Origin of the sequence: Oceanospirillum sediminis (genome assembly GCF_014164585.1) — a bacterium.
Classification (GTDB): Bacteria; Pseudomonadota; Gammaproteobacteria; order Pseudomonadales; family Halomonadaceae; genus Oceanospirillum; species Oceanospirillum sediminis.
The window spans coordinates 115,343-163,242 of the sequence record NZ_JACJFM010000009.1; the positions used below are offsets into that span (position 1 = coordinate 115,343).

The 47,900-nt window shown below is 46.1% G+C and carries 38 protein-coding genes; 14 read left to right on the forward strand and 24 right to left on the reverse strand.

Features of this window, described 5'->3' with window-relative positions; translation table 11 throughout:
* Positions 1 to 32: 32 nt before the first annotated feature.
* Positions 33 to 458 carry a cupredoxin domain-containing protein gene (locus tag H4O21_RS09380; RefSeq protein ID WP_182808641.1) on the reverse strand — a complete coding sequence of 142 codons (426 nt, stop codon included), beginning with the start codon at positions 456 to 458 and terminating at the stop codon, positions 33 to 35.
* Between the two features lie 192 nt (positions 459 to 650).
* On the opposite strand from H4O21_RS09380, the gene H4O21_RS09385 reads away from it, so the two are divergent.
* The 5 genes from H4O21_RS09385 (at position 651) to H4O21_RS09405 (ending at position 6,128) form a co-directional block, all read left to right on the forward strand.
* Positions 651 to 1,883 (forward strand): ABC transporter substrate-binding protein, encoded by a 1,233-nt coding sequence (locus H4O21_RS09385; RefSeq protein WP_182808597.1) that lies wholly within the window; start codon positions 651 to 653, stop codon positions 1,881 to 1,883.
* 58 nt (positions 1,884 to 1,941) lie between these two features.
* Positions 1,942 to 2,958, forward strand: coding sequence for a YVTN family beta-propeller repeat protein (locus H4O21_RS09390; RefSeq protein WP_182808598.1), 1,017 nt, complete (start codon positions 1,942 to 1,944; stop codon positions 2,956 to 2,958).
* Between the two features lie 103 nt (positions 2,959 to 3,061).
* The gene (locus H4O21_RS09395; protein ID WP_182808599.1) at positions 3,062 to 3,880 is read left to right on the forward strand and encodes an ATP-binding cassette domain-containing protein; all 819 of its coding nucleotides are present in this window, start codon (positions 3,062 to 3,064) and stop codon (positions 3,878 to 3,880) included.
* Between the two features lie 80 nt (positions 3,881 to 3,960).
* Positions 3,961 to 4,920: an ABC transporter permease gene (locus tag H4O21_RS09400; protein ID WP_182808600.1), complete on the forward strand. Its 960-nt coding sequence runs from the start codon at positions 3,961 to 3,963 to the stop codon at positions 4,918 to 4,920.
* A 518-nt stretch (positions 4,921 to 5,438) separates the two neighbouring features.
* Positions 5,439 to 6,128, forward strand: a complete 690-nt coding sequence (locus H4O21_RS09405) for a response regulator (RefSeq protein ID WP_182808601.1) — start codon at positions 5,439 to 5,441, stop codon at positions 6,126 to 6,128.
* Positions 6,129 to 6,248: 120 nt separating this feature from the next.
* Here the strand turns inward: H4O21_RS09405 and H4O21_RS09410 are convergent, their stop codons facing one another.
* Both H4O21_RS09410 and H4O21_RS09415 read right to left on the reverse strand, forming a co-directional pair.
* The gene (locus H4O21_RS09410) at positions 6,249 to 6,698 is read right to left on the reverse strand and encodes a c-type cytochrome (RefSeq protein ID WP_182808602.1); all 450 of its coding nucleotides are present in this window, start codon (positions 6,696 to 6,698) and stop codon (positions 6,249 to 6,251) included.
* 1 nt (position 6,699) lies between these two features.
* Positions 6,700 to 7,896, reverse strand: a complete 1,197-nt coding sequence (locus H4O21_RS09415) for an HD-GYP domain-containing protein (protein WP_182808603.1) — start codon at positions 7,894 to 7,896, stop codon at positions 6,700 to 6,702.
* A gap of 217 nt (positions 7,897 to 8,113) precedes the next feature.
* Here H4O21_RS09415 and H4O21_RS09420 point away from each other — a divergent pair, with 217 nt between their 5' ends.
* A complete protein-coding gene (locus tag H4O21_RS09420; RefSeq protein WP_182808604.1) occupies positions 8,114 to 8,563 on the forward strand; it encodes a cyclic nucleotide-binding domain-containing protein in 450 nt (149 codons plus the stop codon).
* A 31-nt stretch (positions 8,564 to 8,594) separates the two neighbouring features.
* Here H4O21_RS09420 and H4O21_RS09425 read toward each other — a convergent pair whose 3' ends face one another.
* The 13 genes from H4O21_RS09425 to H4O21_RS09485 all read right to left on the reverse strand — a co-directional run bounded on the left by H4O21_RS09425 (position 8,595) and on the right by H4O21_RS09485 (position 26,561).
* Positions 8,595 to 9,380 (reverse strand): hydroxypyruvate isomerase family protein, encoded by a 786-nt coding sequence (locus tag H4O21_RS09425; protein ID WP_182808605.1) that lies wholly within the window; start codon positions 9,378 to 9,380, stop codon positions 8,595 to 8,597.
* A complete protein-coding gene (locus H4O21_RS09430) occupies positions 9,367 to 10,254 on the reverse strand; it encodes an NAD(P)-dependent oxidoreductase (RefSeq protein WP_182808606.1) in 888 nt (295 codons plus the stop codon). The genes H4O21_RS09425 and H4O21_RS09430 overlap by 14 nt, the downstream gene beginning before the upstream one ends.
* 3 nt (positions 10,255 to 10,257) lie before the next feature.
* Positions 10,258 to 11,958 (reverse strand): ATP-binding SpoIIE family protein phosphatase, encoded by a 1,701-nt coding sequence (locus H4O21_RS09435; protein ID WP_182808607.1) that lies wholly within the window; start codon positions 11,956 to 11,958, stop codon positions 10,258 to 10,260.
* A gap of 18 nt (positions 11,959 to 11,976) precedes the next feature.
* Positions 11,977 to 12,282 carry an STAS domain-containing protein gene (locus H4O21_RS09440; RefSeq protein WP_182808608.1) on the reverse strand — a complete coding sequence of 102 codons (306 nt, stop codon included), beginning with the start codon at positions 12,280 to 12,282 and terminating at the stop codon, positions 11,977 to 11,979.
* A gap of 25 nt (positions 12,283 to 12,307) precedes the next feature.
* The gene (locus H4O21_RS09445; RefSeq protein ID WP_182808609.1) at positions 12,308 to 13,357 is read right to left on the reverse strand and encodes a protein-glutamate methylesterase/protein-glutamine glutaminase; all 1,050 of its coding nucleotides are present in this window, start codon (positions 13,355 to 13,357) and stop codon (positions 12,308 to 12,310) included.
* 29 nt (positions 13,358 to 13,386) lie between these two features.
* Positions 13,387 to 14,007 (reverse strand): chemoreceptor glutamine deamidase CheD, encoded by a 621-nt coding sequence (gene cheD, locus H4O21_RS09450; protein ID WP_182808610.1) that lies wholly within the window; start codon positions 14,005 to 14,007, stop codon positions 13,387 to 13,389.
* A complete protein-coding gene (locus H4O21_RS09455; RefSeq protein ID WP_182808611.1) occupies positions 14,004 to 14,846 on the reverse strand; it encodes a CheR family methyltransferase in 843 nt (280 codons plus the stop codon). The genes cheD and H4O21_RS09455 overlap by 4 nt, the downstream gene beginning before the upstream one ends.
* A gap of 64 nt (positions 14,847 to 14,910) precedes the next feature.
* Complete coding sequence (locus H4O21_RS26100) at positions 14,911 to 18,051, reverse strand: methyl-accepting chemotaxis protein (protein WP_182808612.1); 3,141 nt, start codon at positions 18,049 to 18,051, stop codon at positions 14,911 to 14,913.
* A 54-nt stretch (positions 18,052 to 18,105) separates the two neighbouring features.
* A complete protein-coding gene (locus tag H4O21_RS09465; RefSeq protein ID WP_182808613.1) occupies positions 18,106 to 18,615 on the reverse strand; it encodes a chemotaxis protein CheW in 510 nt (169 codons plus the stop codon).
* A gap of 8 nt (positions 18,616 to 18,623) precedes the next feature.
* Positions 18,624 to 21,068 carry a chemotaxis protein CheW gene (locus H4O21_RS09470; RefSeq protein ID WP_182808614.1) on the reverse strand — a complete coding sequence of 815 codons (2,445 nt, stop codon included), beginning with the start codon at positions 21,066 to 21,068 and terminating at the stop codon, positions 18,624 to 18,626.
* 33 nt (positions 21,069 to 21,101) lie between these two features.
* Positions 21,102 to 21,467 (reverse strand): response regulator, encoded by a 366-nt coding sequence (locus H4O21_RS09475; RefSeq protein WP_182808615.1) that lies wholly within the window; start codon positions 21,465 to 21,467, stop codon positions 21,102 to 21,104.
* A gap of 37 nt (positions 21,468 to 21,504) precedes the next feature.
* Positions 21,505 to 22,719 carry a methyl-accepting chemotaxis protein gene (locus H4O21_RS26105; protein WP_182808616.1) on the reverse strand — a complete coding sequence of 405 codons (1,215 nt, stop codon included), beginning with the start codon at positions 22,717 to 22,719 and terminating at the stop codon, positions 21,505 to 21,507.
* Between the two features lie 191 nt (positions 22,720 to 22,910).
* Positions 22,911 to 26,561 (reverse strand): EAL domain-containing protein, encoded by a 3,651-nt coding sequence (locus tag H4O21_RS09485; RefSeq protein ID WP_182808617.1) that lies wholly within the window; start codon positions 26,559 to 26,561, stop codon positions 22,911 to 22,913.
* A gap of 202 nt (positions 26,562 to 26,763) precedes the next feature.
* Here H4O21_RS09485 and H4O21_RS09490 point away from each other — a divergent pair, with 202 nt between their 5' ends.
* Complete coding sequence (locus H4O21_RS09490; protein WP_182808618.1) at positions 26,764 to 27,471, forward strand: response regulator transcription factor; 708 nt, start codon at positions 26,764 to 26,766, stop codon at positions 27,469 to 27,471.
* On the forward strand, positions 27,468 to 28,805 hold the full coding sequence (locus tag H4O21_RS09495) for a sensor histidine kinase (RefSeq protein ID WP_182808619.1): 1,338 nt from the start codon (positions 27,468 to 27,470) through the stop codon (positions 28,803 to 28,805). Before H4O21_RS09490 ends, H4O21_RS09495 begins: the two co-directional genes overlap by 4 nt.
* Positions 28,806 to 28,817: 12 nt before the next feature.
* Here the strand turns inward: H4O21_RS09495 and H4O21_RS09500 are convergent, their stop codons facing one another.
* Positions 28,818 to 29,510 (reverse strand): DUF2161 domain-containing phosphodiesterase, encoded by a 693-nt coding sequence (locus H4O21_RS09500; RefSeq protein ID WP_182808620.1) that lies wholly within the window; start codon positions 29,508 to 29,510, stop codon positions 28,818 to 28,820.
* Between the two features lie 57 nt (positions 29,511 to 29,567).
* Positions 29,568 to 30,662 (reverse strand): substrate-binding domain-containing protein, encoded by a 1,095-nt coding sequence (locus H4O21_RS09505; protein ID WP_220495592.1) that lies wholly within the window; start codon positions 30,660 to 30,662, stop codon positions 29,568 to 29,570.
* 282 nt (positions 30,663 to 30,944) lie between these two features.
* Here H4O21_RS09505 and H4O21_RS09510 point away from each other — a divergent pair, with 282 nt between their 5' ends.
* From H4O21_RS09510 to H4O21_RS09530, 5 genes are all read left to right on the forward strand, one after another.
* A complete protein-coding gene (locus tag H4O21_RS09510) occupies positions 30,945 to 31,460 on the forward strand; it encodes a formate dehydrogenase subunit gamma (protein WP_182808621.1) in 516 nt (171 codons plus the stop codon).
* Complete coding sequence (locus H4O21_RS09515) at positions 31,460 to 33,076, forward strand: formate dehydrogenase beta subunit (RefSeq protein ID WP_182808622.1); 1,617 nt, start codon at positions 31,460 to 31,462, stop codon at positions 33,074 to 33,076. Before H4O21_RS09510 ends, H4O21_RS09515 begins: the two co-directional genes overlap by 1 nt.
* A complete protein-coding gene (fdhF, locus tag H4O21_RS09520; protein WP_182808623.1) occupies positions 33,073 to 35,979 on the forward strand; it encodes a formate dehydrogenase subunit alpha in 2,907 nt (968 codons plus the stop codon). Before H4O21_RS09515 ends, fdhF begins: the two co-directional genes overlap by 4 nt.
* 51 nt (positions 35,980 to 36,030) lie before the next feature.
* Entirely contained in the window at positions 36,031 to 36,894 is an 864-nt protein-coding gene (gene fdhD / locus H4O21_RS09525; protein WP_255487230.1) for a formate dehydrogenase accessory sulfurtransferase FdhD, read from the forward strand.
* A gap of 65 nt (positions 36,895 to 36,959) precedes the next feature.
* Complete coding sequence (locus H4O21_RS09530) at positions 36,960 to 37,181, forward strand: formate dehydrogenase subunit delta (RefSeq protein WP_182808624.1); 222 nt, start codon at positions 36,960 to 36,962, stop codon at positions 37,179 to 37,181.
* Between the two features lie 101 nt (positions 37,182 to 37,282).
* On the opposite strand, the gene H4O21_RS09535 is transcribed toward H4O21_RS09530, so the two are convergent.
* From H4O21_RS09535 to H4O21_RS09545, 3 genes are all read right to left on the reverse strand, one after another.
* Positions 37,283 to 38,071 carry a hypothetical protein gene (locus H4O21_RS09535; RefSeq protein WP_182808625.1) on the reverse strand — a complete coding sequence of 263 codons (789 nt, stop codon included), beginning with the start codon at positions 38,069 to 38,071 and terminating at the stop codon, positions 37,283 to 37,285.
* A gap of 138 nt (positions 38,072 to 38,209) precedes the next feature.
* On the reverse strand, positions 38,210 to 39,418 hold the full coding sequence (locus H4O21_RS09540; protein ID WP_182808626.1) for a winged helix-turn-helix domain-containing protein: 1,209 nt from the start codon (positions 39,416 to 39,418) through the stop codon (positions 38,210 to 38,212).
* A gap of 98 nt (positions 39,419 to 39,516) precedes the next feature.
* A complete protein-coding gene (locus H4O21_RS09545) occupies positions 39,517 to 40,062 on the reverse strand; it encodes a GNAT family N-acetyltransferase (RefSeq protein WP_182808627.1) in 546 nt (181 codons plus the stop codon).
* Positions 40,063 to 40,227: 165 nt separating this feature from the next.
* Here H4O21_RS09545 and H4O21_RS09550 point away from each other — a divergent pair, with 165 nt between their 5' ends.
* Positions 40,228 to 40,956 carry a carbon-nitrogen hydrolase family protein gene (locus tag H4O21_RS09550; protein WP_182808628.1) on the forward strand — a complete coding sequence of 243 codons (729 nt, stop codon included), beginning with the start codon at positions 40,228 to 40,230 and terminating at the stop codon, positions 40,954 to 40,956.
* 144 nt (positions 40,957 to 41,100) lie between these two features.
* Here H4O21_RS09550 and H4O21_RS09555 read toward each other — a convergent pair whose 3' ends face one another.
* From H4O21_RS09555 to H4O21_RS09565, 3 genes are all read right to left on the reverse strand, one after another.
* Positions 41,101 to 44,691, reverse strand: a complete 3,591-nt coding sequence (locus tag H4O21_RS09555; RefSeq protein WP_255487235.1) for an EAL domain-containing protein — start codon at positions 44,689 to 44,691, stop codon at positions 41,101 to 41,103.
* Positions 44,692 to 44,703: 12 nt separating this feature from the next.
* Positions 44,704 to 45,699 (reverse strand): sugar ABC transporter substrate-binding protein, encoded by a 996-nt coding sequence (locus H4O21_RS09560; protein ID WP_182808630.1) that lies wholly within the window; start codon positions 45,697 to 45,699, stop codon positions 44,704 to 44,706.
* A 451-nt stretch (positions 45,700 to 46,150) separates the two neighbouring features.
* Positions 46,151 to 47,764, reverse strand: a complete 1,614-nt coding sequence (locus H4O21_RS09565; protein WP_182808631.1) for a methyl-accepting chemotaxis protein — start codon at positions 47,762 to 47,764, stop codon at positions 46,151 to 46,153.
* Positions 47,765 to 47,900 lie beyond the last annotated feature (136 nt).

The window sequence follows — 47,900 nt, forward strand, 5'->3', positions numbered from 1 at the left end:
AGAAACTTCGTTTAATACAATTCAACAGCGACTCATCGAACCACAAACAGACCTTTCATCCCTTTGTGTTCCAGACCTTCAGCATAAAATTCAAACTTACCAGGCTTAATCGGTACAAAATAAATTTCCACTTCGCCAGCATCTTCAAATTCCAGCTCTGTCAGAGAAACAGCTTTCACCTCAGCGGCCCCCACTTCGACCTTACGCAGATAAATAGAGGCGAAGAACTCCGGAGCCTTCAGGGCGTATTCTTTCAGGCCGCTGGCCTGAATTTCCAGACTGTAAGACTTGCCGGTCTCCAGCTGATACTCTGTCTGAGACATGCCATAACCGCTTTCTTCAGTACCCAGCACCAGTTCTGGCAGCCCTGTTGGCTTTCTTGTCAGATCACCTGCAGCCATCGTCAGACCGGGTAAACAGGCCAGTGCCAGCGCCATTATTGTTGTTTTCGCTTTCATCACGTTTTGTCCCCTTCTGAAAATCTGTGCTCATGGTAGAAACAGAGTGTTTTTCAAAATATGCTACTTGAGAACTAGTTTGTTCCTTCTTTGTTCGCATTCACCAATAGAGCTATCCCGCCTAATCTGCCTGCCTATAACAAAAAGAATAAAAGCCCATCACAATCAGAAAAAAGATAAGAAGGTACGGGTATGTCTGCTTTAGCTTCCTTAACGAAACCAACTTTATTTGCTGCATCTGTCTCACTGGCCATCACAGGATCAGCTCTGTTCAGCGGTAATGCTGATGCCGCCAAAAAGAAAACAGGGCTTGATGTTCAGATTCATTATCTGCGTATGATGCCCAAAGTTCGCCCGGTGTTATCCAATCTGGAACCTGCTCCGAAAAACAGTGGCCTGGCCGGAGCAGAACTGGGTATCAAAGACAGCAATACCACAGGGCGTTTTACCGGCCAGCACTACATGCTGAACAGTCAGTATTTTGAGTCAGAGGAAGCCTTTATGGCAGAAGCTGATCGATTGATGCAGAAAAATGCTTTAGTGCTGATTGATGCACCATCCGGTCTGCTGGCACAGACCGACAAACTGGCCGCAGAGCGCGGTGCTCTGATTTTTAATACCGGTAACAGCGACGATCAACTGAGAACCAGTCTATGCCTGAATAACACCTTTCATACCTACCCCAGTCGGGCGATGCATACCGATGCCCTGGCACAATGGCTGGCGACCCGTCGTTTCAGCCGTTGGATGCTGATTGAAGGCCCGGCAGAAGAAGATAAAGCCTATGCCAGTGCATTAAAACGTTCCGCAAAACGCTTTGGCAGTGAAATTGTACTGAAGAAAGAATGGACTTTTGACAGTGATCTGAGGCGTACAGCTCAGAAAGAACTGCCGCTATTCACTCAGGGTGATGAATACGATGTCGTGCTGGTGGCCGATGAAGCCGGGGATTTTGGCCATTATGTGCCTTATAACACCTGGTTACCCCGTCCGGTTGCTGGCACTCAGGGGCTTACGCCAAAAGCCTGGCACAAAGTAGTCGAGCAATGGGGAGCAGCCCAGTTACAGAGCCGCTTTGAAAAACTGCATGATCGCCATATGAATGATAAAGATTATGCCGCCTGGGCTGCTATCCGCTCGATTTCAGAAGCCATTCTGCAAAACAAAGAACAGAAAGGCATACAGCATCATGCCGAACCAATGAAGCACTTCCTGTTAAGCGAAAAATTCCATCTGGCGGCGTTTAAAGGCCACAAACTGACCTATCGCCAGTGGAATGGTCAGCTGCGCCAGCCTATGCCGCTGGTACAACCTCGCTCTCTGGTTTCTCAGTCCCCGCAGGCCGGTTACCTGCACCCGAAAACTGAACTGGATACTCTGGGTTTCGACCAGCAGGAAAGCCAGTGTCGGATCAACCAATCCTGAGCCTGAATACCTCTGATTATTACAACAAGACACAGCGAAACAAACAGGATATGCCAATATGAAAACATCATTTCAGCTGAAAAAAACGTTCCGTCCCCTGTTACTGGGCACAGCCCTGTTATCAGCATCCGCTTTTGCCGATGTGGCTTATATCAGCAATGAAAAAGATAACTCTCTGTCACTGATCGATCTGAAGACTCTGGAAGTCAGGCAGACTATTGAAGTAGGACAGCGTCCTCGAGGCATCATATTCAGCAAGGACTATACCAAACTTTATATCTGTGCCAGCGATGATGATACGGTACAAATTATGGATGTTGCTACGGGGACGATCATCGATACTCTGCCATCAGGTGAAGACCCTGAACAGTTTTCGCTGGCACCTAACGACAGGCATCTGTATATCGCTAACGAAGATGATGCTCTGGTTACCGTCGTCGATACTAAAGACAGCACTGTGCTGGCCCAGATTGACGTAGGCGTTGAGCCGGAAGGGATGGCCGTAAGCCCAACCGGAAAAATTGCGGTGAACACCTCAGAAACCACCAGTATGCTGCACTGGATCGATACTGAAACCTATGAATTATATGACAATACACAGGTCGACCAGCGCCCTCGTCACGTCGAGTTTAACAAAGATGGCTCACTGCTGTGGGCCTCGTCAGAAATTGGCGGCACTGTGGTGGTGATTGATACCTCGAACCGAGAAATCCTGAAGAAGCTGAACTTTGAGATTAAAGGCATTCATCCGGATCGCATCCAGCCTGTAGGCGTTAAACTCACTGATGATGGTAAATATGCCTTTGTTGCTTTAGGCCCGGCCAACCATGTCGCGGTTGTCGATGCAAAAACTTATGAAGTAGTCGATTACCTGCTGGTAGGACGCCGTGTATGGCATATGGAATTCAATTCCGACCAGACGATTTTGTTGTCCACTAACGGCATCAGTGGCGATGTTTCAGTCATTGATGTCGACAAAATGAAAGTAATCAAGAGTATCAAAGTCGGCCGCTATCCGTGGGGTGTTGCTGTGTTACCTGAAGGTAAAGGCATCCCTGCTCAGGCTGAACGTTAATACACTGACAGGTATTAATGGCTATCGGAATTAACAATATCCCGGCGGATCAGTCTCAGATCAGCTGGGATAAAAGTATCAAAGGCCTGAGGAGTTCCTGTTGATGACGACTGATCCCTTTTCTGCTGATTATCCTGCTCTGATCAGTATACGAAACCTGAGCCATAATTATGGCAAACTTCAGGCACTGAAAACGCTGGATTATGATATTTTTACCGGTCAGTTTAATGCTCTGTTAGGCGCAAACGGGGCTGGCAAATCAACTCTGTTCAACCTGCTCGCTGGTTTGCTGCGCCCTCAGCAAGGTCAGTTTGATTATCTGAACCAGCCAATGACCTCACCCGGAGCAGATTATCTGGCTAATCTGGGGATCGTATTTCAGCAAAGCACTCTGGACCCGGATCTGACAGTAGGGCAGAACCTGCATTATCACGCTTCTCTTCACGGCTTCAGCCGTAAACAGGCCCGGAGTCGAATAGAAGAAGAGCTGGAGCGCCTGAACCTGCAGGATCGTATTAAAGATACTGTTCGCAGTTTGAATGGCGGTCATAAACGCAGAGTCGAGATCGCTCGCGCACTACTGCATCAACCCGGCTTTCTGATGCTGGATGAAGCGACGGTGGGGCTTGATCTGTCCACCCGTAAACAACTGACTCAGTACCTGCATCAGCGCTGCAAACAAGAAGGCCTGACTGTGCTCTGGACCACACACCTGATCGAAGAGATCGAAGCCAGTGATCCTGTGATGGTATTACACAAAGGCACAGCCCGGTTCTCGGGTATCAGTCATCAGGTGATTCAGGATGCCGGTGTTGCAGACCTGACAGATCTGATTGAGCAACTTACAGCATCCCATGCACCTGAAACGATCACAGGCTCTGAAACCGCCAATAACTCTGGCAAAACCAACCAGAGCATCTGAACGGCCCGATCAGACTCTGTGAACCATATAGCTTTTGATGGTTCAGGTACTCTTATTTTAAAATCCGCAGGAGTTTATTTATGTCATCGGATTCTGCGACAGTCCCAGCTTCTAAGCAATCGCCACACGCTTCTAAGCAGTCACTCCCCGCTTCCAGGCAATCCCCCACAGCTTTTCAACAAGCGTCTCCAACATTCAGGCCACCATCAGAGGTTTCACCGCTGATCCGTCAGTGGCAGCCCGGAGTGATCGGCTACTGGCGCACTTTCACTGGCATTACTCAGCGTGAGTTTTTACGTTTTATTCAGCAAAGAACACGCTTCTTCAGTGCATTGATCCGCCCTTTGCTCTGGCTGATTGTATTCGCTGCGGGTTTTCGTGCAGTACTTGGGGTATCTATCATGCCCCCTTATGGCACCTATATTACTTATCAGGTATATATTGCCCCCGGACTGATTGCGATGATTATTCTGTTTAACGCCATGCAGAGTGCGCTATCAATGGTGTACGACAGGGAGATGGGAAGCATGAAGGTTCTGCTGACATCCCCTCAGCCAAGAAGTTTTCTTCTCTTCAGCAAACTGATGGCAACAGCTCTGGTCGCCTTGCCTCAGATTTATGCCTTTCTGTTGATTGCCTGGTTTGTGGATGTGGACCCGCCCTGGTCAGGTTATCTGGCGGTACTTCCGGCTTGCCTGTTAGTTTCCCTGATGCTGGGAAGTATCGGGTTATTTATCTCCAGCTTTATTCGCCAGCTGGAAAACTTTGCCGGAGTGATGAACTTTGTCATTTTTCCGATGTTCTTCCTGTCTTCGGCATTGTATCCTCTATGGAAAATGCAGGAAGCCGGGCCAGTTCTGTATGCCATTTGTACTGCAAACCCTTTTACCCATGCCGTTGAGTTGATTCGTTTCAGCTTGTATGGCGAACTGGATATAACCTCTCTGGCACTGGTCTTTGCGATTACGCTGGCTTTCCTTACTCTGGCAGTGCTGAGCTTTGATCCACAAAAAGGGATCCTTCGGAATAAAAAGAGATAAATCAGGATAGAACACCACAACCGACCTGGCCGGAAGTACTACTCCCTGTAAGACTTCCGACCAGATACCGCCCCACTAAAGCAGAAGTTTATTTCCCCTGTGATGCGTTATCGTTAACTCTGACGCAAAAGCATCGGGACACAATAATGACAATACATCTCCGATTGAAAGCGGCATCCTGCGTAGTGACGTCTGCTATAAATCCTTCAGCCAGGCTTGCACGAATCATTAAATTGATACGTAAAGCTTCAGGGCCACGAGTATTCAGATCCCGTGATACCCGGAGTGTCTCTCTCCCTGCTCATAGGAGTATTCTGAACAGTAATCGGCCCGAGTCTGAAAGAATCCATTTAAATACAAATCATCACAAATCAAAAATCTATAAGATACAACAACTTGACTAATGTCGACTGCCAGTTTGCACTTGTATCTATCATCATAGAAGCTTAAGTTTACAGACAGCTGACAACTAATAAAAAATCACACCCATTACTAACGACAATAATGAGGGCTGCTCCGTGTACAAAATTGTTACTGCTGATGATCATCCTATTTTCCGGGAAGCCATCTCGAATGTAGTTCGTAGCCGGTACCCTGAAAGCGAGATTCTGGAAACATGCAATTTATCTGAAACACTTGATCTGGTTAAAGACGATAGCGATCTGGACCTGGTCTTGCTGGACCTGAATATGGATGGCATGGATGGCTTTCAGGGGTTAATGCAACTAAGGGAAGTGGCACCAACAATACCTGTAGTTATTGTTTCAGCGGAGGAAGATAAAAAAGTTGTCTTGCAGGCAATTACCTTTGGTGCAGTTGGCTTTATTACAAAATCGACGCCCAGAGATCAGATGCATAAAGCTCTGGAACAGATTCTGGCAGGCAATGTATATCTGCCATCAGATATCATTCGTGGAGACAACCCACAGAATGCCCCCTTGTCCGGAGCACAAGCCCTTCGGCAGCAAAAACAGGCTGAGACTCTTGACCCAGAACTTCTATCTTCTCTGACCCGCAGGCAAATTATTGTATTGCAACGCATGGCTCAGGGAGAATCCAATAAGCAAATCGCTTATCATCTTTCTATTGCAGAAACAACAGTAAAAGCCCATGTATCAGCAATTCTCAGAAAGCTGAAAGTATCAAACCGGATTCAGGCTGTTATCGCAGCAAGGGATATTAACTTTGCCGACTACCTGAGAGCCTGAATGCCCTGACAAACATGGCATTGTCATGCGATTAAAGCGACTGTGCTGGCAGCAAGACAGCTGGCAGCACAGGCTCAGAATAACGATGAAATAAAATCTGAAAAAAAAGAGAAGAGGTCACTAACGCTTCTTAAAATACCTGTGGCACCCCTTACAGCTTTTCGCTGCCTGATTCACAAAGTCAGCAGCATCTTCTCTGTTCTGATAATGAAGAGCTTCTGCTATCTGTTCGGTAATATCCCTGAAGTCATTCATCTGTTGTTCAAAACGATTCCATTTATCCCACACGACGGGCAAAGCCTTAGTGTCGCCCTGATCTGAACGCACCCGGAACATATCAATCAGAGACTGAGTCAGGTCTGCCACTTTGTCAGCATGCTTCAACGCCCTTTCAGCATTGAATTTCTCATTAATCACTACCTCAAAGCGCAGCTGTTTAAATTCCGTTTTGATCTCTTTAAACTGCTCCTGGCGCGCCTTAATCGCACTATCCGTATCAGATATCTGAGTCCCGGCATATGCTCCGAATGAGGTTATAAACACTAATGTTGCCAGAATACTACGCCACATACTAACTTACCCTCATCAGCTTCAGGCCCCACAGAATAGAAGGGTTGATTTTCCCAAGCTGCTCGACTTTGACATCCTTTTTAATAGCAAATTTCTTCTCAGCGGAATCCCTCATTACCGGATGCATAAAGCGTACGCCAAAACGATCCTTAATACTGGAAACAACAGGTTTACCGCTATCCAGAGACTTACGTTTGACAACAACACCAATCTCACCATTAGCCAGCTCAACAGTCGCTCCAGGCGGAAAAACACCCAGTTCTGACAAAAATACTTTAGTCAGTGATTCGTCAAAAAAGCTGCCTCTTTGCATAAACAGCTGCTTAAGGCTTCGCTGAGGTGTCAGAGCAGCTCGATATGGACGACTGGAGACCATAGCAGAATAAATATCAGCCAGGCCCACAATCTTAGCTTCCAACAGAATCTGCTTTCCGTTCAGTCCTGCTGGATAACCACTACCATCGACCTTCTCATGGTGCTGAAGTACAATATCCAGCCATAATCTGTTTGTTATACCTGCTGCTTTCAGAATCTGAACGCCTTCTTCCGGATGCTTCTTAACTTTCTGGCTCATCTCCTCAGTCAGAGGTCCCCGATGCTTCTGCAGCTTATCCTGATAAGAATTCATCGCAACGTTAGCAGTAATCGCAGCACCGATAATGGCCAGCTGATGGTCCTGCGGCAGACGAAGGCTTTCAGCAATAATGGTTGAGATAATAGCAACATGCAGAGGATGCTTAATTGAGTAGTTAAACTTATTTGATAAATGAATTGATCCCAGCAGAGCATCGGCATTCAGTTTACACAGCCCCTGAATCTGAGAAGAGGTTTCATACAATCTCTTTTCCAGTTTTCCGGCTTTAAATGCACCATCTCCCAGAATACCGGCAAACGCTTTTTCCATTTCAAGACACATCTCCTCCAGCTCATTAAAAGGATTAGTATCTTTGGCGTATAAATGAGGCTCGGGCAGAGCATGTTCAATGACAGATGCCGTCTCCTGTACCTGAAGAGTTTCATCCATTCTATAACCTGAAGCGACAATTGAATTCAATCGGGACTGAGATGAGATAGCCATGCCTGCATCCATTAATAATCGACCTGTCGCATCATAGACTGTCCATGGCAAGTTACTGCCAACCGACAGATCATCATCTGCAGAAACCTTGATCAGATCTCTCTTATCATTTGCACTCATCTCACACCTTCTCTATCGGCTCACACTCCATGTGCGTAAAGATCCAAAAAAACATTATCCATCATTATGTTACAGTATTGTACGCAGCTTTGCTGTTAAGGATAGTGATTCAGCTCACAATTGTATTATCGATAATACTATTTTACATTCTTAACCTTTGCTATGCGCTCAGAAAGCATTTTAATCAAACAAGCGAAGAATTTAAGGAAACTCTCAGATGAAAGGCATTAAGCTACTGAACAGAGTTAAGATATTTAATATTCTAGACCGTTTAGAGTTTTTCAGCGCATTTAATCCCGGCGAAAAAAATATGATTGTTGATACTCGCAGTCGCTTTGTTGCTGCAGAGAAAAATGAACACATTATCAGGCAAGGGGATAGAGATTGTGCGTTTTATATTCTTCTTCACGGTTCAGCCAGCGTCTATCTTTCTGAAAACGGAAAAAAGCTGGCCAGCCTTAAGCCCGGTGATTTTTTTGGAGAAGCTACTTTTCTTACAGGAGAGCCCAGAACAAGCAATGTTGTCGCTGAGGAGATGTGCATCATGTTTCGATTTGACAAGACAGTGATGAAGCAGCTTCCTGCAATGACTCGGGAAAAAATCAAGGATAAGATTATTGCCAAACTGGTTCGGTTATTATCTGAAAAAAATGAAGCCCAGAAATAGATTCCGGGCTTTATAAAAATGAGTCAGTGTTTTAAAGCTTCAACCAGGCATAATCCAGATCATTATCACCGGTGATTTTATATTCAGCAGCCACGGGCCCGATATAAGACGATGCTTCAATGGCTTTAAATATTCCGGGCAAATCCAGACTACCGGAGCCCGGAGCACCTCGGCCGGGAACATCAGCAAACTGAATATGGGCAATCTGCTCTCCATACTCACCAAGCTGGCTTATGATATCTTCTCCCATCCTGGCCATATGATAAATATCATATTGCATACCTGCATTGGCATGCCCTGTTTTTCGATAAATATCCAGCATCTCTGTAAAACTATGGTACAGGTAGTCTGGCATATCCTTATCATTTATAGCTTCAAAGCTAACCTGTATCCCCTCAAGCATAAAGAGTTCAGCCGCATAGCGGATATTACTGATATAAGTATCAAGACAAGTAGCTCTGTTATCCTCAGGACACAGATTTCCAGCCAGAACATTAACCGTTCTTACATTAAGAGCGGTCGCATATTCCATCGCCTGTGCACAGGCTTCTCTGAAAGCCTGTTCATTCTCTGGATGGCAGCTCAGTCCTTTTCCACCCTGTAACAAATCACCTGCCGGGATATTGATCAGGTGCAGTCTGAGTCCGTATTCAGTCAGTTTTGAGCCAATCTCAGAAATGGATAGCTCATAAGGAAACTGAATTTCTACGGCCGAAAATCCATGCTCAGCAGCGGCCTCAAATCTGTCCGACAGTGGTAACTGGCTATAGAGCAAAGACAGATTAGCAATGAAATAGTTTTTTTCAGCTGTCGTCATTAGCCGCATTGCCTGTATATAAATTGATCAGAGTTGACGGATCTTTATCCGTATAGCCATTGGCGGCATGCTGCCTCATAAGTTGCGCCGCAAGGCCTGTCATAGGTGCAGCACTACCCATCTCTTTTGTGTGTGTAACAGCCATATCAAGATCTTTAAGCAAAGTACGGACATGCCACTTGACGGGCTCAAAACAGCGCTGTGACATTTCCGGAGCCAGTATCTGCAAAGGTTTCGAGTCAGCAAAACCACCTGAAAATGCTTCTGCCAGCTTTGAACTGTCAACTCCTGCCCGCTCAGCAAGAGCAACCACCTCAGCGATTACAAGAGCATTACTGCTGACAATCATCTGATTACAGATCTTGGTGTACTGCCCGGCACCACTTTCTCCCATTCTTGTTACTTTTGAGGAAAACAATGACAGCAGTGGCCGAACCTGATTGAGAGCATCTTCACTACCTCCAGCCATAACAGCAAGAGTACCGGCTTTCGCTCCCGGAACACCTCCGGAAACAGGACAATCAACCCAGTCGACACCTTTACTCAGAGCGTCATCATGCAGAGAACGGGTTACAAGAGGATCTATGCTGGAGAAATCAACAATGATCTGATTTCCTCGCAACGAGGAAGAAATTTGACGATACACATCCCGAACAGCCAGCGAATCAGTCAGACAAAGGAAAATAACATCACTCTGACGGGCAATATCATCCAGTGATTCAGCCTGAACAGCCCCTTTTTCAACCAGAGGAAGACATTTATCAGAACTCCGATTCCAGACAGTAAGTCTATCGCCCGAACCCAGTAAATGCTCACATAAAGGCAGCCCCATCAGGCCAATACCAATAAAGGCAAGTTTACGTTCTGCAGGCATATATCAGTTATCTTCCAATGAATAGTCTACCGTTACAGAGTTACCATTACCGGTATATTCCATAGCGTGGCACAGCTGCTTCACTAACTTAATACCCCGGCCATGCATCTGTACATTTTCGGCAGAGTTACCGAAAACTTTTTGATAGTCAAAGCCTTTACCACTATCATCAATGGTAATTCTCAGGAAAGGAGTGCCATTGATACTGATCTTGCACGCTGTGATCGAAATAAAACCTTTTTCTATTTCACGCAGACGGCTCTGTCTGGCATTCAGATAGGTTTCAAAAGCATCAGGTCCGGTTTTTAAAGCAGAATCCAGCTCTAAAAGTCCATGATCAAGGGCATTATTCAACAGTTCGGATAAAATCAGGAACAGCTTCTGGTTATGGCTCTCAAGCCCTCGGAATTGAGTAATAATCCCCAGTAGCATTGGAGTCAGATCCAGGCTTTTAATCTCACTGACCCCCATATGGAAATTAACTTTCCAATCAATCTCACTGGACTCCTCAATTGTTGTCAGCAGGACATCATCGCTCAGCGTTTCATAAGCCTCACTGGCTACAGTGTCTACTGACGGCATATCAACCAGCGCCAGCGTAACATCATCATGGGGGATCTCATCTCCCAGAAACTCGCCTAATGAATGCTTAATATCATCCAGACGATTCTCAGGGTGATGCAGGCAGCTCAACAGGCGCTCTATACCGAAAAACTCGCCTTCTGAATTTTCAGCTTCAATCAGACCATCAGAGAACATAATAATCTGATTGCCTGCCTGATAAGATATTATATGGCTTTCCACTTCATACTGATTACCACCCAGTACCCCCAGGGGTAACTGGTTCGATTCAAAGGTGTCAGAAACGTGCCCATGAGAATCAACACAATAAAAGGTTGGCAAGCCGGCATTCCAGACTTCAACATAAGACTCTGCCGGATCAATCATGACGATGCCACAGGCTACAAAACAGCCTGTAGGCATCGTTTCTTTAATCCTTCTGTTCAGCTCCCGGCCAATCGTTGATAACTCAAACCCTTTATACACCATAGAATAAAAGGTTCCGGAAATCGGCAGAGTATTAATGGCTGCAGCCAGGCCATGACCAACAGCATCACCCAATAACACAAATAAGCGATTGCTGGGTGACCGGGCAGCACACAAAACGTCCCCACTGAACTGCTCAGCAGGTGTCAGCATATAGCGGATCATAGGGTCTTCCAGGCCCTTACTCTCAGCCATATGCTCCATGATATGACGGGAGATACGTCTCTCCTCCTCGTCCTTATCAACATATTCCTGTAATACTTTATTCTGACTGGCCAGCGTGTTCTGCATATCTACTACACGCTTGATGGACTCAATTTTTGTATTCAGAATAACCTGGTTAATAGGCTTAAACAGGTAGTCTGCTCCGCCGGACTGGTGTCCTTTAATGTAGTACTCTTCAGTGGCGGCAGCGGAAATAAATATGATAGGTACCCAGCGAGGAGCAGCGATCTCCTGCAAACGCTGGGCGGCCTCAAAGCCGTCCATCCCTGGCATCATAACGTCCATCAGCACCAAATCTGGTGATTCTTGCTGAAAAACTTCCAGGGAATGCTCGCCATTATCTGCCGTTACAACTTCATGCCCGGCTCTTTTGAGCATAGCCTGAAGCAAAACCAGGTTTGCCCGGGTATCATCTACAGCAAGAATTCGCATATATCGCTTCCAGATTGATCAGGTAATTTCAAACAGCTTATCGAAGTTGGCAATCGCCAGAACATCTTTAGCAAGCTGAGAGCAGTTCTGTAGTTTCAGTACCTTATTCGATGAATCTGCTTTTTCTTTCAGCTGCAATAACATACCCAGTGCAGAACTATCCAGATATTCCACCTGACTTAAATCCATAGCAATGGACTTCACCGAACTGTCATCCAGCAGTTTCTGGTAGGATTCTCTGAATACTTTATGAGAATTAAAGTCAAAACGGCCATTCAGGCGCATTACACTCTGACCATTAGAGGTTGAGGTTTGAATATTCATTCTTGCTCCATTCAATAAAACAAAATCAGGAGTTCATTGTTTTTGTCAGCCTTAAAGGAATATCCTGTAAAGCTTCCACGTATTCAACTGCACCTATTGAAGCTGCAGCCCGAGGCATGCCGTATACAACACAACTGGCTTCATTCTGCCCTATTGTAATGGCTCCTGCATCTTTCATGCGCTTCAGGGCTTCAGCACCATCTGCTCCCATACCTGTAAGAATAATGCCTGTGAATTCTTTGGCAAAAGGTAACGTAGAATCAAACAGGACTTCAACTGACGGTTTGTGACGATTTACTAACGGGCCGTTATCTAACTCTACCGCCAGGCCTTTACTGGTGCTGACTACTTTCATATGGCGGTCACCCGGAGCTATCAAAACCAGCCCGGCTTGCAGCAGATCGCCGTCTTCAGCTTCTTTTACTTTTAACCGGCACAAAGAATCCATACGGGCAGCAAATGTCTGAGTGAACCCCGGAGGCATATGCTGAGTAATTACAATAGGCGGAGATTCTTCCGGTAATGGTAACAAGAATTCTTTAATGGCTTCAGTACCACCAGTAGATGAACCTACGGCAATGTATTTTCTTAATGCTTTTCTGGAAAATTTAATTCCAGTTTCGTGTTTTTCTGATTTCTGCCGGGCCTGTTTTTGCTTTCTGATCAACGCCAGCTTAGGGCCCGCTTTTGCTGCAACACGAATTTTCCCACAAATTTCTTCAGTGTATTGCTTCAGTTCACTTGAAATGCCAACTTTAGGCTTAGCGATAAAGTCAATAGCACCGAGCTCCAGGGCTCTGATCGTTGTATCAGAACCAATTGTGGTCAGTGTTGAGATCATTACAACAGGCATAGGCCTCAATCTCATCAGCTTTTCCAGAAAATCCAGGCCGTGCATCTTAGGCATCTCTACATCCAATGTAATGACATCAGGGTTAACCTTTCTGATAATCTCCCTGGCTTCAATGGGATCATTGGCTACGCCAATAACAGACATATCATCCTGGGAATCAATGATCTCTTTCAGCAGATTTCTTATTAAGGCTGAGTCATCTACAACAACCACCTCAATCATACAACTTTCCTTTCGCTATGCACTGAAGTCTAATCAAAGAGTTCAATATCATTGTCAACGCGCTCCTGGCCTATGCTCTGACGATATTTTTGTTCTACTTCAACCACTTCAACCACTTCACGGTTAGCAGCTTCACTTTGTAGCCGCTTCATCAGAACTTTCCCTGAATGAGGGAAAAAGATCACTTTTCTGGGACAATTGTCCATCAAATCCTGTGCCACAATGGGTATGGACTCAAATCCCAGATAGTCAACAACAAATTTAGCGTTACGTTCCCCTACTTTACTGGATGTCATAGAGGAAATAACATTCCCACCACCAAACACTTTAGCTTCCAGATCCTGTCTATTAGCCCCCCGTTTGAGGATCTCATTAATCATCATCTCCATAGCATAACTGCCGTACCGGGCTGATGCACTCAGAGGGTTATACACATCAGAGTTTCCCGGGAGCATGAAATGATTCATTCCGCCAATATTCAGTTTTTTATCTCTTATACAAGCCGATACGCAAGAACCCAGCACGGTTGAAATTGCCATATCTGCAGACGTTACATAAAACTCACCGGGAAGAATTTTTGCCACCTGGCAATTGAAATTGCGATCAAAATATATCTTCGGCTGCGTTGCTTCATGTAAAGTTTCTATCATGACTTTATCCTGGCCTTATCTGCCTTAACGTAAACCGTGTGTTTACGAAGAGAAAAAAGATCTGAAGCCTGAGGAAAACTTTCCGAATGTCCTGCAAACAATAATCCATCATCTTTAAGGTAAGGCAGAAACTGTTTTAATACCTGATACTGGGTTTGTTTATCAAAGTAAATCATGACGTTCCGGCAGAAAATAACATCAAACTGCAGTTTGAACGGCCACTGATTATCCAGCAAATTCAATGGGAAATAGCGAATCAGCTTTTGTAATTCAGGCTTTACTTTCACTAACCCTGAATTATCCGCTTTTCCACGAAAAAAGAAAGACTTAAGCCGTTGATCTGAAAGCCTTTCTACCCTCTCAACAGGATAGATCCCTTTCTCAGCTTTAGCCAGTACCTTTGTGTCCAGGTCTGATGCATAAATCTCTACAGGAGGCGTGAAACTCTGATAGTGCTCAATACACGCCATAGCAATAGAGTAAGGCTCTTCTCCGGTCGATGCCGCACAACACCATATTCGGACCGGTGACTCACGTGATACCAGAAAGTCTTTAAGAATATCAAAGTGATGTGACTCTCTGAAAAAGGATGTCAAATTAGTGGTCAGAGAGTTGATAAACTCTTGCTGTTCGTGGCTGGAAGGGTCATTCAGTAAGTTCAGATATTGCTTGAAAGTGCGTAAGCCATTTGCTCTCAATCGACGGGAAAGCCGACTATAAACCATATCTTTTTTCGATTCAGATAAGTTAATACCTGCACGCTTATAAATAAGGTCCTTGATGACGGCAAAGTCTTTGTCTGTAAAATGAAATTCCCGATCTGAGCGATCAATAGCCATTATCTTGCATCCTAAAAAACAGGCTGCTAACGCAGCCTGTCTATCCATTTAAGAAAGCCGGGATTCAGAACTCTTCCCAGTCATCATCATCATTCATAACTGACGGTTTAGCTGATGCAACCCCCTGAGAGGCCTTTACCGGAGACTGAATTGGTTCAGATTTAATACGGCTCTGGGTTACAGAAGCTACCGGGGCTTTACTGAAGCCACTGTCTGCACCAAGTTTAAATAAACTGACTGATCCAACCAATGAACGAGCCTGTTCTTCCGATGATTCAGCCGCCGCAGCCGCTTGCTCAACCAGGGCTGCATTTTGCTGAGTCACCTCATCAATCTGAGTAATCGCCGTATTAACCTGTTCGATACCTGAACGTTGTTCAGCAGATGCTGCTGAAATCTCTGTCATAATCGTTGTTACCTGGCCAATCGCATCGACAATATCCTTCATTGTCATGCCAGCATCATCAACCAGTTTAGAACCTTCTTCTACTGTATCTACCGAAGTAACAATCAACTCTTTGATTTCTTTAGCCGCGCCTGCACTTCGCTTGGCCAGATTACGAACCTCTGTCGCCACAACGGCAAAACCACGTCCCTGCTCACCAGCACGAGCAGCCTCAACCGCAGCATTCAGAGCCAGAATATTAGTCTGGAAGGCAATACTATCGATAACACTGATAATTTCTTCTACCTGCTTAGAGTTGTCGCTAATCGTTCTCATGGTGCTGACCACCTGATTAACAACATCTCCGCCTTTCTGAGCAATGCGGCTTGCTCCCTGAGCCAGATTACTGGCCTGAGAGGCATTTTCAGCATTCTGCTGAACAGTTGATGTCAGTTGCTCCATAGAAGCAGCAGTTTCTTCCAGACTGGAAGCCTGCTCCTCGGTCCGCTGCGACAGATCATTATTACCGGCAGCAATTTCACTGGATGCAGTATTAATGGCATCTGCAGATTCTTTAATCTGAGTAACGATTTCTGTCAGCTGATCAATAGTCGCATTGGCGTCGGCTTTAAGCTGACCGAACATACCCTGAAAATCTTTATCAATCTTCTGAGTCAGATCCCCCTGAGACATAGCGCCGAGTACTTTGGCCAGTTCGGACAAGCCATCAGAAGTAGTTTCCATTACATTGTTCAGGTTTGAAGCCAGCTCTTTAAAGAAGCCTTCTTTGCCCTGAGTACTGATGCGACGATTAAAATCTCCTCGGCTGGCACCTTCGACAATATCAGCAATTTCCGACTGCGCCATCACCTCATTCGTAGTGTCACTCCATTCTACAACTGTCCCCAGACGTTCATTGTTTTCATTAAAGATAGGGTTAGCAGTAAAGGCAAAATAACGTCCGGCGATAGAAAGTTCAGCTATGTGAGTTGATGTCAGGCTGGCAACCATTTTACGCTGATGGGACGGCTCTTTATGGAAGCTATCGAAATTCTGCCCTATCAGATTATCAACATCAAAATGAGGATAAACTTCCTGAATTTGTGACTGAGACGCTCTGAACATCTCTTTCAGCGCCTTATTAACATAGATCAGCTTGCCATCATTATCGGCCATCATAACGTTGCTGGATACGTTATCCAGTGCGTTACGGATACGATGGTTTTTCTCAGCCAGAGCAATTTGCTCTTCCAGTGCGACCTTTTCAGCTGCTTCGCGTCGTAGAACTTCCGTTTTATCCTGCCACTCAACAACAAAGCCCTGGCGATTATCAGGCGAGCCAATAGGATTCACTTCAAGAGCAAATGTACTGTCACCAATAGACAAAGTTGCGCTATGGGTATCGGTCAACCCCGCCAGCATTTTACGCTGATGAGACGGATTTTCATGGAAAATGTCAATGTTCTGACCAATCAGATTACTGGCATTGAAGTGAGGCAGCTGCTTCTGAATCTCTGGCTCATTGTGCTTCAGCATTTCCTGAATAGAGGCATTAACATAAATGATATTCAGATCAGCATCTGAAATCATTACATTAGTGTTTACCACATCCAGACCTTTACGGATTCGCTGGGTCTCTTCCAGCAAGCGGGCTTGCTCCTCTTGCATAGAAGCCTCTTTAGCTTCCAACGCCCGGGCATCCGTCAGATCTTTCCATTCAACAACAAAACCCTGCCTGCTATCAGGCGTACCGATTGGGTTGACTTCAAGGTCAAAAATACTATTACCGATACTCAGAGTTGTCTGATGAGTATCAGTCAGAGCAGCCAGCATATTTCTTTGCATATCCGGGTTTTCGTGGAAGATATCAATATTGCTTCCCACCAGATTGTCCGCATCGAAGTGTGGCAACTGCTTCTGAATTTCTGGCTCATTATGCTTTAACATTCTCTGAATAGATTCATTCATATAAATGATATTCAGATCGGCATCAGAAATCATAACATTGGTATTCACCACATCCAGGCCTTTGCGAATACGTAACGTTTCTTCCAGTAAAAGATTCCGCTCGCTTTCAAGCTCAGCTTCTTTTGTTTCCTGTGCCAGAGTATCCGTCAGATCCTGCCATTCAACAATATACCCCTGCCGCTCACCATTGCTAGAAATCGGATGAACAATCAGGGAAAAGGCCGTACTACCCACATTAATCTTTGCTTTGTGCGCCTGGTTCAGGCCAACCAGTAACTTACGCTGATAATTAGGATTACGGTGGAAAATATCAATATTTTTACCAATCAGGCTGCCAGCATCAAACTGAGGCATATGACTCTGAATTTCAGCTTCCCGGTCACGTAGCATTCTTTGAATGGATGCATTCATATAAATGATACAAAGCTCAGCATCGGCAATCATAACATTGGTGTTAACCACATCAAGGCCACGCTTAATCCGTGTCATCTGATCCAGCTGACGGCTTTCTTTCTGGCGTTTTTTCTGCTGTTCAGACTGAGCTTCATTAATTATTCTGATCACAGAGCCAATTTCATTATCGATAACAGGTGCCGTCTCAGCAGGCGCTTTACCTTCTGCCATATTTTTAGCCACAGACAGCAGCTGGTGTACTGGCTGTTCAATCTGTGCCAATACCGATTTAGCTCCGACAAACAGCACAACTAAAGCCAGCCCCAACAGAGCAAGAACCCAGTACTGCGTGTTTTCTCCCTGACCGATAGCCGTCACCAGAGCACTGGCTGCTACGAGAGCGCCTGCTCCAAAGGCAACGCTAAACAGCTTTGACCTTATTGATGTTTTGTTACTCATTTGCCCGTTCTCCACCTGAACCCGCGCTTCACCCGGAAAAAACCATTATAATTATCAGACGGCCTGCATCCGGCTCTTATCTACCAGAGCCATCTCTTCGCTGGACATCAGCTTTTCAATATCGACTATGATCAGCATCTGTTCGTCAACTGTTGCTAACCCAAGAATATACTCTGAGTCAAAATTAGCAGAAAAATCAGGAGGATTTTTGATTTGATCCCCCCCAAGGCTGACAACATCTGATACACCATCCACCACAATACCCACTACTCTGTTCGACAAGTGCAATACAATAACGATGGTAAATTCATCATAATGAGCTTCACCGACATTGAACTTAATTCTCAGATCAATAATAGGCACAATCACACCACGAAGATTAATCACCCCTTTAATGAAAGCTGGCGCATTTGCAATCTTTGTCACAGCCCCATAGCCGCGAATTTCCTGCACTTTCAGAATATCCACAGCATAGTGCTCCTCACCTAATGAAAAGGTCAGGTATTCTTGTCCGAGCAGTCGGCCAAAGTCACTATCCTGGCTATCCGCAACCTGTTCAGTCATGTTTCCCCCTAAACCAGCATACCTTGAGAATGTTTTTTGGCACGCTGCTTATGCATACTAATAATTTCGGCAACATCCAGAATCAGTGCAACACGGCCAGTACCAAGAATTGTCGCACCAGACACACCATCAACTTTTCTGTAATTGGCTTCCAGACTCTTAATTACGACCTGTGACTGACCAACAAGATCATCCACAAATAAAGCAACCCTCTGACCATCTGACTCAAGAATCACCATAATACCCTGCTCAAAATCATCGAACTCGCCAGGCATATTCATCAGATCCGATAAACGGATAATTGGCAGATATTCATCTCTTATAGCAATGACAGCACCTTCACCACTAACGGTTTTAATATCGGATAGCTCTGGCTGCATAGAACCTATGATACTGGTCAAAGGCACAATATATATTTCATCCCCCAGGGCCACCTGCAACCCATCCAGAATAGCCAGGGTTAATGGCAACCTGATACTGATCCTTGTTCCTATGCCTTCCATTGATTCAATTTCTAAACGCCCGCCAAGGGATGTTATGTTTTTCTTAACAACATCCATGCCAACACCACGCCCGGAAACATCGGTCACTTCAGCCGCAGTAGAAAACCCTGGCGCAAAGATCAACTGCCAGACTTCACTGTCTGGTATGCTATCCGAAGTTACGATTCCTTTTTCAATCGCCTTGGACAGAATTCTCTCCCTGTTAAGACCGCCACCATCGTCCTGAACTTCAACAACAATATTCCCACCCTGATGAGATGCTCTTAATAAAATAGTACCTGTAACGTCTTTTCCAGCTGTGGCTCTCTTATCCGGAGACTCAATACCATGATCAAGACTATTTCTGATCAGGTGTGTCAGAGGATCTGTCAGTTTTTCAATCATACTTCGATCAAGCTCTGTATTTTCACCAACCATTTCAAGCTTGACTTTTTTATTCAGTTTACCGGCAAGATCTCTGACAACCCGAGGGAAACGACTGAAAACCAGACTGATTGGCATCATGCGAATAGACATGACAGAATCCTGTAAATCTCTGGTATTACGCTCCAGCTGGGCCAGTCCATTAGCCATTTTCTCATGCAGTATCGGATCAACTTCTGAGGCCATCTGAGTCAGCATAGCCTGTGTAATCACTAATTCTCCGACTTGATTGATAAGCTGATCGACTTTTTCAACACTGACACGGATTGAAGTTTCCTGAGGTTGTTTAGCCACTTTTTGCGCAGTATTTTTAGCAGCGCTCTGTTTGGCGGTAGAAGAGGTGGTTGTGGTAACCGGGGCTGTCACTTCAGCTCTTGCAGTACTTTTCGAAGTCGTTTTTTCAAAAGACTCACCGCCTGCCTGCTTTTCATCTACAGGCTCAAAGAAACCGTAACCATCAAATTCCTGGCCTGTATCTTCAGAGTTTTTTCCGGTAAGAGCTTTTCCAATGACATCATCATTATCTGAACCGCTGGTATCAGAGTTACTCTCTGCCAGCTGTTCAGTACTGTCAGATACCTCTATATCTTCAAAAAAGCCATAGCCGGGATCATCGCTTTCGTCTTTTTCTTCAGCACTTTCTTTACTATCAGGCGCTTCCGGTTCATCAAAAAAACCATAGCCGGGATCTTCTGCTTCTGAACTGATCTTATCCAGATCGTCAAAAAAGCCATAGCCGGGATCTTCTTCCTGATCATCAGTAGTTGTGGAAACATCTTCAAAGAAGCCAAAGGAGCCATCATCCGCATTAAGCTCTTCTTCGATAGAAATACCGTCCGGAGAAATAAGAAATTCCAGAAGCTCTTTGATATCACTTTTTGCTGAATCGGTATTCAGAGAGAAAAACCACTCCTCCCCTCCATTTTCAGGGGAATCGATGATATTCAGCTCTCCGAGTTCTTTTAAAGAATCAAAGAGCATCTCCGTATCGTCATCGGTAACGGGAAAGTGGATAAGGTAAGATCGAATAATATCTGTCTGACTACTTTCAGCAGGAACCCCGACAGATTCCTGATCGACAGTGGCCCTGTCTGAAATATCAGATGCAGGTTCTGACGGAACAACCGTTTCTCCTTTAGCCTTTGCCAACTGAACATTCAATTCCGCAATGACAGCTTTTGATGGCTCCAGATCGGGTTCAAGTCCTTCCTGATGGGCTTCAAGTAATCCTTTCAGGACGTCACCGGCCTGAAGAGTGACATCAACCATTTCATCCGTCAGTTCTGCTTCCCCCTTACGAACCAGATCCAGTAACGTTTCCAGTTCGTGGGTTACATCTGTCATGTCATGGAAGCCAAATGTTCCACTATTTCCTTTAATCGAATGAGCAGCACGAAATACGGCGTTCAGATCATCCATATCAGGAGATTGAACATCCATGTTAAGCATCAGGCTTTCCATAGTGGCCAGATGCTCGGCACTCTCTTCAAAGAAAAGCTGGTTAAACTGGCTTAAATCAAATGACATGGCAAACCATCCATATAGCAGTTTTCAGAGAGACTAGCCGACTACTTTTTTCACAACTTCCAGCAGTTTGGAAGGATCAAAAGGTTTAACCAGCCACCCGGTAGCTTTAGCAGCTCTGCCTTTAGACTTCATGTCATCACTGGATTCAGTGGTCAGCATCAGAATGGGGGTACTTCGATACTGTGGCAGAGCCCTTAAAGAACGAATGAGCGTCAGGCCATCCATCTTAGGCATATTCTGATCTGTCAGAACCAGGTCGAACTGAGCTGATTTAGCCTTATTCAAACCATCCTGACCGTCAACAGCTTCAACCACCTCATATCCGGCACCCTTCAGAGTAAATGCCACCATCTGACGAATGGAAGCAGCATCGTCTACCGTCAGAATTTTTTTGGCCATAAGATCCTCCAAACAGATCAATCACAATTAAGTTTTCTTAAAATAGTTCAATGTCACCAGACCCCATATCCTCATGGGCAACCGGTGAGTGTTTCATATTGTCAATTTTTTCTTGAGTATCTTTAAGGCGCTGACGGATATGATTCGTAATATCATGCGGTGTATCACCACCATCATTTCTCGTCATATGCCCGAGTTCTTCCATCAGATCATGAATCATATCTAATCGGGTCTTTGTGTGATCCAATAACTGAGATGTCATATCCTGGAATTGCAAGCCTGTCGTCGCCTGGCTAATATGCTCATCCACTTCATTGGCCAGCACACTCTGGCTGCTTAATGCCATTGCTGATTCATGGTTAATTTCTTCAAGACGTGACATTACCGTTTCGATTCGTTTTTTCGAATCACTGGCAAATCCCATATCAACTGATGATATTTTCTGAATAGATGTATCAGCGTTATTAAAAGAAGCATGTAAATCAGACATCAAAGAGCGAATCTGATCGCTGAAATGTGTCGTTTTCTGGGACAGGGACCGAACTTCATCAGCCACAACGGCAAAGCCTCTTCCTGCCTCCCCGGCTCTGGCGGCTTCAATCGCAGCATTAAGAGCAAGCAGGTTTGTCTGATCTGCGATATCATCAATCTCATCCAGCAGTTTGACAATACCACCTATCTTCCCTGCCATTTCATCCATAATATCCACAAGCCCCATGGCAAATTTACTGGCTTGTACAGCATTATCCATAAAAATCTCAAATGTTTCTGTCGTATCCCGGATAAAGTCAGAGAAAATAGAATCGACACTTTCACCACCAGCCAGCTGAGACGTTATTCGGTTTGTCATCTCTTGTTGCTGTCGGGTTTTGTCATGAACCTCAGTAAAATTGACGATCAACTGACCAATAGCTTCATCAAGCAGCTTTTTCACCTGATGTATTTCTTCTCTGGATTCGCGGAATTCATTAGCCAGACTCACAGAGAATTCATTAAAGGTATCGGCGGTTTCTTTGGCCATATCCTTCCCGGATTGCAGCTCTTCATCCGCACCAGTCACATGGCTGTCATATGATTTAATGGTAATAAACTGGGCCAGAAGGAATGACAGAAGAGAAAGAAAGAAAATGGCGTCAGTGTTTACACCCGTTGCCCCTAAACCAAACCAGGCTACAACTGAAACCACTAACCCAATCAGAACAGACACGAAATAGGATCTATTATCCCCCTGAACCTGCTGCGCTTGACTCATCAAAAACTCCTGTATCCGTCCAGCTACTGACAAGGCAGAAACATAGTCGGCGTATTATTATCAACACCTGTATATATTTAAAATAAATATACCTAATCGAATCTGAAAAGTCATTTTATCCATTGAAAGCACAGGATTTTTTTCCAGATTAATACAAGGATATACCGCTTTTCCTGCATAGCAAAGACTGATTAAACATTTTGTATAAAACCGGTAGCATCAACAGCAGATAGGGGCTTACTATAAAGCCACCCCTGTTGCATCTGAACGCCTTGCTTATTCAGATAATCAGCCTGCTCTGAAGTCTCAACACCTTCCGCAATCACATCAAGAGACATGCTATCTGCAATAGAAATAATAGCGTCTACCAGTACATGGTCACCACTTTCTTTATCCAGATCACCAACAAATGTCTTGTCAATTTTAATAATACTTAGCGGCAACTGTTTAAGATAACTAAGCGATGAATACCCTGTACCAAAATCATCTATTGCAATTCTGAAGCCATAATCACGCAACGCTTCAAGCTTCTGAACGGCCTCACCTGCCGGATCAAGAAACAGAGACTCTGTCACCTCCAGCGTCACACGCTCCGCTGATACATTATATTTCTCCAGAATACGGGCAAAACACTCTGTATGGCGCTCATCTGTCGAGATTTGCCGGGAAGAGAGATTAATTGCCATAGATAAACCGGGCTTATCATCACTCCAGATTGATAACTGCCTGACTGCCTCTTCAAATACCCACAACCCAAGCGGCAAAATTTGTCCGCTCTCTTCTGCCAGCGGAATAAACTTATCCGGTGGCAGGAAGCCTTTATCCGGATGAATCCATCGGATAAGAGCTTCCAGCTTCACAACCTGCTGCTCACTATCGACTATAGGCTGATAAAATAGCGAGAATTCCTTTCTTTCAATTGCCCGACGCATATCCTGCTGTAACAGCTGTTTTTCCAGCACTGCTGCCTGCATTTCTGAAGTAAAATACCGGAAAGTCTGCCGCCCGGCAGACTTAGCGGCATACATTGCCTGATCGGCATTCTGCAGGATCGCTTTAATATCAGCCCCGTCATCAGGAAAAACAGTAATACCGATACTGGCCGATATATTAGCCTTATTATCCCCTAGCTGATATTCCAGAGATAAACACTCAATCACTTTTTCCGCAATCCGATTCACATCATCCAGTAATTCAAAGTCCGGTAGCATGATCGTGAATTCATCCCCTCCCAGCCGGGCTACCGTATCAGATTCCCGAACGAGACCAGACAACCGTGATGCCACCTCTTTCAGAAGATCATCTCCCGCTTCATGCCCAAGAGTATCATTAACCTCTTTGAACCGGTCCAGATCAATAAACATCAAAGCCCCTTTGCCACCATGACGTCCAACATTAGCGATTGCCTGCTCCAGTCGATCATGAAACAGAACCCGATTCGGAATACCTGTCAACGCGTCAAAGTTTGCCTGATATCGAATCAGCTCTTCTTTTTGTTTTCTGTCAGTAATATCGGTGAAAACAGCAACATAATTCTCAACAGCCCCCTCTTCATTTCTGAGAGCCGTAATTGAGAGCCATTCAGCATACAATTCACCACCTTTTCTGCGATTCCAGACCTCGCCCTTCCAGCGACCGTAATGATGAAGCGAAGCCCACATATCTGAATAGAAGCTTTTATCCTGCTTACCAGAGCTAAGTACACCGGGATTTTTACCCAGCACTTCTTCAAGTGAATAACCGGTAATCTGGCTGAAGGCATCATTTACGGAGACAATCCGGTTACTGCTATCAGTAATGACAATAGCTTCTGCCGTATTTTCATAAACCGAGGCTGCCAGTTTGAGACGCTGATTACTCAGATGGGAATCCGTGATATCTTCAGCAATACCACCGATATTACGCAATCGCCCTTTAGCATCAAACGTGGCAAAACTGATACTCCGCACCCAGTGCAACTCACCGTCCGGCCTTATAATCCGGTACTCAATAATCTCAGCTTTTCCTGATGCCTTTCGAAACACATCCCATACACGCTCCTTGTCCTCCGGGTGAATACAATCAAAAAAACCTGTTCTGCCAGATATCACATCCTGAACAGAACAACCGGTAATTTTTTCAAACCCTTTACTGAGAAAATCGATTGTTTTCCATTCGGTATCGGCCAGCCAGAAAGCCCCTGGCGCATTCTCTGCAAATAAACGGAATCGTTCCTCACTATCCTCAAGTGCTGACTGAGCTTTCAGCATATTCGAAATATCCACCAGGTCGGCAACAAAACAGTTTTCACCTTCATAAACAATACCTTGCCCACCAAGAAGGAAAGAGACCTGCGAACGATCATCGACACGGATCAATGTCAGGTTGACTCCGGATACACCTTGCCCATTATTGATCGGCTCAAGCAGTTCATCGAAATCCTGAGGGTTACGGCAGAGCTCCCTCAAGGAACACCCATTTAACGCTTCTGGTGTAATTCCCAGCAGTCGCTGGCAGGAAGGATTACTAAAACGGACAACGCCATCCGAACAGCGGACAATCATAATCAGGCTTTGCGCAGCATCCGTCACAGCCCTTAACTGCGACTCGCGCTGTTTCAACTTTCTTTCAATGCGCTTACCTGAAGTAACATCCTGAAAAGTACCAAAAACCCTTAAAGGCTTTTTAGTACTATTCAGCTCAACAACGCCTTCACTATGGATCCAGCGTAACTCACCATCAGCCCTTACAATACGAAAATCAATCTGATAACGCCCTCCATCTTTCATAGCTTGCTGCGATGCCAGCTGAACCATGGCAATATCATCTTTGTGAACAAAAGACAGGTAACCTTTTTCGAGTAGCTCAGTTGACTCTGAATCCAGACCAAACAAGCGATAGGCTTCCTCTGACCAGAACGTCTCATCTGAAGATATATGCCATGACCAGTTACCCATTCGACCCACTTTTTGTGCCTGATCCAGCATCAGCTGCTGTTTCTCAATCAGGTTAAGCGACCTTAACTCTCTGATTCTCAACCATTGAATAGCAGCAATCACCAGCAACAGAAAAACAGTGACAATATAGATCCACTCTCTGTTTTCTAAGGGGGACTCAAAACGATCATAAGGTACAGCCCCAATTTGCCACTTCGCTCCAGGCAAATTCAGCTCATGACTGACATACTCTCCCTGAAACAGATCTGGCTGACCAAAGAAAACACTTCCGGGGGAATAATCATCCATCTTTCGGATCGCTACAACGTACTCATCCATCAGAGAGGTCAGACCTACACTTCTGTACAAACGGTTTAAACGGATAGGAAAAGACAGCAGTTGTCGAACATGGCCATCATCAGGATCAAATACCGGCATTCGTACCAGAAAAGCCTGCCCGCCCTGGAATAACTCTACCGGCCCTCCAAAACGAACAAGACCTGTTCTCATTGCCTCTTTTGCCGATACAGCCTGTTCAGGGTGGTTTAATAGATTAGCCCCGAGTGCAGCCTGATTTTCTGATTCGGGGAATACCCGTATAACATTATAAGACTGATCAATCAGACCAATATTATTAATAAGGGGGTTATTACTCAGGAACAGACTGGCAACACTTTCAAACTCTTCGTCAGGCAAATGTTCATTGATCGACAGATAAGCAGAAAGCCCTCTGACACCAATGACATTAGAGTGGATAACACTTTCGATTCTTGCAGAGACTTCCGACAGCCTGGACTGTATTTCAAATGCCTTTTTCTGATTTTGCTGATGAGTAAGTTCAGATTCCAGAACAACAGCAGCGATGATCACACCTATCATTGCAAGAGCCATTATCAGCCAGTTCAGAATAAAAGCTCTACTATTCACCTCAAACCCTTTTTTTATGCAATCAACAAAATTTCAAAAAAACTTTTAACAACAATACTTTAAAGTGATGCTAAAAAAGTTACACCCTGAATACAATCAATAAAAAACACCAGGATGTAAAAATATTGTAAATTCTCCCGTCAAAGCGTAATTCAAACCCTTTTTGACGCTAAAATAGCTTCAGAAGAAAAGAGAAGTGATTATGAACCGTATTTTAATAGTAGATGATGATGTCGCCTTGTGTGATCTGCTGAGTCAGTATCTGCAACTTGATCAGTTCCAGGTCAGTTGCCTGCATAAAGGTAACGAAGTGGTGCCTGAACTGGCTTCCGGTATGACACCCGACGTTATTGTTCTGGATATTATGCTGCCCGGCTGCAGCGGTCTGGACGTCCTGAAACAGATCAGAGAGTCCAGCCAGATTCCGGTTCTGATGCTCACAGCGAGAGGAGAAGATACAGACAGAATTATTGGTCTTGAGCTGGGTGCTGATGATTATCTGCCAAAACCCTGCAATCCCAGAGAACTGTCTGCCCGACTAAAAGCTATTCTCAGGCGTGTGGCTCCTCAACCAGCCTCTATTCAGAATACAACGCTCAAATTACCGACAGATAAGGGAGAGTTTGTCTTTGACTCCCAGGCCAGACGAGTACTTGCCGATACTCAGGAGATTCATCTGACAGCGACAGAATTTGATCTGTTTGAAGCTCTGATAAAACAGCCCGATACCACTCTGAGCAAACAACAGCTCTCGCAGGATATTCTGGGCAAACCCCTGACCAGTTACGATCGTAGCCTTGATATGCACATCAGCAATCTCAGAAAAAAAATTCCAGCCTGTATTGCCAGAACGATTGAAACAGTCAGAGGTGTTGGTTACAGATATAACCCGGCAGAAACACTTTCATGATACTGCTATTCATTCGCATATTCCTTATCTGCCTATCAGCATTACTGGTTACCAGTGCTCTGACAGCATACTGGAGAGATAAAACCGACGAAAAAATGCTGAATGAAGATATTATTTCAGATTACCAGCAGCAGATAGAAAGCGTATATAAAGAACAGGGACTTCGTGGACTCAGGCACTGGGTAAGGCAGAATAATCACAGAGCGCCTTATATTCTGCTGGTTGACTCACACTCACCTTTAGCCATCATGGGTTTTAAACCTCGTTGGGAACCCAGAGATCGTATTAACACCTGGCTTGATCGACACTGGAATAAAGAAAAAAAGCTGGATCTGACGATCCCGGAGGCTGGCAATACATCATTCTGGCTGATGATTAAACCAGAAAGGGACATGCCACCACCGCCCCCCAGACCGTTATGGCCTATCCTGCTGGCAATTATTACGATCAGCCTGTTTGTAGCTTTCTTTGTAACCCGCCCGATAAAAAGGCTGAGCAAAGATATCAGAAGCTGGCATGACAATCGTTTTCACGGCAGTATAGATACCCGAATAGCACGCCGCAAAGACTCCCTGGGAGACCTGGGTAAAGAGCTGAACGCTCTCAGCGCCAATGTCCATACTCTGCTTGAACAACAAAAACAACTGCTCAGAGATGTATCCCATGAACTCAGATCCCCTATGGCCAGAATCCGGGTTGCTTCTGAACTGCTTAAACACCCTGAGAGCAAAAACCAGGATCAGCTGATTATCAGAATTGATGATGAAATTGAAACACTGGATCAACTGGTAGAGGAGTTATTAACTCTGCAACGCTGGCAGAGCCCTGGACAAGATATTCAGGCAGAATCTTTCGACCTGCATCAACTATGCACTGAAATCAAACACAGGCTACAGATAGAAGCGGATCAGAAGCATGTTCAGATACGACTGAACGCGGATAAACCGGTGATGAACTTCTCCGGTATTGAAAAGCCACTGAAGCGCGCCCTGGAGAATATATTACGCAATGGAATTCGCTTCTCTCCTGAGGCAGGTGAGATAAAGCTACAAATAAAACAATCCCAGGATCGCTCCATACAGCTGACTATTGAAGATCAGGGGCCCGGAGTAGAAGAAGAGCAGCTGGAACAGTTATTTGATCCTTTCTTCCGGGCAGATAACGCCCGGACGCCAGGGGGTAAAAGTATCGGCGTCGGCCTGACAATTGCTCGGGAAGGCGTTCGCCTGAACAATGGAGATATCAGTGCCAGTAATAAATACGACACGGAGGGTAACCGCCAGGGCCTTGTAATCCATATCAATATCAAGGAAGCACCTCCTGCAAGCCGGTAGTTTGCAAGATAGTTATCCCACTCGACTTTTCCACTCAGGCAACTCTCTTTCACCCCGAGGGGATAAACAGTAGATCCCTCTGGCTTCGCCTCGTTCAAACCAGCCATACACATTGCGATAAAGAATATCCCGGGTTTTCGGGTTATTCAGTGAATAAGCAATATCGGACGCTTTGGCCGGACCATACACAGTAAGATAATCTGCGATAGCCAGTGCCTGCTGGCGATAGGCTGTTATCCGCCCTTTCCGGGGATCAGCCCCACCCTGATCAGGATCACCGACCCGTTTTTCAAACTCTCCTAATAAGCGTTGCTGCCTGCAACGGGACTCACGGGGCTGATATGCCCCTGGATCAAGTAATACATCAACCGCTGAAGCCTCAGTCACCTCCGAAGCTCCTGCCTCGGTATCCACGGTTATCAGGCCGAGCCCCAGCATCCGAAAAAGCTTCAGCACACGTTTACGCTGCTGTCGAAGTAAGCGATTACTTGAAGGAACAGCAACATAGACGGTTGACGATAAAGCAAGACGATCTACCGCCTGTAATACCAGATTCAGATTCAGCGCCAGCTTCAGTTCAACAATGACTGGCAGTTCATCCCTCCTGATAGCCACGACATCACAATGCTGAACTTCTCCTTTTACATCGTACCCCTGCGACTGAAGATAGCGTTTAACAGGAAGATAGAGATCTGTTTCTTTCATTCTTTGATCCAGCAACTTAACCAAAGGGCTCAATCTGCTTAGCCCTTGGTATTTTTATCATACAACCTTAGAAGCCTGACGGTCCGAAGAAGCCCACAGAGTATCGATATCAATCACATCACCACAACCTTCAGCCCGGTAACCTGGCAAAGCTTCAATGGCAGCAATAAAGTCAGCATGAGCCAGCATAGCCTGGAAACGCTCCATCGCCAGACCTTGCAAGAAATCCTGATGGCAGACCAGAAGATAATTTTCCTGCTCAACAGGAATAAAGTCCAGACCAAACCGGGCGGCCGCGGCTTCAACACCAAAACCGGTATCGGCCATTCCTGCTGCCACATAGGCAGCAATAGCAGAGTGAGTAAACTCTTCAGCGTTAAATCCATTAATCTGCTCTGGGGATATGGCGCTCCGGCACAATAATTCATCCAGCAAGGCTCTGGAACCAGATCCTTTTTCCCGGTTAATGAAGGTCACATCTTCTCGTATCAGATCCTGGAACCCCTTGATACCAAGGGGATTACCTGCTGCAACAATCAAACCCTGCTGCCGTGTAATAAAACGAATCACCTGATAGTGATCCTTTTTAATAAACTGACTATACGTATGAAACAGAGCTTCACTCAGATGCTTAACCGGAAGATGAAAACCTGCTATATCACACTGACCTCGTCCTAAAGAGGCCAGAGCATCCACGGCACTCATATACTGCAGGTCAATCTGAAAGCCATCATTGTGTTCGGGCAGCAGTGCCACCGCATAACCATGACTGGCATGAATCCTGATTACTGGATTATTTTCTTCCAGTGTTTTTCTTATTTCCAGGTTCAACTCCGATGCCAGGTTTTTCAGCTGGGGTTCCAGCCTCGCACTGACTCTCTGCTCTGCCCATAACAACTTCTCACCCAACGGAGATAGCCAGGCACCCTTACCTTTTTGCAGGATAACCAGTTCAGCACCAAAAAAATCCGTCCACTTATTTAACAGATTCCAGGCATGCCGGTATGAAATCCCGACCTGCTTTGCAGCAGCGGTTAATTTGCCAAACTCATGTACACCTCTCAGCAAATTAAAAAGCTGTGGTTCCAGCTGTCTTCCCCGTTCATCACAGAAGGTCCAGGCAGGTTTAATCTGTACTTCCTTAATAGGCATAATATTTCATATTCCAGTAACCCTGTGTTGGTGCTAACTTTAGCCTGATCAGGGGTAAATCCCAAAGAAAAATATATGAAATCAAGTTCATATTTTATAATTAAATAACAACAGTCAGAGCACAGGACCGGCCGTACACTGATACCAGGCATTGAGCAGATAAATATCTCAGTAAACACCCTATCTTCTGCTGCTTGTAGAAGGCTGCTGAATATTTCATTCATGCCGATGCTGACAGGGTTTCGGATCAGACAGGGCTCTCAGACGTGACAGGTTAGCCATATGAGTAGTTATAGAGAGTGGAATCTCCGGTCCGTGCAGGAGATTATAGGTTCTCTTAAAGATAAACCAGGCGCTCTGCTGCCTATTCTTCATGAGATTCAGAAATCCGAAGGCTATATTCCGCCTGAATCAGTGCCTTTGATTGCTGATGCTCTACAGCAAACACGAGCTGAGATTCACGGTGTGATCAGCTTTTACCACTATTTTCGTCAGACACCTCCCGGACGAAATCAGATCCAGATCTGTCGGGCAGAAGCCTGCCAGGCTCGCGGAGTCCGCACATTAGAAGCTCACGCCAAAGAAAAACTGGGTATCGACTATCACGGCACAACGGCTGATAAAGAGTTCAGTCTGGATGCTGTGTATTGTCTGGGTAACTGTTCCTGCGGCCCGACTATTCGGGTTGGTGACGATATTATCGGACGCGTCGACAATCAGAAATTTGATGAGCTGGTTGAGGAATTATCCGCAGCACCTGTCAGTTTGCAGCCGATCTCTGATGGAGAGCAAGAATAATGTCTGAGCAAATTAAAGTCTTTATTCCCAGAGATACCACCACGATCGCTCTGGAAGGTAATAAAGTGGCACGCCTGATTCAACAGGCAGCAGAGCAATACCAGCAAGATCATCCTGAAGCACAGATTGAAATTATCCGTAACGGCTCCCGGGGTGTTTTCTGGCTGGAACCTATGATTGAGGTGCAGACATCAACAGGGCGTGTCGCCTGGGGACCTGTCAGTCCGAAGGATGTCGACAGCCTGGTTGAATCGGGTTTGTTCCAGGGAGAGCAGTCGCATGATTTAGCTCTGGGGAAGGCCGAAGAGCTGCCTTTCCTGAAAAAACAGCAACGACTGACATTTGCCCGGGCAGGCATTACTGACCCTGTGTCTATTGCCGACTACCAGGCTCATGACGGTTTTAAAGGCCTGAAGAAAGCGCTGGCTCTGACAGAGCAAAATATTGTCGATGAGGTTAAAGCATCAGGTCTTCGGGGCCGGGGCGGAGCAGCATTCCCCACAGGTATTAAATGGCAAACGGTACTGGATTGCGCAGGTCCTCAGAAATATATCGTCTGCAATGCCGATGAAGGAGACTCCGGTACTTTTGCTGACCGTATGGTGATGGAAGCCGACCCGCTGATGCTGGTCGAAGGCATGACCATTGCCGGTCTGGCTGTGGGAGCAGACCAGGGCTATATCTACCTGCGTCAGGAATATCCTGTTGCTCACCAGATTCTCAATGAAGCCATCGCTAACGCATACGAAGCTGGCTTTCTCGGAGATGATATCTGCGGCAGTGGTAAGCGCTTCCATCTTGAAGTGCGCCTTGGCGCTGCAGCTTATATTTGCGGAGAAGAAACCTCACTGCTGGAAAGTCTGGAAGGTAAGCGAGGTCTGGTACGGGCTAAACCACCACTCCCCGCTATTGAAGGTCTGTTTGGCCAGCCAACGATTGTTAATAACGTACTCTCTCTGGCGGCTGTGCCTTATATTCTGGCGGAAGGCGGCCAATCCTACGCAGATTATGGCATGGGGCGTTCCAGGGGCACCCTGCCTTTTCAGCTGGCAGGCAACCTTCAGCAGGGTGGCCTGGTCGAGCTGGCGTTTGGCACCACCCTTCAGCAGCTGCTGGATGACTTTGCCGGTGGCACCGCATCCGGACGTCCTATGAAAGCGATTCAGGTCGGCGGCCCTCTGGGTGCGTATCTGCCTGAAAGCCAGTGGAACACAGAACTGGACTATGAAGCTTTCTCGGCTGTGGGAGCAGTACTGGGACATGGTGGTATTGTCGTATTCGATGATACCGTGGATATGAGTGAACAGGCGCGTTTCTCGATGGAGTTCTGTGTCGAAGAATCCTGTGGTAAATGCACGCCATGCCGTATCGGTTCAACCCGTGGGGTTGAAGTGATCGACCGGATACGCAGCAAGGAAAACCCTGAGGCCAACATGGAACTGCTGGAAGACCTGTGCGACACCATGATTCATGGTTCCCTCTGTGCCATGGGCGGAATGACACCTTTCCCTGTGCAGAGTGCCGTGCAGCACTTCCCGGATGACTGGTCCGGCTATACTCAGAAGACATCCTCAGACAGCGCACAAGAGCAAAACACCGGAGGACAGCCAGCATGATCGAGATATTTGACCCCAAAAGCCAGAATCTGGAACTGAACGTAGTCCCGGATAAAGATTATGGTACACCCGCCAGTCAGTCTGAGCAGATGATCAGTCTGGATATCGACGGCTATGAAATCACAGTACCACAAGGCACCTCTGTGATGAGAGCCGCAGCACTGGCAGATATTAATATCCCAAAACTCTGTGCATCTGATAACCTGGAGTCTTACGGTTCCTGCCGACTCTGCGCGGTAGAGATTGAAGGTCGAAGAGGTATGCCTGCCTCCTGTACGACACCAGCCGAAAGCGGCATGAAAGTGCGTACTCAGTCCGGGAAATTGGCGAAATTACGTCGCAATATCATGGAGCTGTATATTTCAGATCACCCGCTGGACTGCCTGACCTGCCCGGCTAACGGTGATTGTGAACTTCAGGATATGGCCGGAGCAGTTGGCTTGCGAGAAGTTCGCTACGGTTTCAGTGGCGACAACCATCTGGATGCGGAAAAAGATACTTCCAACCCTTATTTCACCTTTGATGCCAGCAAATGTATCGTCTGCAGTCGCTGCGTTCGTGCCTGTGGCGAAGTTCAGGGCACCTTCGCGCTGACCGTTGATAACCGGGGCTTTAAATCCACTATCAGCGCAGGTCAGAAAGAGAACTTTCTGGACTCAGACTGTGTATCCTGCGGCGCCTGTGTACAGGCCTGCCCAACGGCCACTCTGATTGAAAACAATGTGATTGAGCAGGGACAACCGGATCACAGCGTCGTGACGACTTGTGCCTATTGTGGTGTCGGCTGTTCCTTTAAAGCAGAAATGAAAGGCGAAGAAGTGATTCGTATGGTGCCTTACAAAGGTGGTAAGGCCAATATGGGCCACTCCTGCGTTAAAGGTCGCTTTGCGTTTGGTTATGCCACCCACAAAGACCGTATTACTGAACCTATGATCAGGGATTCTATCGATCAGCCCTGGAAAAAAGTCAGCTGGGAAGAAGCCATTGAATTCTCCGCTCGAAGACTACAGGAAACCCAGACTAAATACGGTCGTGAAAGTATTGGCGGTATCACCTCTTCCCGCTGTACCAATGAAGAGACTTATCTGGTTCAGAAACTGATCCGCGCCGCTTTTGGTAATAACAATACAGATACCTGTGCTCGTGTTTGCCATAGTCCGACCGGTTACGGTCTGAAAGTCACTATGGGCGAAGCTGCCGGTACACAGACCTTTGAATCTGTGCTTCAGTCTGACACCGTACTGGTTATGGGTGCTAATCCGACCGATGCCCACCCGGTGTTTGGTTCTCTGCTGCGTAAACGACTGCGCCAGGGTGCTAAGCTGATCGTGATCGATCCTCGAAGCATTGATCTGCTGAAAACCCCTCATCTGGGCAATGCGGTTCATCTTCAGCTTCGTCCGGGTACCAATGTAGCCATGATCAATGCGCTGGCTCATGTTATTGTTAGCGAAGGTCTTGAAGATGCCGACTTTATCAGTAAGCGCTGCGATGATGATAACTATCAGCGCTGGAGAGCCTTTATTCAGCAACCGGAAAATTCACCAGAAGCTGTTGAAGAGGTTACCGGTGTAGCTGCGTCAGATATTCGCAAAGCAGCACTCTGGTTTGCAGAAGCCGGTAATAGTGCCATCTATTACGGACTGGGAGTAACCGAGCACAGCCAGGGCTCTACTACGGTAATGGGCATTGCTAACCTGGCGATGGCTACAGGCAATATTGGCCGTGAAGGCGTGGGCGTAAATCCTCTGCGTGGTCAGAATAATGTTCAGGGTTCCTGCGATATGGGCTCCTTCCCTCATGATCTGCCGGGCTATCAGCATGTTGCTGACGATATCGCCAGAGCGCGTTTTGAGGCTCGCTGGGGAGTCACTCTGGATCATGAACCTGGCCTGCGAATTCCAAACATGTTTGACTCGGCACTAGCCGGAGAATTCAAGGGCATGTATGTCCAGGGTGAAGATATCGCTCAGTCAGATCCGAATACCCAGCATGTTGAAGCAGCTCTGGAAGCACTGGATATTCTGATTGTTCAGGATATTTTCCTGAATGAAACCGCTAAATTTGCTCATGTACTGTTGCCAGGTTCAACCTTCCTGGAAAAAGATGGCACCTTTACTAACGCCGAGCGCCGTATTAACCGGGTGCGTAAAGTGATGACACCACTGGGTGGAAAGCAGGACTGGGAAGTGACTGTCATGCTGTCCAATGCTCTGGGCTATCCGATGGATTACAAACATCCATCCGAAATCATGGATGAAATTGCAGAACTGACCCCGACCTTTACCGGTGTCAGCTATCAGAAACTGGAAGAGATGGGCAGCATTCAGTGGCCATGCAATGAGGAATTCCCGGATGGCTCTCCGACCATGCACGTCGAGGATTTCCCAATCGGAGAAGGTCAGTTTGCGGTCACTCAGTATGTTCCGACATCTGAAAAGTCCACCTCGCGCTTCCCGCTGTTACTGACAACAGGACGCATTCTGTCTCAGTATAACGTGGGGGCTCAGACCCGACGCACGGCTAACCAGGCCTGGCATGATGAAGATATTCTGGAAATCCATCCGGCCGATGCAGAGTTGAGAGGTATCAGCGATGGCGACTGGCTGGGTATCCGCAGTCGCGCCGGTGATACAGTGATGCGAGCCAGCATCAGTGAGCGCATGCAGCCAGGCGTGGTTTATACTACATTCCACCATCCGGGCAGTGGCGCTAACGTGATCACAACAGACAGTTCAGACTGGGCAACCAACTGTCCTGAGTATAAAGTAACGGCCGTTCAGGTTGAGAAAGTCAGTCAGCCCTCACAATGGCAGCAAAACTTCCGCCGCTTTGAGGATGAACAGCTCGAGCATCTGCGTAAGGGCCGTGAAGAACAGGCTCAGGCGATACGGGTACGCTGATTTATTTTCCGGGTATTACGGGCAGAGATACTCTCTGCCCGGACTGATTCTATGAGATCACAGGGTATGCAGCAGCTTAAATCAGATCATCAACAGGCTGACACGACTCCGTCACGGGGATACACCACCAGAGCGGTGCAGCGCTGGTCACAGTCGGCTTCAGGCTGGTCTTCTGAAGATTTGCTGGACAATCTGGCAGAAGAACAACCCGTTGCTCTGGTTTACAACGGCATTTCTCATGCGGTTATGATGGCCACACCGGATCACCTGGATGAGTTTGCTCTGGGCTTCAGTATCAGCGAAGGACTGATACACTCCCCATCAGAAATTTACGATATTGACGTCACTCGGCAGTGCCAGGGCTGGTCAGTCAATATTGAAATTTCCAGCCAGCGTATGATGGAACTGAAGCAGAGACGGCGTAATCTTGCAGGCAGAACGGGATGTGGCTTATGCGGAACAGAATCTCTGGAGCAGGCTATCCGGCCATTAGCTTCCGTTGATGCTGCGCCGTTGCCATCACCGGATACGATTGAACAGGCCCTGTCAGAAATGACAGCCCATCAGTCACTGAAAAAAATGACCGGAGCATCTCACGCTGCCGTGTGGGCTGATTTAACAGGCCAGCCTCTGGCAATCAGAGAGGATGTCGGTCGCCATAATGCACTGGATAAACTGATTGGCTATCTGGTAACAGAAAAAACAGACCTGAAACAGGGCTTTTTACTGATATCCAGTCGGGCCAGCTATGAAATGGTGCAGAAAACCGCCAGTGCCGGTATCAGCAATCTGGTAGCTATCTCTGCGCCTACGGCTCTGGCTGTAGAACAAGCTGTGCAAAGTGGAATCAACCTGATTGCTTTCGCCCGGAATCAGCGTTTTATTCTTTATACTCAGAACAATACAACATTCTGAGATCAGACAGAATCATTAAAGCAGAGCAAGCAGGCTCTGTTTGATTGACAGGACAGGAGTAAGTTATGCGTACTCAACGGGAACAACTGCTGGTTATGCTGAACCAGATTATTGATAACAACAGCTATGACAGAAGTCCGGAACAGACGGCTGACGCTACGGCCACTCATTTGCAAAAGTTCTGGGCCAGATCGATGAAACAGCAAATTATTGCTTATATGGATGAAGACGGCAGTGAGCTGTGTGAAACCGGTCGACTGGCAGTGCAGAAACTACAAAGTATCTGAGCAGCACTTCTGTAAAAGGAAAAGAATTCTCCGGCTAACGGGCTGGAGAATTCAGACCTGTTTCTGTTCAGATGAATCGACATGGAACAGAATCAGAAGCCTTATCTTGATCCGGGTCCGGGTTCCAGGCCTTTGAATACCTCTTCATCAACGCCTTCAGAAAAAGTGATTTCATCCAGATTATTCGTCAGCTTTTTAACGGCTGAATCCAGATCAAGTTTCTGAAGCGAGCTGAGAACACCATCGTCCTGCTGTTTTTTGTCTGTCGCGGCAGATGCTTTACTCTGTTGCTGAGATACTGCAGAAGTGACTGACTCAGCTTCCATTTCTTCTTCAGAGTACAGATAACCATGCTGAGAGTTGCCTGATGGTTCAAGAGCTGCAAAAGGATCTTTTTTAGTCCGGGTAACAGCTACTTCAGAACGAGTATTGTCCTGCTCTGGTTCAATCACAGGCTGCACAGTACGTTCAGCAGGGCTCTTTTGCTCAGTCACACTCGCAGATTTCACGGTGTTTTTCTGTTCATTCACTTCTCGTTCCGACGTATTGACCGATTCTGAAACACTGACAGGCTCTTCAGTAATGATAACCTCCGGAGTAGCTACCTGCTTCTGTTCTGATACGACAACAGGTTCCGGTTGTTTATGCGGTTTAGTACTGGTTTCAGATTCAGCCGTTGTATTCTGCTCTGCTGTCCGGGCAGGTTCAGAAATTTCATTCTGCTCTGAAGACTCAGAGTTTTCCTGAGTATCACTCTCTTCATCATACAAATAACCATGCTGAGAGTTACTGGCAGGCTCAAGAGCCGAGAAAGGGTTTGCCACGGCGACCTGGGTCGATACAGCCATGACTGTAACTGAAGCAATAACCAGTTTATTAAATGTACCCATGATTAATATCTCTTAAAAACCTTTAGTAAAACAATACGTGACACAGCGAGTTGTGTAGTCAGAAATAAGATCGGATTGTACGGCTATCTGACATCATCGCAAGCAGACTGGTTCAATATCAGTTGCTCAGCATAAGTATTAAGACAAAAACTGCCGGGAAAATCGATGAGTCAGATATGCAGGATAAACATTCGTTAAGGAGACAGACTGACACTGCTGGAACTGACAGAAACGGGGCAGGGCATCCGCTAATGCAGTAATAACCTCGTCCTCATCAAAAGAGTGATTTTCAAAGTATAACGCTCTGACTTCCAGTCGTCCCTCTTTCCTGTGGGCTTTGCAATCCATCCGGCCAATAAACTCATCACGATACAACAGTGGCAGACAGAAATAACCATACTGACGTTTAGTCTCTGGCAGATAGCATTCCAGTTGGTAATGATACTGGAAAAGAGCCTTAAGCCGATCACGCTGAATAACACTGTTATCAAACGGAGAGAGAATCTGCACACGGGCATTTGATCTCGGCAATGGGCTATCAAAAGCCCCGGATGCCACAACAAAGGTCTCGCCATCGTTGACTCTGACTTGCTCCAGAGAACCCTGTGTCAGGCGTTCATTAACCAGATTGTTCACTGCAGCTCGCAGACCGGTATTCTTACGCAAATAAGTAACGCTTTTTAATGATGCAAGACCATGACAGCGTAAATGCTGATCAAGCAGATGTTCTGCCAGTTCTTCTGTTGAAGGTACTCTGGTGTCAACGCCGTATGGCAGGACACGCTCTGTCAGATCATAGACTTTCTGAAAGCCTTCTCTCTGGCTAACCATCAGATCGCCTTCCATATATAACTGCTCCAGTGCTTTTTTGGCGGGTTTCCAGTCCCACCAGCCCGCACGATCTGTTTTACAGGTTTCAATATCTCTCGAACGTATCGGTCCTTCCTGACGAATACGCTCCAGCAGTTCCTGCATCAGTTTTCTGTCTGGCTTTTTATACCAGTGGACCTGACCACTTTTGATGGCATTTTTATAAGGCAGAGAAAAACGAAAATCTGAGATCGGCAGAAAAGCCGCCGCGTGTGACCAGTATTCAAAAACATCACGATCCAGCAGCATACGATGGAGCATATCTGGCCTGAATCCGGGAACCCTGGAATACAGCACATGATTGTGTGCCCGTTCTATCACAGAAATAGTATCAATCTGGACGTAACCAATATGATTGATCGCTTTACGTGCCCCAGCTAAACCTCGACCATAAGGCTGAGATTTCAGCAGGCCTTGTGCAGATAGAGCTAAACGCCGTAAACGTATCAACTCTTGCGGCCGTGTTATTTCAATCACTATCCGTTAATCCTGACGACTGACCTTTTTCAGAACATGCCAGCACTGACCCAGTGCCTGCAAGCTAATCAGCATCAGAAAAATGATGCAACACTGGATCAGGCATAATTCTTCCAACGCATATGAAGCACTCGTATATTATCCGGTGGAATGTGTATTTCACCCTCTTCAGCAAATCCCAGACGCTCCAGCACAGCCCTTGATTTACGATTATCCGGATTGACAATGGCTGCCAGAGTCTTCCATCCAGCAGCATGGCTGCGCTGTAGCAGCATTTGCACCGCCTCATGAATATATCCCTTGCCCCAGTGCTCTCTGGTCAGAGAGTATCCTACATCAGGTTCAGGTAAATAATCTCTCTGAATCAAACCGCAGGTTCCAAGGCAGGCTCCCGTTTGCCGACAACCCAGCAACCCCAGACTGAAACCTTTATTCAGATACATCTGCATCGGCCCCTGCCGGAGATAGTCGAGAGCATCATCCAGTGTTCTCAACCCTTTATCCGCTATGCCTGAGATAAAGTCAGGTTCATTAAAATGCTTAAGAACAAACTCAGCATCATCCAGAGAAAATGGCCGTACTCTGAGCCTTTCAGTTTCAAAGTTCATTATGTCTATTGCAGTATCAGATGAGATAGCATTCATGGCTGTTCCACTAATTGTTAATCTTTATTGACTGCCTGGATTACCAATATGAAGATCAGGTGTTACGAGAAGTTGTAACGTGTCAGAAAAGCAGGAACACTATCAAATACAGCTTACTTTTCTTTGCAAGGTATTCGCTGCCGAAAAATCTGAGAGGATATCATCATGCGAGTCTGTGCCGCACAGTTCCAGACAAAATCTGCTGATCTGACATATAACCTGTCGCAATATAAACGTCTTATTCAGTGTGCTGCTGACAAAAATATTGATCTGATCTTTTTTCCCGAACTGTCATTAACAGGATATGAACCTGAGCAAGCCGAAGAGCTTGCAATGACAGAGGATGATCACCGGTTTTCAATCTTTCAGACCCTTAGCGATCAGCATGGAATGATCATTGGGATCAGTGCGCCAATCCGATCTGATCATAGCATCACAATCAGCCTGCTGTTCTTTATTCCTGATAAAGAGACACTTTTATATTCGAAACAGATTCTGCACAATGATGAGAAACCTTTCTTTCAGCCTGGTACTGAGCAACTGCTGATACCCAGTGGTAAAGAAGTTCTGGCACCAGCTATCTGCTATGAATCCTTACAAGATGAGCATCAGATCAGTGCTAAACAATCCGGTGCCAGTATTTATCTGGCATCAATTGCTAAACATAATGCAGGAATGAGTAAGGCTTATCAACATTACGCCCGAATTGCCAGGCAGTCTGATCTGATTGTAATTATGGCCAATAGTGTTGGCCCCTGTGATAATTTCATTGCCGGAGGTTTATCTGCAATCTGGCTGAACTCAGGGCAACGCCTGACATCTCTTGCCGCTGACGTAACAGGTATTGCCGGGATTGATACTGTCAGTCATGAAGCGATATCTGTCACACTATGATGCCCCTTACAAAGGAACCAGATTATCTGCCAAATAAAAAGAAGATCGGTCATGAACAAAGCTATGACTTAGCAATCCAGATACAACCATGACAGACTCCTGATGGAGCATCATAACGGATATCAGGAGCTGACATCACAGACATCAGCAAAAAAAGTTATCAACCAGGGCAGGCTGAACAGGCGCATCATTATCGTCATGCAGCAATTTTTGCAACGTCTCAAGCAAGCGTTCTCTATCTTCTGACAGGCCTACCAGTTCCTTTTGCGCCAACAGGTATTGCCCCTGAGTTCTCAGATCCAGAACATAATTCCCGGTTTCATGAACGATCTGATGTTGTCTGTGCACAAGCTTTCTCAGCGCAGAATTCTTAATGACATTATCACCTTCATCCTTCAGCCATCGAGCAAACCGACAGTTCAGATGATCCATTACCGGCACCTGATAGCCTTCATCTTCGATACAGTGTTCCAGCTGTCTGATCCAGGCCCGATGCTCAACCATTGCCATTAAGACCGGTACCTTGTCAGAACAGACATCCCTGGCCTGTAACCATCGTTCAGCAGGCCGCCAGTTGTCCAGCCATTCCAGAAACTGATCCTCAGGCAGAGGTCGGGCAATGCCGTAACCTTGCCCCTGTTCACATCCTAACTGAATCAGCAACTCGCCTTGTTCATCGGTTTCCACACCTTCAGCTATCACACTGCGACCAAAGGCACCAGCCAGCCCCATAATACCTTCCAGAATACTCAGGTTATCCGGCGCATACAGCAGATCACTGACAAAGCTACGGTCAATTTTCAGGATATCAGCCGGTAGCTTTTTCAGATAAGTCAGTGTCGAATAACCGGTGCCGAAATCATCCAGTGCAAACAGAATACCCAGCTGCTGACACTCAGTAATAACTTCAGAAACATGACTGATATCCTTCAGAGCATTACTTTCCAGCACCTCAATTTCCAGAGAGGAGGGATCAACTTCCGGGAAGTCATCCAGAAATTGTTTAATCTGAGTCACAAAGTCTTTTTGCTGAATATAGCGTACGCCAATATTAACGCTGACCCTCAGAGGCGTGCTGAGCTGTTGCCATTTAACAATCTGTTTAAGGGCCGTTCTGAGCACCCAGCGATCCAGTTCAACAGAAAGAGAATGATCTTCAATAGCCGGTAGAAAATACCCTGGCGCTAACAGCCCCTTTTCAGGGTGTTGCCAGCGAATCAGAGCTTCAGCTCCTTTTACCGCGCCTGATTGCATATTGACCCTGGGCTGATAGAAGAGCACAAACTCATCATTATTCAGCGCCTGACGTATCTCGGCCAGGAACAGATTAACATCCCGGTCAGCTTTATCTTTCGCGGCATCAAACAGATAGTAACGGTTTTTTCCCGCAACCTTTGCTTTATACATCGCCTGATCAGCCTGGCGTAATAGCTGGTCTGCATCCAGATGTTCATCCTGAGGGAAAAAGCTGACGCCAAGGCTGGCAGATACCTGCATTTCCAGGTCATCAACATACACGGGTGCAGAAGCGGCAGCCAGCAAACGCTTCAGAATAGCTATGGCATCATCTGTTTCCTGAAAACCTCTGAGTACCGCAACAAATTCATCTCCCCCTAGTCTGGCCAGCATATCGCCATCTTTAACAGACTGTTGCATACGGGAGGAAAGCTCTTTCAACAGCAAGTCACCTTTATCATGCCCGCAAACATCATTGATCTCTTTAAAGCCATCCAGATCCAGATAAACAACGGCCAGGCGGTGCCGATGTTTCTCGGTCTCTGCCATCGCTTTATACAGAAAATCAGACAGGCTTAATCTATTGGGTAATCCTGTCAGGGCATCATTATGAGCAATCATTTCCAGTTGCTGCTGATAGCGTTTCTGTTCTGTAATATCTGAAAACAAGGCAACATAGTGGCCACTGTTGCTCTGGTCATCATCAACAGCACTGATCGTTAGCAGTTCAGCATAACTATCACCATTTTTTTTCTGATTCCAGAGCTCACCGCTCCAGAAGCCCTGACTGTGAAGTTCGGACCAGATATCTGAACCTTGATTCTCTGCAAGCCCCAGTCCCGTTTTTACACTACGGATATTCCGTCCCAGTACATCATCTTTGTCATAGCCGGTAATCAGACTGAACGCATCGTTAACATCAACTATACTACCGGTCAGATCCGTAATCAGAATACCTTCTCGAGCATGAGTATAAACCTGAGATATCAATCTGGATTGTTCTTCAGCATGCTTGCGGTCAGAAATATCAATCATAGTACCTGCAGTACCTATGATATTACCCTTTTCATCCAAACGAACTTTTGCAAATACTTCCAGCCAGCAGATACTGCCGCTGGCATGCTGTACTCTGATCTCTGTATGGCAGTGCTTTACATCGCCTTTGACAAGAGACATATAGTTTTCATAGAAAACAGATACGTCTTCAGGGCAGATATACTGTTTGACCTGAGACCCCATACTCTCTTCACATCGATGACCTGTTAATTCATACCAGGCTGGATTCAGAAAATCCCATCGCCCCTTATCATCTGTCTGGAAAATGATTTCATGTACCGCATGCAGAATATCCTGATAACGACGCTGACTGACCTGAACGGCATTCTGACTGAGCTTCAGATCTTCCAGCCGGTCATGCAGATCTGCCAGTGTTTTTCCCAGACGGCTCGCCATATTATCCAGGGTATATCCCAGATGGTGCAGCTCACTTTTGTCCGGATACTGACCTCTGTAGTCAAAATCACCCTGTTCAAAATGCTGTACTGAGGTTAATAGCTGTCTCAGCGGTCTCATCAGATGTAAACGTGTGAACTGGCCTGTTGAGATGACCAGACCGGCAATCATAGTAAGAGAGATCAGAACGATGGCCAGGGACAGAACAAACCATATCTGAAAATCTTTCAAAGGCTGAAAAACCACTAGCAGCCATTGTCCTTGCTTAAATGGTGATACGGACAACAAACCGTAGCTGCCATGAATATCCTCAACCAGCTGGATACCACTGTGCTGCAGATCCCCACTTTCAACTGAAAACAGTGTTTGCAAGGATTGCTGCTTCAGTGTGTAATTCAGCTTTCTATGCAGAAGAATCCGACCATCAGTAGCGGCAAGGAAAGTATGCCCCTGCTCACCAACACGAATACGCCCGAGATCGGCCCAGAGCAGTGACAGGTCGGCTTCTGCAAGCAGTGTCTGACGGAATTTTCCTTTATTATCCGGGACCGAAATCGCCATTCTCAAGCCGGGTAAAGGCTGCTTATGGCGCTGGTAGGTCTGGAAAAAAGTCTGCCCTGACCGGACTTGTGATAACCAGGGTTGCTGCGGATAAAAATCTGCTTTGTGCTCCCCTGATGACGGTTGCTGAAAACGGACATGGCCATCCGCATCAACCAGACTCAGGCTCATCATTGCCCGATCCCGCCCCATATAAGTCAGCAGAAGTTCATCGATATCCTCTGTGACTGAAACAAAATCAGCCAGTCGATTCAGATCCGCTTCAAGGGATTGAAAGAAATCCCGGGTTAACTCATAGCCCTGATGCTTGCTATCATAAATACTGTCCTGCATCGATTGCCACAGCATAAACGATGAAATAGCAATAATTCCCAGAATACCTGATAGTGCCAGCCCCCCCAAAAGACAGACCCTGAGATAGATCCCATGGGCCACACTGTCAGAATAGCCAGAGCTTTTCATACCGGAGAGAAAAACATTGAACATAGACAAGATCAATTACTCCAGGAACTGGCCGACATTATCAGAAGTAATAAGAGGACTCTGTTGCCATACAGAGTAGCTGGGGTAAGTATCGCCCTGCTCAAGATGACGCACCATCAGCTGAACGGCTTTCCTGGCTTGCTGCAACGGAGATTGATCCACCGAAGCATGCAGTGCCTGATCTTTAATCGCTTTCAGTGCTTCTTCACTCCCATCGACACCAGTCACTAAAATATTACCTGCTGTTTGTCCTGCTAAATCCAGCGCTTCTGCTGCCCCTAGTGCCATCGCATCATTCGCAGCCAGAATAGCATCCACATCCGGATAGAATTTTAACCATTCCTGTACCTGCGCTGTTGCAGCTGTTCTCAACCATCCGGCAGAACGCATATCCAGCACATCAATTTCAGATTGCGCCAGACCAGCCAGAAAGCCATTTCGTCTCTCAACGGCATTCTGGCTCTCCTGCAATCCTTCCAGAATCAGAACCTGTCCCTTACCTTCCAGCTGATCAACTACCCAACCTGCCACACTGTAGCCAGCGTTATGATTATCAAAAGAAAGTTGTGTCAGTACCTTGCTGCTATGTAAAGGCGTGTCATGAATAATAACAGGGATACCACTATCTACCAGACGCTCCACCGGGGCAACAAGTACATTACTGTCAATAGGCACAATAATCGCACCATCATATCCTTGTTCTTTAAGTTGCCCGATCAGCCCAACCTGCAGCGCTACATCATACCTCTCTTTATGAGGGGACATGATATCAACCTGAACCTGAAACTCCCGTTCAGCCTGAATAGCACCGCGTTTGACCAGCTCCCAGTAAGGATTATTCTGCTCTCCGGATTTAATGATATAGGCAATTTTCCATGGCTGAGAAGCCACCACTTCCAGATCATCAGCCAGGTGTTTCTGGGCGGCCTGAACAGGTATTCCGATTGAAATAAGAACAAAAGTGACGAACGATAGATATATCAGCACCAGATATCGAGCAGAATGCCTCATTGAGTCCCCTCCGATCTCAGTAAAAGCAGAATGAAATGATCAGCCAGATCAATAGAGTCTATAAGAAAAGTTTATCTTTCTGATTTCATGTAACTTTTTGTTATAGAATATCTGGGGGCACTCAATAAGGCCATACCACTTTCTGACATAAAGATGACATTCGACATTTATTTCTGAGTTAACAGAGTGCCAGGCCACTCCATAAAGTAACTTCAAAAGTGAAAAGTGCCCGGCTTTCAGAAAAATCAATAGTGCAATGTCATGCCTGCACGAAAGCATTACAATATTTACACCGTTGGCCGGAGAGGCAAGAAATATTTATGCAGAGGTATTTTAGACAGAAAATATGACTTGTAGTGTCTGGAAAAGCCGCTCAACTAACGTAAAGCGGCTTTTCTGCATCAATATCGGCCAGACAACAAATCAGGCCTGTACAACAGAAGAAAGGTAATTACAGCTTAAATCGTTTCACCATATCAGCTAATTGCTGAGTACGCTGATTCAGACTCATAACAGCCTGGTGGTTTTCGCCCATTGCATCAGCATTTTCTTCAGACAGTGTCGTGATGCGGTGGATATTCTGGTTAATCGTATCAGTCACCTCTGATTGTTGCTCTGCAGCCTGAGCAATTTGCATATTAAGCTCAGATATTCGATGAATCTCTTCAGCAATCTGTCGCATAGCATCTTCGGCAAATTTCACTTTATCAACCGATTCATTACTGTCTGTAGCACTGGAATCCATAACGGATACCGCTTTTTCAGATCCTTTCTGTAGTTCTTCAATCATGCGCCGAATTTCTTCAGTACTTTCCTGAGTTCGGCTGGCCAGAGTGCGTACTTCATCAGCAACCACCGCAAAGCCCCGTCCCTGTTCACCTGCACGTGCAGCTTCAATTGCAGCATTCAGTGCAAGTAAATTAGTCTGTTCGGCGATACCACCAATCACATCAACGATATTACCGATCTCATCTGTTTTTTCTTTCAGAGAATTAATTACATCGGCTGCACCATGCACACCACGGGCCAGAGCTTCCATACGATCAACGGAAGACTCCAGTGCTGCAACGCCATTGTCAAAATGATGCCTGGCATCATCAACGGCCTGAACGGCATTGCCGGTGCTGTCGGCTACACTATGGGCAGTTGCAGCCATCTCTTCTACGGCAGTCGCTAATTGTTCAGTCTCTGCCTGCTGGCGACTAAAGCGCTGAGTATTACCATTTTCGTTAGCCTCAATCTGATTAAGGCCTGCCTGAATACTCAGAGACAGATCTTTAACAGTGCCAATCAGCTCACTCTGTTTCTCCATGAAACGATTCATATGTCGGGCAATAGATTCAAACTCATCGCCGCCCTCTTCCGGTAAACGACGAGACAGATCGGCTTCTCCCTGGGACAGATTAACCACTGCTTCATCAAATTTACGTACCCGGATAGTAATATAGCTGCTCATATATAACAGACTGCCCAGTAATACGACCAGCGCAATAACAACACCGGCCAAAGATGCATTGGCACCTGAATCAGACATCTGTTCAAAATCACGGGTATACTGATCAACCAGTACACGGTACTGGTTTTCCAGAATCTCCAGTCCTTTCACCGCCGGGTCATCGCTAATCTTCACCTGCGCATCAATTTGCTCTGCTGTCATGCCCTGCTTTACAAAACCTGCCACCCGGTCTGTCTCATGACGATACTTCTGGTAAACCTCTTCAATATCATCCAGCGCCTTTCTTTCTTCAGCTGTAATAGAAGCAATTGAGCGGTATTCCGTGATGGTTTTCTGGATAGCGTCGTGGTTCTTAATAATGCGTCCGTGATACTTTTCCTGTCCTCGTAACACATAATTTTTAAAATTATGTATCATAGCACCATATCCGGCGTTTTCCCTGATAAGTAGTAAGGCTTCTTCACGGGCAAGCGCATCATCCCGGAGCTGTTGCCAACTGGTTTCCTGTTCTGCAATTAAAGATCTTTGCATGATAAACAGAGCAAGAAAAGCGGTAATCAGAATTGCAATAATAATATAAAAACGAGTTTTCAGAGTTAAACCGGGCATAGTGCATCCCTTTGTAAACTAAGCATATATATCCAACGATTAATTGTAACTATTCAGCCCGCTCTCAACTATTTGCTACCTTGACGAATAGTTGAGATCTGTCAGTTTATGCATAGCAACAGACATTGAAGAGCAT

What these genes read in the sequence shown, in the direction of transcription:
- fdhD (WP_255487230.1), top strand. Translation starts at nt 36,031, where the DNA reads ATGAGATCACAGGGTATGCAGCAGCTTAAATCAGATCATCAACAGGCT.
- H4O21_RS09495 (WP_182808619.1), top strand. Translation starts at nt 27,468, where the DNA reads ATGATACTGCTATTCATTCGCATATTCCTTATCTGCCTATCAGCATTA.
- H4O21_RS09500 (WP_182808620.1), bottom strand. Translation starts at nt 29,510, where the DNA reads ATGAAAGAAACAGATCTCTATCTTCCTGTTAAACGCTATCTTCAGTCG.
- H4O21_RS09550 (WP_182808628.1), top strand. Translation starts at nt 40,228, where the DNA reads ATGCGAGTCTGTGCCGCACAGTTCCAGACAAAATCTGCTGATCTGACA.
- H4O21_RS09510 (WP_182808621.1), top strand. Translation starts at nt 30,945, where the DNA reads ATGAGTAGTTATAGAGAGTGGAATCTCCGGTCCGTGCAGGAGATTATA.
- H4O21_RS09410 (WP_182808602.1), bottom strand. Translation starts at nt 6,698, where the DNA reads ATGTGGCGTAGTATTCTGGCAACATTAGTGTTTATAACCTCATTCGGA.
- H4O21_RS09515 (WP_182808622.1), top strand. Translation starts at nt 31,460, where the DNA reads ATGTCTGAGCAAATTAAAGTCTTTATTCCCAGAGATACCACCACGATC.
- H4O21_RS09390 (WP_182808598.1), top strand. Translation starts at nt 1,942, where the DNA reads ATGAAAACATCATTTCAGCTGAAAAAAACGTTCCGTCCCCTGTTACTG.
- H4O21_RS09565 (WP_182808631.1), bottom strand. Translation starts at nt 47,764, where the DNA reads ATGCCCGGTTTAACTCTGAAAACTCGTTTTTATATTATTATTGCAATT.
- H4O21_RS09400 (WP_182808600.1), top strand. Translation starts at nt 3,961, where the DNA reads ATGTCATCGGATTCTGCGACAGTCCCAGCTTCTAAGCAATCGCCACAC.
- H4O21_RS26105 (WP_182808616.1), bottom strand. Translation starts at nt 22,719, where the DNA reads ATGAGTCAAGCGCAGCAGGTTCAGGGGGATAATAGATCCTATTTCGTG.
- H4O21_RS09555 (WP_255487235.1), bottom strand. Translation starts at nt 44,691, where the DNA reads ATGTTCAATGTTTTTCTCTCCGGTATGAAAAGCTCTGGCTATTCTGAC.
- H4O21_RS26100 (WP_182808612.1), bottom strand. Translation starts at nt 18,051, where the DNA reads ATGAGTAACAAAACATCAATAAGGTCAAAGCTGTTTAGCGTTGCCTTT.
- H4O21_RS09490 (WP_182808618.1), top strand. Translation starts at nt 26,764, where the DNA reads ATGAACCGTATTTTAATAGTAGATGATGATGTCGCCTTGTGTGATCTG.
- H4O21_RS09385 (WP_182808597.1), top strand. Translation starts at nt 651, where the DNA reads ATGTCTGCTTTAGCTTCCTTAACGAAACCAACTTTATTTGCTGCATCT.
- H4O21_RS09420 (WP_182808604.1), top strand. Translation starts at nt 8,114, where the DNA reads ATGAAAGGCATTAAGCTACTGAACAGAGTTAAGATATTTAATATTCTA.
- H4O21_RS09380 (WP_182808641.1), bottom strand. Translation starts at nt 458, where the DNA reads ATGAAAGCGAAAACAACAATAATGGCGCTGGCACTGGCCTGTTTACCC.
- H4O21_RS09425 (WP_182808605.1), bottom strand. Translation starts at nt 9,380, where the DNA reads ATGACGACAGCTGAAAAAAACTATTTCATTGCTAATCTGTCTTTGCTC.
- H4O21_RS09445 (WP_182808609.1), bottom strand. Translation starts at nt 13,357, where the DNA reads ATGATTGAGGTGGTTGTTGTAGATGACTCAGCCTTAATAAGAAATCTG.
- H4O21_RS09395 (WP_182808599.1), top strand. Translation starts at nt 3,062, where the DNA reads ATGACGACTGATCCCTTTTCTGCTGATTATCCTGCTCTGATCAGTATA.
- H4O21_RS09560 (WP_182808630.1), bottom strand. Translation starts at nt 45,699, where the DNA reads ATGAGGCATTCTGCTCGATATCTGGTGCTGATATATCTATCGTTCGTC.
- H4O21_RS09545 (WP_182808627.1), bottom strand. Translation starts at nt 40,062, where the DNA reads ATGAATGCTATCTCATCTGATACTGCAATAGACATAATGAACTTTGAA.
- H4O21_RS09470 (WP_182808614.1), bottom strand. Translation starts at nt 21,068, where the DNA reads ATGTCATTTGATTTAAGCCAGTTTAACCAGCTTTTCTTTGAAGAGAGT.
- H4O21_RS09455 (WP_182808611.1), bottom strand. Translation starts at nt 14,846, where the DNA reads ATGGCTATTGATCGCTCAGATCGGGAATTTCATTTTACAGACAAAGAC.
- H4O21_RS09415 (WP_182808603.1), bottom strand. Translation starts at nt 7,896, where the DNA reads ATGAGTGCAAATGATAAGAGAGATCTGATCAAGGTTTCTGCAGATGAT.
- H4O21_RS09430 (WP_182808606.1), bottom strand. Translation starts at nt 10,254, where the DNA reads ATGCCTGCAGAACGTAAACTTGCCTTTATTGGTATTGGCCTGATGGGG.
- H4O21_RS09535 (WP_182808625.1), bottom strand. Translation starts at nt 38,071, where the DNA reads ATGGGTACATTTAATAAACTGGTTATTGCTTCAGTTACAGTCATGGCT.
- H4O21_RS09505 (WP_220495592.1), bottom strand. Translation starts at nt 30,662, where the DNA reads ATGCCTATTAAGGAAGTACAGATTAAACCTGCCTGGACCTTCTGTGAT.
- H4O21_RS09440 (WP_182808608.1), bottom strand. Translation starts at nt 12,282, where the DNA reads ATGAATATTCAAACCTCAACCTCTAATGGTCAGAGTGTAATGCGCCTG.
- cheD (WP_182808610.1), bottom strand. Translation starts at nt 14,007, where the DNA reads ATGATAGAAACTTTACATGAAGCAACGCAGCCGAAGATATATTTTGAT.
- H4O21_RS09465 (WP_182808613.1), bottom strand. Translation starts at nt 18,615, where the DNA reads ATGACTGAACAGGTTGCGGATAGCCAGGATAGTGACTTTGGCCGACTG.
- fdhF (WP_182808623.1), top strand. Translation starts at nt 33,073, where the DNA reads ATGATCGAGATATTTGACCCCAAAAGCCAGAATCTGGAACTGAACGTA.
- H4O21_RS09435 (WP_182808607.1), bottom strand. Translation starts at nt 11,958, where the DNA reads ATGCGAATTCTTGCTGTAGATGATACCCGGGCAAACCTGGTTTTGCTT.
- H4O21_RS09475 (WP_182808615.1), bottom strand. Translation starts at nt 21,467, where the DNA reads ATGGCCAAAAAAATTCTGACGGTAGACGATGCTGCTTCCATTCGTCAG.
- H4O21_RS09530 (WP_182808624.1), top strand. Translation starts at nt 36,960, where the DNA reads ATGCGTACTCAACGGGAACAACTGCTGGTTATGCTGAACCAGATTATT.